Here is a 40,562-nt window from a genome sequence, read left to right as displayed (position 1 = left end):
AGTCCAGACAACGGCATGATGGAATCCTTCTTTGGCATTCTTAAGTCTGAGATGTTTTATGGTTATGAGAAGACGTTTAAGTCAATTGAGCATTTGGAACAAGCTATTGTAGACTATATTAATTATTACAATAACAAACGCATTAAGATAAAACTAAAAGGACTTAGTCCTGTGCAATACAGAACTAAATCCTTTGCTTAAATTATTTGTCTAACTTTTTGGGGTCAGTACATTAAACCTAGGGGTACGACAATCTTATTCAACTTTATCAAACTGCGTTTCAGGTGCTAGTTTCGTTGGCTGACAAGACATGATTAGGAGGACAATGCTTCCAATCAATGAGAAGATAGCCAAGATTGGTACAAGCCCTATATAACTTAGAAGTACCCAAGCTGGATGAAAGCCTGCATCTCTCAAACGACGTATTTGTAGAGACAATTGAGGGATAAGTTCAATTAAGCTAAAAAGCATTAGTGGCCAAGCATAGGTGATAATTATTTTTTGCAGTTCAGTCGGATTATTCAACAAAGCTGGGTCACTAAGATCAACATTACTGAAGAAAGGAATAAGAACACAAAAAACAGTAAGAATAGTAATAATAATGACATTAACCAAGTAAGCCCACCAGTAGTCTGGACGAGTTGAACGGCCTCTAAAGTCAAAGGCACGCTTCCAAAAATCAATATAAGCTTTAATCATAACTCATTTCTCCTCTTATTTCCAAAAATCATCAAAAATGGTGATTGGCAAGTGACGTTTGTGTTGACCTTTACGCCACCAAGACTCAATCGTTTCCTGAGCTTTGGCTGAGACTTCCTTGCCTTCAAGGTAGTCATCAATTTCACGATAGGTCACTCCAAGTGCCACTTCATCAGCGATTCCTGGTTTGTCCTCTTCCAAGTCAGCTGTTGGCACTTTTTCATAAAGGGCCTTGTCCGCACCAAGTTCTGCAAGAAGGGCTGCACCTTGACGTTTGTTTAGACGAAAGAGTGGCAAAATATCCGCACCACCGTCACCAAATTTTGTGAAAAAGCCCGTAAGATTTTCAGCAGCATGGTCTGTCCCGATAACAGCTCCACTATTTTCACCAGCAACGGCATATTGGGTAATCATACGTTGACGGGCCTTGATATTTCCCTTATTGAAGTCAGAAACGGTGACACCTGCCTTGGCAAGTTCAGCAACCTGACCATCTACAGCTTCTTTGATATTAACCGCAAGACTCACATCTGGCTTGATAAAAGCAAGAGCACGTTGGGCATCATCTTCATCTGCTTGGACACCGTACGGTAAACGAATGGCGATAAACTGATAGTCTTTTCCTGTCTCTGCACGGAGCTCTTCAATCGCAAGTTGTGCCAGGCGGCCAGCCAATGTAGAATCTTGACCTCCTGAAATTCCCAAAACATATGTTTTAAGGAATGGATGTTTGAGCATGTAGGCCTTCAAAAAATCAACGGATTTTCGAATTTCTTCCTTTGGATCAATGCTAGGTTTAACGCCTAGTTGAGCAATAATAGTTTCTTGCAAAGTCATAATTTCTCCTTTTACTCTGACAGGTCATGAGCTTTCTTACGGACATTATCAATCAAGGTCATCTTGTTATCCCAGACATCTTTAGCCAAGTCAACTGGATAATCTTGAGGGTTAAGCACACGCTTGTACTCATTCCAAAGTTCGTCCAATTCCTTAGTCGCATAAGCCTTGATTTCATCAAGACTTGGTAAGTCATAGATCAGTTGCCCCTTGTCGTAGATTGGGACCAAGAGTGGCACTGCATCAAAATCACGAACAGTCTTATTGATGTAGGTATATGTTGGGTGGAACATATTAATTTCATCTAAAGCATTAACATCCGTATCTGCGAAAGTGATATAGTCACCTTCTGATTTGCCCTTAGCACGACTCGTAATACGCCAAACTTGCTTCTTACCTGGTGTTGAAACCTTCTCAGCATTATTGGACAATTTGATAGTATCATGCATGACTCCCTGATCATCCTCGATTGAAACAATCTTGTAGACAGCACCCAAGGCTGGTTGGTCATAGGCGGTGATAAGCTTAGTACCTACTCCCCAGACATCAATCTTGGCCTTTTGCATCTTCAAGTTGAGGATGGTGTTTTCGTCAAGGTCGTTTGAAGCATAGATCTTAGCATCAGGGAACCCGGCTGCATCCAGTTGCTTACGGACCTGCTTCGATAGATAAGCCAAGTCACCTGAATCAAGACGAACACCCAAGAAATTAATCTTATCACCTAGCTCTTTAGCGACACGGATAGCATTAGGAACACCAATCTTAAGGGTGTCATAGGTATCTACAAGGAATACACAGTCCTTATGAGTAGATGCATAGGCTTTAAAGGCGTCATAATCGTTGCCATAGGCTTGAACAAGAGCATGGGCATGAGTACCAGAAACTGGGATTCCAAAAATCTTGCCGGCACGTACATTTGACGTTGCATCAGCACCACCAATCACGGCTGCACGCGTTCCCCAGATTGCTGCATCCATCTCTTGTGCACGACGTGTTCCAAATTCCAACAGAGGAGCATCTTCAATGACAGAACGAATGCGAGCTGCCTTGGTAGCAATAAGAATCTGGTAATTGAGGATATTTAGCAAGGCAGTCTCTACAAGCTGGCACTGGGCCAAGGGACCTTCCACTTGGAAAATCGGTTCATTAGCAAATACTAAATCACCCTCAAGTGCTGAATTGATAGTCAACTCGAGTTTTAGGTTAGCTAGATAATCCAGAAAATCCTCAGGATAACCTAAATCTTTCAGATAAGCAATATCAGTTTCTGAGAAAGTCAGATTTTCAAGATAGTTGACAATACGCTCCAGACCTGCGAACACAGCAAAGCCATTTTTAAACGGAAGTTGACGGAAATAAACTTCGAAAACGGCCTTTTTATTGTGAATACCTTGGTTGAAGTAAACTTGCATCATATTGATTTGATACAAGTCTGTGTGCAAGGTTAAACTATCATCTTTATACATGGAACTCCTCCAATCGAATAGGTACTTCTTTTTTTGTTATTAATAGCCTGTATATGCTGACTATTATAGCATTTTTGAGCAATTGTCTCCACTTTTCAGAAAGTTAATTATTGTTTGGATTTTCAGATTTTTCTAATGCTTGTTTTGACAAAAAAGAGTAGCCTGAGGAGACTACTCTTCATTTCTATTCATATCTTAGGGACTCGACAGGGTCCATTTTACTGATTTTACGGGCTGGAAGGTAGGCTGACACATAGCCCATCAAGAGTGAGAAGCCAAACATGATGAGAATTGATGTCAGATTTAGGTCAAACACCTTGCTGACACTTGGGTAGAGATGTGAAACAATCATGTTGGCCAAGCTTCCAATACCCTGCGATACAAGGAGGGCAAGAGCTAGTGAGATACCCGTAATCCAAAGTGCCTCATAAACAAAGATAGCTTTCACGTCACGATTAAGGTAACCGACGGCCTTCATAACACCAATCTCTTTTGAGCGTTGCATGATGTTAATATAGATGATAATTCCAATCATGACAGCTGAAACTAGGATAGCTTGTGACGAAAGGATAATCAAGAGTGCTTGGATCACACGGATGAATTTAATAATGACATCTAGGATGGCCTGCTGTGAAAGAACCAGATACTTCTTGTTTTTCTGCAACTTTTTAGTGACTTCCTTAGTCTTGGCTGGATCCTTGAGCTCCAAAAGCATGTAAGAGACTGTTTTGGTAAAGCCATTTTCTTTGAGCAATTCTTCCAATTGTTTAGCTGGCAGATAGCTATTGCTCTCTTCAGCATCCTCGCTGTCATCAACAATACGGACAATCTTAGTCTTGATATCAGCTACTTTAGTTCCCTCAGAAGTATTTTCAACAATCTGAGCTGAAATTTCTTTACCGATAAAGTCTTTAGCCTTGAGCTTCTTCCCTGTTTCTTGGTTGTAGCGTTTGACAAAACTCATCGGAAGGGTTAAGCCCTTTTCATCTTCAGATTTAAAAGGCTTCCCAGCTGAAATTTTATCCTTATCATTGCGAGATGTAGAGATTTTTGTGTTCTTGTAGAGACTAATAACCTGAGAATAGTTAGGAAGGTCCTTGCTAAAATCCATGGTCTTGCCATCAAGGGTAAGACTTGCCATGTTCATTCCAAAGGGACTCTCCAAATACTTAATGTCATCACTCTTAATCTGGCTACGAATAAACTTCTCGTCATCCGCATTTAGAACCCCTCTGGCTGCTGATTTAGCACTAAGACTGATCTGAATTTGGGATGGAATATTGCCACCATCGGTACTATCATTAATCATACCAACAATAGCATTTCCCAAACCAAAGGAAATCAAGACACCGATAAAACCAATGGAAGTTGCCGTCGCAATCAAAAGATTACGCCACTTACGTTCCATAAAGTTGCTCAATGACAATTTCAGTTTATTCTTGAGGGTCAACCCCTTATTTTTCGATTGTTTCAACGACTTCACCATCCTTCATTTTAATGACAATATCCGCATAATCCGCCACTTCAGGGTTATGGGTTACGATAATCACAGTTTTACCTGCCTCGGCTAGCTCTTTAAAAATGTCGAGAACATTTTCCTGAGACTGAGAATCAAGAGAACCTGTCGGTTCATCAGCCACAATCATTTCCGGATTATTGACTAGGGCACGGGCAATGGCCACACGTTGTTTTTGCCCACCAGAAAGCTGCTTAACATTTTTCTTGATAAAGTCTCCGATTCCAAGACGGCTAAGCTCCCTCTCCGCAATCTCGGCCATCTCTTTATCAGTCATATTTTTAACGTAAAGAGGCATCTTGACATTTTCAAGTACTGATTGATGAGAGATAAGATTGAAATTTTGAAAGACAAAGCCAATGTGAGCCTTTCTAAAATAGGTCAAGTCACGCTCTGAAAAATCTCGCATGTTTTGATTTTTGAAATAAAGATTTCCTTGATACTGACTATCCAAGCCACTAATAATACTAAGCAGACTGGTCTTACCACAGCCAGATGGACCGTAGATAGCAGTGATCTTTCCTGGTGCAATCTCAAGCGTAACATCGTTCAAAGCGCGCTCTTGATTCGTACCGTCGAGATTATAGTACTTTGAGATGTGGTCGATGGTTAAAATGGACATGATTCCCTCCGTAAATTTGGTTTAGGTTAGAATTTGATTAGTTTCTATCTGATTATCTGCAATAAAATTTCAAGCAAAATAACAGAAACAGTTAACTAATCACCTTCTAAAACGATACATTAATTATAAACATTAAGTGATTATAAAAATAGTGACATAAATGTCACTATGGCATGAAAAAAGCCAAAGTCTTATAGACTTTGGCCTTAGTTTATTGACAATAAATACGAATAGCTTCTGCGAGAAAGGCGGCAGTCCCTGCTCCTCCGACTTTATCAATAAAATTAGAGAAGCGATTATCTGTTTGATACATCTGACCTAGACCAGCTAATACCGTTTGGTCACATGGATAAAAATGCTGACTAATATAGTCTTGTAACGCCTTTACTTGCTTCTGAACACTATCATCACCAGGATTATACTCCTTGAGCTGTCCAAAGGTAGACATGATTGTAGTCATCTCTTTTGTAACTTCAGGGAAGGACTCCTCTTCCTTAGCCGCAAAAGCTTGATAAGCTTCTGTCTGACCCCATCTAGCCTGAGCTTCTTCCTGAAAGGCTTCTACAGCTTTTTGATCAAATGCTTCAAATGACATTTCTTCTTCCTCCATTTGTAAGGCCTTAGCATGCGCTATGACAGCTTCCAAACGGGACTTTTTCAGCTCTAAGAGCTTAATCTGATCCCTAAGCGCCTGAACTTTATCATAACCTAGTTGACCTACGATTTCCTTAATTTTTTTGAGAGGAAAGTCTAACTCACGGTAAAGCAATATTTCTTGCAAACGGACAACCGCATCGCGATTATAGTAACGGTAACCATTTTCAGCCACAACCGACGGTTTCAGCAAATCAATTTCGTCATAATAATGAAGGGTGCGCACACTGACACCTGATAGTTGGCTCACTTCTTTTACAGATTTCATTAGAACTCCTCTCTGATTAAGAGTATAGGGTATGACGTGGCGTGAGGGTCAAGAGGAAAAAGAGTATTTTTTTGAAGTTTACTATAATTTCTTACTTTTCTTTTTCTGGCTTCGATGATGTAATAAAGCTTGATTAATACGCTGTGTTCTCATATGCATTTGCCAAATGAGATAAAGCCAGATAATACTATAAACGGAAATGAAAATAATCCAGATAGCAGGGTTCGTTAAAGCCTCATACCAGCCTGATATTAAACAAGTCCCTATCAGTACAATCGTCGTCAACAAGAAATGCAAGATTATTCTAAGCCTATACGATATGCGGTCAAGCTCTTCCAAAATCCACGAGAGCATTCCCATTAAACCGCTCATCATAAAGAGGGCTAAAATATTTCCTACATTAACTTTGGGATAGATAAGCTGCGGAAATAATTGACCAAGTAAAAGGAGTGCGAGGTAAAAGAACGATCCCGTTCTCACGCCGGATACAAAATAAGCAATTAAACGTTTCATTGGTTCCTCCTACACCCCTAAATAATCCATCAAAGATTTGACATATTTTCGGCTGACACTGGACTTAACTCCACCTGTCATTTTAGCCATCATATTGCCAGAAAAACTATCCGATAGTGATTCCAAATGATCTATATTCATAACAGCATGACGTGATATCTGTAAAAAACTTCGACGATTGATGCGATGCTGAAAGTTTGTCAGTGTCTCTCTCATCGTATAGGTATTGTTTACGGTATAAATCGTTAACACATTCTTATCAATCTCAGCTAGGATAATGTCATCAATTTTTACCATAACCAAATGATCATCCGTTTTAATAGGAATCACCACTTGATTTACAACTGAAAATTGTTCGAGATAATCCATTACCTCTCGTGCTTGATCAGACAATCGCTCTGCTTGGATGACCACACAGGGATCCTTTGCCGAAATATCTGATTTTTCTTCAAAACGAAGTTTCATTCCTATTCCAACTCTCACTTATTTTTTCTGGCTAGTTCTTTTCACTAAAACAATCCAAAGAATACTTGCTAGAAGAATACCTCCTAACACTATAAGGTAAGTATTTTCCTTTGTCAACAAACCCTGCCACTTGAGTTGAATACCCATTTTTTCTTGAAACTCTTGAAGAAGATTATCGTGACCTTTAAAGGTCTCACTTAATGTTTCTTTCATGAGTACTTGCCGATAAAGTGATGCAATATAAGTTGCTGGAGTACATTTCATTAGTAGTTGTGCAAAATCAGGTAAAACGCCCAAAGGTACATAAGTTCCTACCAAAAAACCAGAAGCTGTCCCCACTATGGTCGCAAACTTTCCAAGACTGTCTACGGATTGGAAAAAGTAAACAAAAATGGCATTCACTAAGCTAGAAAGCAGGCTACTAAGCAGCATAATGAGGAGAAGTTCGGGTAGTATGGATAATTTTGGAACTTCTCTAAAATAGCCACACATCAGCACACACATAAGGGCCTGCATGAAAAAAGAGATGATGATTGCGCTCGTTAGATACGAAAATGGTAACCGCCACTTTCCTTGATCCGATAAATAAAGATCCTGATCTACTTGATGTTCACGATCCTTTACTAGCTGAGTCAGGGCAGCCAGACTTGTCGTAATCCCTGTCACAGCCAGCGTCCCACTCATTAACCAATTATTTAACACAGGACCTCTATTGGGGAGCTGAGCCCAAGCATCTGTTAGATTTTTTTGAAGAAAAATAATATAGAGAACAAAGGAAATCAAGGCTCCCAACAGGGAGAAGAAAACTCCTGAACGATTCCTAAAATACAATAAAAAATTTCGCTTTAGTAAGGCTAGCATTAACGAACCTCCCTTCCTGTAAGTGCAATAAAGGCATCATCCATGGTCCCTGGACGAAACTCAAAATGGGCTATTCTATCTCTAACTTGTGCCAGGTAATCAATGGCTTCCCTTTCACTCTCAGGTTGAAAAACATACTCCAGTTGACTTTGTTGCTCTACTGACATTCCCGAAGTTTTAAGACTTTCTATCTGCTCTATCTCCTTGAAACGAATCTTCAAGATGTTTTTTGCATACTGACTCTTAATATCCAATGCCGATCCCTGAGCAATTACTTTCCCATGGTCCACAATATAAATCTGATCAGCTTCATCTGCTTCGTCAAGATAATGCGTGGTCAGTACAACGGTCATTCCCTCTTCTCTCTGCAATTGATAGAGCAAATCCCAAATAGACTTCCGAGTTTGGATATCCAGACCTGTCGTTGGTTCATCTAAGAACAGAATATCTGGTTGTGAGAGCAAAGCACGTGCAATGTCAACCCGACGCTTTTGGCCACCTGAAAGCGTCCCATATTTCTGCTTTTGAAAAGCTGATAGCCCTAGCCGACCAATGAGACTAGATACACGATTGGGTTTCAAGCCTTTATACTGTCTCGCACGGATGGTCAGATTTTCCCTAACCGTCAGCATCTCATCTAAAACACTGGTTTGGAAGACCACACCAATTTTAGTCCCTGGTTCATAGATGATTTCACCTTGCGTTGGTTGTTTCAAACCAATCAACATGGAAATTGTCGTTGATTTCCCCGCCCCATTTGGTCCTAGAATCGCATTGAAAGTCCCTCTTTTGAATTGTAATTGAATATTATCAACAGCAAGGTGGTTCCCATACCGTTTGCTTATATTTTTAGCTTGTAATATCATGTTCTCTCTCCTTTTTGACAATATCAGTCTAGCAAAAAAGCCGTTATAAAAACGACTTTTGGGGATAAACGGTCAAAATGAGGGTCCAAGTGGTGAGATGGAAGAGATAAACTGTATCTTCTGAAAAATCAAGTATTACAATAAAAAGCCAACTTCCATATTTAATTGCCGATAAAAAATAACACAAAAAGTAGGAATGAACTATCTTTTAATTTTATCCTCATAAAGTTTCTAGTATCACTTCTTCAAATGCCTATCAAAAAAATGAATCGTAGCCAACCAAGAATCCTTGCACTCTTTCATCAGTAAACGCCAATCTTTTCGATAGCGATAATTGGGTTGATAAGCTACTGTCAACATGTGACCTGTTTCATGGTATTTTTTAAATGTAATGTGGTGTCCTTTATAATGTGAAACAATATCATCAATTGCTGACGAGGTATCCCATATTTCATCAACAGTACTTCCGAGCAATAAGATTGGTGAATACATTTGACCAATATCTATCCTAGCAGAGCAATCTTTAGGGAAGGATTTTTTTAAAAGTTTGCTGAACAGATAATCTCTAAGTCGAAACTTTTGATAGGGAAGTTCTTTTTGCAAATACGTCCAAGAAGAAGTATGAGAGTTCCATTTCCCTTTTATCCCTTCATACACCACATCAGAGGGTGAATTTAGTACCAAACATTGAACGTCATTAAAAATGCTCTCCTCAGCTAAAACTAACTCTGCTCCCTTAGAACGTCCATAGAGTCCAATTTTTTCACTATCTAATCGAGGATGCTGACGTAGATAATCCTTTGCTTCCACAAGGCACTCTAAAGGAATACGTTCCAAATGTTTTGGCAACCCCTCTAAACCAAAGTAGGCAACTGCTAGGCAAATATAACCTCTAGAAGATAGAAGCTGAGCTATATTCTGTGCCTTTTCAATCCTTCCTTCACTACCGCTCACAATAATCAATGCTGGTGCTTTTATTGCCTTTTTATCATAAAAGAGTCTCCCTTGAAAATGTTTCCCGTAAATATCTTGATGACTAATTTGCGAACTCATGTAATGTCTTGTGAAAGTTCTCTCTGCGACGACAGTATTACCTTGTATAATTTTGATTTCCACAGAAAAGTGATCTAATAAGGGAATTTTAGAAAGAGAGTTTGGAAGTTTCTTTTTCCTATTGGTCAAAGGTTTGGCATTAAAGAATAACCCCATTGTTGCAATATCTTCATAAGAGCCAGAACAAGATGGAGTTTGTGAAATATCAATAATACCATTCTTATCTGATACAAAAGTCGCTGCTGATTTCCATAAAACATCATGAGCTAAAAGCATGGGAGCATTGATACAATAATAATCGGATAAATACATTTCGACTCGATAGGTTTCTCTTGGTTTTAATCCATCGATGACAATATTAAAAGATTCGTCTGCTAAATCAGACTCTGAGATCAGTTCAATTTTTATATTCATATCTTCCTCTTTTTGTTAATGCAATTAACAATATATTTTTAAAATTACCGTGATTTTTACCACGGTAATTCTTGCCATACCTGTTCAACATCATCCATCAATTTCATAACCATTTGAAGATCCTCCTCACTATAGTTTTTTAAAACTGAAAAAATGGCTGTCTCAATATGTTCTTGTTGCTCTTTATGAATGTTAAAAACGTCAACCCCTTTTTGGGATAATATCAGATATTTATTTTTTTCATTATCCGGTGCAAATTCAAAAGAAACGAGGTCTTTCTTGATTAAACGTCTAACACTCTGAGTAATGGCACTCCTAGAGACTTCAAGTAACTCAGATAATTTCACTAGATTCACAGGCTGATTGCGACCTATTAGGTCAATCAAATGGACTTCATTAATAGTGATTGATTTATCAATACTGTTCCTATGCTGAGCCTTTTTCAACTGTTCAAAAGCTAAAGCAAAGCTGTTAAAACGATTATTAAACTTATGCAGTTCTTTCTTATTCATAGTGTCTCTCTTTTGTTAATGATATTAACAAAACCACTATTTCTTGTCAAGCCGAACCTAAAAAATCCTCCAGAACTAAGCTCCGAAGGATTTATTTTTATTTCACAACAATATTAACGAGTTTATTAGGCTCAAACAGTTTGGGAAACTGTTTGATGTTGGAAATGAACAAATAAATTGGTTATTTTACAACAATATTAACGAGTTTATTTGGTACCGCAATCACTTTCACAATTTCCTTGCCATCAATCTCTGCTTTGACTTTTTCATTAGCAAGAGCGACTTCTTGCAACTCTTCGCGTGAAAGATCTTTTGCGACCATGAGTTTGGCACGGACTTTACCTTTGATTTGAACGACGATTTCGATTTCGTCTTCAACCAATTTGCTTTCATCCCATGTTGGCCAAGCTACATAAGAGATAGACTCACCTGTTTCTGCGACTGTTTGCCAGAGTTCTTCCGCCAAGTGAGGCGCAAATGGGGCGATCAATTGGATAAAGCCTTTGGCGTAATCCACATAGAGTTTATCTTCCTTGTTGGCAGCATTGACAAAGACCATGAGTTGGGCAATGGCTGTGTTGAATTTCATAGACTCGATTTGCTCAGTAACAGATTTAACGGTTTCGTTATAAACCTTGTCAAGAGCGCCATTGTTTTCCTCAACGATTTCTTTACTTGTAATCAAACGGTAAACACGGTCAAGGAATTTACGGCTTCCTTCCAGACCTTCTTCAGACCAAGCGATTGAAGCATCGAGTGGTCCCATGAACATTTCATAGACACGAAGGGTATCAGCACCGTATTGTTCCACCACATCGTCTGGGTTGACAACGTTCTTGAGGGATTTAGACATCTTGGCTGGTGCTTGCTCCAACTCTTCCCCTGTTTCCACATGGAAGAAGGAACCGTCACGTTTTTCAACCTTATCAGTCGCCACGAGAGCACCACGGTGGTCACGGTAGCTTGTTCCCAAGATCATTCCTTGGTTAAAGAGTTTTTGGAATGGCTCCTTAGTAGGTACAACACCAAGGTCATAGAGGAACTTGTGCCAGAAACGAGCGTAAAGCAAGTGGAGCACGGCGTGTTCTGCACCACCCACATAAATATCGACTGGCAACCATTGTTTAAGAAGGTCCTCATCAGCCAATTTTTCTGTATTATGTGGATCGATATAACGGAGGTAGTACCAGCTTGAACCTGCCCATTGTGGCATAGTATTCGTCTCACGACGACCTTTGACGCCATCTTCACGAGTCACTTCCAGCCAGTCTGTCAAGTTAGCCAATGGGCTTTCACCAGTACCTGAAGGGCGAATGTCCTTGGTTACTGGCAAGACAAGTGGGAGTTCACTTTCTGGAACAGCTGTTGAAGTGCCATCTTCCCAATGAATGATTGGGATTGGTTCACCCCAGTAACGTTGACGGCTAAAGAGCCAGTCACGAAGACGGTAAGTGATTTTTTCTTGACCAAAGCCTTTTTCTTCTAGCCAAGCCACGATTTTAGCAATCGCTTCTTCTTTGTTGAGACCGTTCAAGAAGTCAGAGTTGACGTGAAGGCCATCTTCTGTGTAAGCAGCTTCTTCAACGTTTCCACCTTCCAAGACTTCTACGATTGGAAGGTCAAACTGTTTTGCAAATTCCCAGTCACGCTCATCGTGGGCAGGTACGGCCATAACGGCACCTGTTCCGTAGCTGGCAAGAACATAGTCCGCAATCCAGATTGGGATTTCTTTACCATTGACAGGGTTGATGGCATAAGCACCAGTCCAAACCCCTGTTTTTTCCTTGGCAAGGTCTGTACGAGCCAAGTCTGATTTAAGGCTGGCTTGATGTTTGTAATCAGCTACAGCCTCAGCTTGTTCAGGTGTTGTGATGGCATCTACCAAGTCATGTTCAGGCGCCAAAACAGTGAAGGTCGCACCAAAAAGAGTATCTGGACGAGTCGTAAAGACGGTGAATTCCTTGTCTGTTCCTTTCACCTTGAAAGTGACATTGGCACCAGTTGATTTTCCAATCCAGTTGCGTTGCATGTCCTTGATAGACTCTGGCCAGTCAAGGTCATCCAAGTCATTGAGCAAGCGCTCAGCATAGGCAGTGATTTTGAGCATCCATTGACGCATTGGTTTACGAACAACTGGGTAGCCACCACGCTCAGATGTTCCATCTGGAAGGACTTCTTCATTGGCGATAGCTGTTCCTAGTTCCTCAACCCAGTTTACTGGTACTTCCGCTTCATAAGCCAAACCTTTTTCGTAAAGCTTGGTGAAAATCCACTGTGTCCACTTGTAGTAATTTGGATCTGTTGTGTTGACTTCACGGTCCCAGTCGTAAGAGAAGCCAAGTGCGTTGATTTGACGTTTGAAGTTGGCAATATTTTCCGCTGTGAAGTCAGCTGGATCATTACCAGTATCCATAGCGTATTGCTCTGCAGGCAAACCAAAAGCATCCCATCCCATTGGGTGAAGGACATTATAGCCTTGGGCACGTTTGTAACGGCTGAGGATATCTGTTGCAGTATAACCTTCTGGGTGTCCTACGTGCAGACCTGCTCCAGATGGGTAAGGGAACATATCAAGCGCATAAAACTTAGGTTTTGAAGCATCTGTTCCTGTCTTAAACGTGTGATGGTCAGCCCAGTATTTTTGCCACTTGGGCTCGATTTCTTTATGATTGTAAAAACTCATGGTCTCTCTCCAATATTCGTAATGCTTCTATTATAGCATTTTTGAGGGATTTTTAAAGATGGTAAGGGAAGTTTAAGAGACGAATTGACCCTGGTTTAGTTTGCGTTTTTTTGCATTTTTGTTTACAAAAAAAGCAAAAAGATGCTATACTAGTATCAGAAAGCAGGTGACTCATGTATCAGGAGCAACGATTAGAGAAAATATTAACACTCCTGGAAGAGAGGGGAAACCTATCTGTCAAGGAAATGGTCGATGAATTAGGAGTTTCCAAAGACACTGTCAGAAGAGATTTCGACTGTCTCAGCCAGAGGAATCTGGCTCAGCGTACCCATGGTGGCATTCTTCCAGTAAAAAATACCACTGTTCTTGGCTTCCAAGAACGTCAGAAAGGACTCACTGAAGACAAGAAAAAAATGGCAGACCTAGCGCTTATCTTGGTCAAAGACCAAGCTCTACTCTTCTTCGATGTCTCTACCCTGATGCTTGAAGTTTCACAAAAATTGACTAAGAAGATCACTGTCTACTCCCACTCTTTGGACAACGCCTTGGTCCTAAGTGGCAAAGAAGGAATCGACTTTCATCTCTTGGGAGGAAGATTTTACAGCAAAAACCGCTTCTACTATTCGCTTCACGAAACTCAGCTCTTGCAACATCTACAGTTTGACTTAGCCTTCTTCGGAGCGGCTAGTCTCAGTCAAGGAGTGGTCAGCTATGAAGATGAAGAAGACGTTGCTGTCAAACAACTGGCCATGCAAGCTGCTAGAACCAAGATTCTTATTGCTGAATCTGATAAATATGAAAAGCACTCCAAATATATCTTGAGCAAAATTGAAGACTTTGACTACTGGATTACAGATAAAGAACCTGATCCTGATTTGATCGAGTCTCTTAAAGATAAAGTAACGATTTTATACGATGGAAAGGATAGCGATTATGAGTAATATTCGTTTGATTATCAGTGACATTGATGGCACTATTCTCACTAGTAACCACCAGGTGGATGAGCAACTGATTGAGGTAATGCCAGAGCTTGAAAAGGCAAATATTCCCTTTGTTTTAGCTTCTGCCCGTTCGCCACTAGGGATGCAACCAATTGCTCATAAACTGGGACTTCATGACAATCCCATCGCTTGCTACAACGGGGCCTTAGTACTTGAGGGGGATCGTACTATCATCCAACACCCTGTGGATAAAGCTGAAATCCAAGACCTCCTTAACTACTTATCCACAGATTATCAAAGTGTCTCTGTGAATATCTACTCTGGCAAGGACTGGATCACCAACGAACTAGACAAATGGTCTCAGTTGGAAGGAAGTATCACGGGTGAATCTCCTATCATTAAGGAACTGCAAGACACGGTCTCAGACTCAGAACCACCTATCCACAAGCTATTGTTGATTGATGACCCTGAAGTTATCCAGGACCTCCACCAAAAACTCCTAAGTATGGATTTTCCACAGACAGCCTTCTACTTATCTAAAGATAACTACCTTGAAGTCACTGCCAAACATGTTTCTAAAGAACATGCTCTCCTTGAGCTTGCCAAATATTATGACCTTCCTCTTGAACAAGTCATGACCATCGGAGATAACTTCAACGATAGTCCTATGCTAGCTCTAGCTGGCCTAGGAATTGCTATGGGCAATGCACCTGAAGGGGTTAAGGAAACTGCAAACTTAGTAACTGCTTCAAATGATGAGCATGGTGTCGCTCAAGCTATTAGAAAACATGTCCTAAACTAAGCTAATATCTAATGGTGGGAACAACCTTTAATCGCCAACTCGAATTTTAGAACACATCTTATAACTAAGATAACATTTGGGGTGGGAACAGCCCTTAATTGCCAACTCGAATTTTAGAACAAAAGGAAAGGTGCCCTAGAGGTGCCTTTCCTTTTTCAACGAAAAAAGCCTTCCTCTCTCGAAGAAGACCCAAATTTTCTAAAGATAAAGAAGGAGACCTATAAGAATCCCAATGACATAGCCTGCCAAAACATCACTAGGATAGTGAACACCACCTAGCACACGCAAAAGAGCTAGAGCGCCCGCCAGAAAAAGCATAGTCCCACCTAGCCAGGGGTTAAGCGTCAGTGCCAACATAGCAATGACAGTCGCTGAGAAAACATGCCGACTGGGAAAGGACTTGCCTAGACTGTCCTTCTTAATAAGGGGCTGAATCTCCCAGGTCTGGTATGGACGTGGTCGGTTATAAAGGCTACGACCAAGAGAAAGAAGGAAAAAGCCTCCCCCCATAATAAGCACCGTCGTAGAGAGAACAAACCAACCATTCCTTAGCCAAACCCAAATAAGAAATATAGGAAAAAGCAGGTAAAAAGTCCTAGTTATAAGCTTGTTCAACCTTTCTAAAACCTTAGCGTAAGAACGCAAAGGAGCGCTAATCCTATCGTAAAATCGTTTGTAATTCATCATCATCCGTTAGAAAAAAAGGGAGTGACACAGAACTAAATTTCAAAAATCTAGCTTCTAGCCTCTCCCCTCAAGTTTAATGAGATAGTCTTCCAAGGTTGAAGTCTCTTAGCCCAACCTCTTTTTGTCTATCTTAAAGTTCAGCGATTTGGTAAAGTTCAAGTTCAGCAGCTGTTTCTGAACCAAACATATTAATCATGATTTTAACCTTGTTGTTTTCAATTTCTACAACACGGCCTTCTTGACCCATAAAGGCACCATCGATGATTTGAACCACATCACCAACCTTGATATTAGTATCAAAAACATCAACTGTTTGACCCATTGAAATCAAGATTTGACGGATTTCTTCTTCCAAAAGTGGTGTTGGTTTAGAACGGTTACCGTGAGAACCAACGAAACCAGTAACGTTTGGAGTGTTACGAACAACGAACCATGCTTCGTCTGTCATTACCATCTCAACGAGAACATAACCAGGGAAGCGGTTTTCTTCTACTTCTTTGACCTTACCATTTTTCTCAACATTAACAGTTTGAGTTGGGATTTCAACACGCAAGATATTTTCAAGCATGTTATAAGTTTGGGCACGTTGCAAAAGGTTTTCTTTAACTTTGTTTTCGTATCCTGAATAGGTTTGAAGGACGAACCAGCCCTTGTCGAATGAATCTAGCATTTTAGGATTCCTTTCTTTTTTCTAAATGACATTTAAACACCTTTGGCTAGGTATCTTCTAGATGCGAGTGTTAAATGTAAATGAATGTCTAAGGTTTAATTCAAAGCGTAATAAAAAAGCCTGGTGGCCCTTGTTCTCGCTTTTATCTGCATTTATTATAACAAAAAAGAGCAGGCATTCCCACTCTTTTTGTGTTTTCTTTAGAAAAAGTTAATCAGTGCTGACATAGCGCGACTCAACAATTCATCAAACGCATAGATGATGACAGTGAAGAACGCAGTATACTCAAGAACTGAAATAAAATCGTGCCAGCGTTGTTTACGGTCTGGCCAAGTCGTGTCTTTCAAGACTTTGAAAATACTTCCAGTTTGTCTCACGGTGTCTCCTATCTTGTTTCCTTATGCAAGGTGTATTTTTTACAATGTTTACAAAATTTGTTAACTTCTAGTCGTGTTGGTTTGGGAGTGCTACTCACATTAATTGAGTAGTTTCGGCTCCCACATTCAGCACACGCTAGGCTTGCTTTTTTCTGTGCCATAACGCCTCCGTTCTTTTTATCTTACCACTTTTAAATGCAATTGACAAGCTATCTGAATAGACCTGAGAAGGAGTCTGTAATCTTATCCCAAAGGCTGCTTGCCTGATCTTTAACGTCATTCACAACGTCTGATGCCTTGTCTGTCCATGACTTGTTACTGCTATTGCGCGAGTCATTTGGATCTGCCGTATAGTCTAGTGTTTGACCATCAGCTGCATAGGCATTTTCAACGGTAAACTCAGTACCTGGTGTATTTGGCAAAACATCCGCAGCGATGTAGCTGAAGATCGTCGAAGCTGTTCCCGAGCTAGCTCCTGTTAGGTAGTGACTCTCGTCAGTCTTATCAAAACCGATCCAGGTCGTCATAACCACATCAGGAGTATAACCAATCACCCACTGGTCACTAGTCAAATCCTTGTTAAATTCAGCCTGCACAGTACCTGTCTTACCTGCCATAGTATAACCTGTGTAGTTGGCATTCACAGCAGAACCATTTGAGAAGGTACCAAGCATCATGCTGGTCATCTGGTTAGCTACTGACTGGCTGATAACACGTTTAGATTTCTTACTATGGGTAGCAATAATGTCACCACTGGCATTTTCAATTTTAGTAATGAAATAAGCTGTGTTCATCTCACCACCATTAGCAAAGGTAGCATATGCCTGAGCCATTTGAAGAGGACTAGCTGTCACACCACCACCAAGTGAAATTCCCAGTTCTTCTGGAACATTGTCAAAGTTGAGACCGAATTTTTGACCGTAACTAATCCCTTTTTGAATACCGATTTGATTAAAGAGGTAAACTGCTGGGATATTGTAGGAGTTGGCCAAGGCTTGATACATGGGTACATCCTCTGTCTCAACACCACCGTAGTTGGTTGGAGTATAGCCGTTATAGTCGATTGGTTTATTAGGAAGGTCCTTATTGATGCTCCATCCTGAAGCCAAGGCCGGAGCATAGACTACCAAAGGTTTGATGGTTGATCCAGGACTACGTTTACCTTGGGTTGCATAGTTAAAGTTACGGAAGGTTGTATCACTGGTACCACCTACACGACCTACCAGACCACGGACAGCTCCAGTTGTTGGATCAAGTGCCACACTAGCTGACTGAGCTGTACTACCATCACTTTCTGATGTAGGGAAAAGATAAGTATTTTCGTAGGTTTGCTGCATGTTAGCTTGTGAGTTGGCATCCATCTCTGTGTAGATCTTGTAGCCATTTTTAACGATTTCATCCTCACTCAAGCCATAAGTTTTCGTAGCTTCTTCAATGACGGCATCAAAGTAAGACGGATACTTGTAGTCATCGCCAGTCCCTTGATAGGTATCATCCAGACGACTAGCCATATCAACTCCAGCCGCACTGTCGGCATCTGCCTGACTCAACTTCTTGTCATCAACCATATTGGCGAGGACAGTGTTTCGACGGTTGGTCGCATTTTGGATATTATCGATTGGGTTGTAAATTTCAGGTCCCTTAAGCATACCCGCGAGGGTCGCTGCTTCATCAACGGTTAGATTGGCAGCACTTGTCCCGAAGTATTTTTGACTAGCATCTTCAACACCCCAAACCCCATTTCCGAAATAGGCATTATTGAGGTACATGGTAAGGATTTCTTGCTTGCTGTATTTCTTGGTTAATTCCAAAGAGAGGAAGAATTCCTTGGCCTTACGAGTGACTGTCTGTTCTTGTGTCAAGAAGGCATTTTTAGCCAACTGTTGGGTAATGGTCGAACCACCACCAAAGCGTCCCATAGATACAATGGCCAAGAGGAATCGCTTGACGTTAACCCCGCTATTTTCATAGAAGGTACGGTCCTCAGTTGCTATGACAGCGTTCTCCAAGCTATCACTAATAGCATCTAGCTCCACATAAGTCCCTTTTTGCCCTGACAAAGAACCAGCTTGATTGCCTTCTTTGTCATAGATAACCGTCGTAGCTTTCAAGGCATCTTGAAGGTCTGAAACATTGGTCGTCTTGGCAATATAGAAAAGGTAGGAACCTACTGTCAAAACCAGCACAGCTAGCATGATAAAGAGAATTTTACCAATATGATAGCGACGCCAGAAACGGCGAATAGGATTTCTTGGCGAAAGTGTAAACTTGCTCAAGAACGCCTGAACCTTACCTAAAGGTTGGGTCGTATCAATAGGTTTCTTTTGCTTAGAACGTTGATAACGTGACGTCTCTTGACTTTCCTGAGACATATCTAAGTCTTCAACGGCTTGTTCAACCTCATCAGGTTTCTTAGCAAAGAGTCCCTTTATCTTATTTTGTAAATTCTTCGATTTTTCAGCAGGCTGGGAATCCTTACCCTTTCCGCTATTTTCTTCTTTAAAAAGTTTGTTTTTTAGATTATCAAAAAATGTCATAACCCTATTATACCAAGTTTTTACAGATTCTGTCCTCTTTTAAACGTTCATGATATAATGAAACCATGACTTTACACGTAGAAATTATCAATCCCTATCCTGCAACAACCGTCAAAGACTTGCTCGAAACTAAGCTCCTCATTCCTCGTAAGATTCGTCATTTCCTACGCACGAAAAAGCACGTCCTCATCAATGGAGAGACTATTAATTGGCAGAGTCCTGTTGAAAAAGGTGATAAGATTAGCCTGACCTTTGATACAGAGGACTACCCTGAAAAAATTATCCCTATGGGAAATGCCAGTTTAGTAGAACCTCTCTATGAGGATCAGCATCTCATCGTGGTCAATAAACCTGAAGGAATGAAAACACATGGTAATGAACCCACAGAAATTGCTCTACTTAACCATGTTTCGGCCTATTGTGGGCAAACCTGTTACGTCGTTCATCGACTAGACATGGAAACTAGTGGGGCTGTACTCTTCGCAAAAAATCCGTTTATCCTGCCAATTCTCAATAGACTCTTGGAAGATAAGAAGATTCAGCGTCAATACTGGGCTTTGGCTGAAGGTAAATTTCAGACCAAGGAGACTGTGTACAAAGACAAGATTGGATGCGACCGCCATGATCGTAGAAAACGGGTGGTTGATCCTAGAAAAGGGCAGGTTGCCTATACAACCATCACGCGCCTCAAAACCTTTAAAGGAGCCAGTCTGGTCAATTGCCAACTAAAAACCGGCCGGACCCACCAAATTCGTGTGCATCTGGCCCACCATGGGCATGCCATTCTGGGGGACCCTCTTTATAGCCACCGCCCCGCATCTCGACTCATGCTCCACGCCCACACCCTTAGTTTCACCCATCCCTTAACACTCGAAAAAATCACTGTTAAGGCAAGTTCAGACAGTTTTGAACAAGGGTTGAGAAATCACAAATAATAGAAGTAGGCTCATTCTCAAGCATAGTGCGAAAGGATTATCCTAATGATCCTCTAGTTATGACACAGTGGAAGCTTGCAAATAAGTTGCTTTTATTGACTTCAAAAGCCTTGACCACCTTGAATCTCCCTTTATATTATGTTATCCTTTACATATCATTTAAAATTTGAGGGGTATTTAATTTATGAATCCAGTCGATCAATGGCTAGCAATTAACGCCAAGTATTTCCCAACAGAACAAGTTCAGTACATCCGCCAACGTCTTGAGGCACTTCCTGAACAACAACTTTCAATGCTTTACTCAATCAGCTTCCAAGACCCTACGATGATGCTTGTCATCTCACTTTTTGGTGGTTCTCTTGGAATCGACCGCTTTATTTTGGGACAAGTTGGTCTTGGTGTTGGTAAACTTTTGACATGTGGTGGATGTGGTATCTGGTCAATCGTTGACTGGTTCCTTATCATGGATGCTACTCGCCAATCAAACGCTCAAAAACTATTTGCAGTTATTGGCTAATGAAAAACTATTTTACACGCTTGTGGGCCTACCACCAGCGTTTTTTTAGATTATATCTCTTAGTTTCAGTGGCAGTTTATGGAGTCTACCTTTTACATCTTCCAACACCACTCAGTTTAATCCTAAGACCATTTGGCCTTAAAGGTTGGAGTGCAGGCCTAACACGCGCTAGTATCAGACTCTTACACTTAGATTGGCAGGGAGCCTGGGACTATAATCCACTGATATATCCTCTAGTGGTCTATATCCTAACCTATTTCTTTCTCTTCCCCATCTTTAGTGATAAGAAGATTATAAGGAAATAAAGTAAAGACTACTATCCCACTCCCATTGCAGTCCCCTTACACTATTGCTATAATTGTAATTATTGAAATTTTTATAATCAAGATATCTGGAGGTTATACACATGAAGCAACAAGATTGGATCGATTTTTTCCAAGCAGTTAATGGTCGTAATCCAAGTATTCAAGAAATGGCTGAAGCAGCTCAGAAAGGCGAGTTTGTCCGAGAAACTCCCAAACAGACTGTAGAAGTAACAGAAACTGTCTCACAAAAAGAGACTGTAGAAACAACGAACGGCTCAGAAGTCGTTGAGCCTACAAAACCTGTACCATCAACAGAGGTTGTAGAAACTGCCGAAAAAGATGTTGACAGCTATGATGTTGCTGAAGAGCCACTCACTAACTCTACAGCAGATGAAGAAGAGACTTTCCAAGCAACTAACCTAGCTCAAGAAAATCAATCAAAGACCTTCCAGGAACAAGTTAAACCTGTTGTAGAAACTGCCAGTCAGACTGTTAACCAATTTGCGAATCAAACTGGCGAAACTTTCCAACAAGCAAGCAAAAATCTAAATGAAACTTGGAAGAAACAAGACAAGAAAACCCAAACAAACCTCATCATGTTAGCCGTCGCTTCCATCCCAGCTATCCTCTGGGCTCTTGGAATGATACTCTTAGGAATTGCCAGTGATGATCTTAGTGCCGGATTGATCACGGCTCTTCTCTCCGTCATCATTAATTTCCCCTTGGTTGTACTTCTTATATTACCAGCTCTTCTAAATAAAACAGATAAAAAATGGCCAATCTTTATCCTATCCTTTCTTCTAGGCTGGACATTCATCGGTTGGATCATCCTTCTTGCTGTTTCTATCAATACGAATAAGGAAGCAGAACGCATTAGACAACAACAAATGATGATGCAAATGGCAGGTCAACAAGGAAGTTCTGATACATTTAACCCTTTTCAGTAATTAACAACAAATAATTGAAAAAAAGAAAACCCAGAAAAAGTTTCTCGACTTTTCCTAGGTTTTTTCTTTTGCTTTTTTAAACTCTTAGTAGCCCATCATTCCTGGATCCATAGCTGGTGCTACTGGAGTTTCTGGTTCAGGTTTATTGGCAACGACTGCTTCAGTTGTCAAGATAAGACTAGCTACAGAAGCAGCATTTTGGAGGGCAGAACGTGTGACCTTAACAGGATCGATAATTCCTGCTTCAACCATATCTACCCATTCACCGTTAGCAGCGTTAAAGCCTGTACCAACTGGGCTGTTCTTCAATTTATCGATGATAACTGAACCTTCATAACCAGCGTTATAAGCAATTTGACGAACTGGTTCTTCCAAGGCACGGAGGACAATGTTACGTCCTGTAGCGTCGTCACCTTCAAGATCAAGTTCAGCAACCTTAGCAATGACGTTAACAAGGGCTGTACCACCACCTGCTACGATACCTTCTTCAACAGCGGCACGAGTAGCGTTAAGGGCATCTTCGATACGAAGTTTCATTTCTTTAAGGGCTGTTTCAGTGGCCGCACCAACCTTAACAACTGCAACCCCACCTGACAATTTAGCCAAACGTTCTTGAAGTTTTTCACGGTCAAATTCAGATGTTGTTGTTTCCAATTGAGACTTGATGAGGTTAACACGGTTAGCAATCGCTTCTGTGCTTCCTGCACCTTCAACGATAACTGTGCTATCTTTATCCACAGTTACTTTCGAAGCTTGACCAAGTGCTGCCATAGTTGCATCCTTAAGTTCAAGACCAAGATCTTCAGTAATGACAGTTGCTCCTGTCAATACGGCAATGTCTTCCAACATCGCTTTACGACGGTCACCAAAGCCAGGTGCCTTAACAGCAACGACATTGAAAGTTCCACGAATCTTGTTAAGAACAAGTGTAGGAAGAGCTTCACCATCCACATCATCAGCAATGATCAAGAGTGGACGGCTTGTCTTAAGCACTTCTTCCAAGAGTGGAAGGACATCCTGAATATTTGAAATTTTCTTGTCAGTCACAAGGATAAATGGATTTTCAAGGTCAGCGACCATTTTTTCATTATCAGTAACCATGTACTGAGAAAGATAACCACGGTCAAACTGCATACCTTCAACCACTTCGAGTTCTGTCTCCATACCACGAGACTCTTCAATAGTGATAACACCGTCATTACCCACACGTTCCATTGCTTCTGAAATGTATTCACCAACTTTTTCAGAACGTGATGAAACAGCTGCAACTTGAGCAATGGCTTCCTTATTGGCAACTGGTTGAGCAATAGCTTTAAGCTCTTCCACAGCTGTAGCCACAGCTGCTTCAATCCCACGACGGATACCGATTGGATTAGCACCAGCCGTTACATTTTTTAGACCTTCACGGACAATAGCTTGTGTCAAAACAGTGGCTGTAGTTGTTCCGTCACCGGCAATATCATTCGTTTTTGAAGCCACTTCGCTGACCAGTTTGGCACCCATATTTTCAAAGTGATCTTCGAGTTCGATTTCTTTAGCAATTGTTACACCATCATTAGTGATAAGAGGTGAGCCAAAAGCTTTTTCCAAAACCACGTTACGACCTTTAGGACCAAGCGTTACCTTAACTGTATCAGCCAAAGTATCAACACCACGAACCATTGCTGCGCGTGCATCTGATGAAAATTTAATATCTTTTGCCATAGTTACTCCTTCTTTATCTTACTTTATATCTGATTAGCATAGACCTAAGCTAAGACTGCTAAAATATCTGCTTCACGGATAATTGAAACGGAATCATCTCCGTCTTTAACATTGATACCTGCACCATTTTCAACAAGAACTTTATCGCCTGCTGCAACACTAGGTGCAATCAATTCACCAGTAAGAGTACGGATTCCTTCACCTACTGCCAAAACCTCAGCAGTCTTTGTAGCTTCATGACTAGCTCCTGCCAATACAAAGCCACTAGCTGTTTTTTCTTCTGTTTCTTCAAAACGGACAACGATACGATCACCCAATGGTTTCAATGCCATACCAATTACCTCCAAATGTTATTTATTATTAGTAACGTGTGAAACGTTATTTTTAGCACTCATAAACCACGAGTGCTAATCCATATATTTATTTTAGCACTTGGTCAAAAATAGTCAAGAAAAAACTACCCAAAATCTGAACTTTGGATAGTTTCTTTTTTTGTTTGTTAACCGAGCACCAAGGCATCGTCATTGAGGACTTGTCCACTATTTTTGTGGAAGAGGTCCATAAGTTCTGCAACAGTGAGGTTTTTCTTTTCCTCACCTCGCACATCGACAACGATTTTTCCATGATAGAGCATAACCAGACGGTTCCCATATTCGATAGCATGTTCCATATTATGGGTAATCATAAGGGTTGTCAATTCTTGTTCTTCAACAATCTTACGTGTCAAATTCATGACCATATCACTTGTCTTAGGATCTAGGGCTGCTGTATGTTCATCCAAAAGCAAGATTTTTGGACGCACCAAGGTTGCCATAGCAAGTGTCAAGGCCTGACGTTGTCCACCTGACAAGAAATTAGCATCGGTCTTCATACGATTCTCAAGACCAAGACCAAGATCTACCAAGGCTTCCTTGAAGACTTGACGTTCGCTTTCAGTGATAGACTTTTTAAAGAAGCTACGTTTCTTACCACGACGATAGGCAATCGCCATATTTTCTTCGATAGAAAGGTTTGTCGCTGTCCCCATTCGAGGATCTTGGAAAACACGACTAATATCTTTAGAGCGCTCATCTACAGATGCTTTCTTAATAGATTGCCCCTCCAACAAGATATCCCCCTCATCAATGCTAAGAACACCAGCAATTGAATTCATCAAGGTTGATTTACCAGCACCATTTCCCCCAATAACAGAGATAAAATCTCCCTGTTCAATGTCGAGATCCAAACCACGAAGGACGTGATTTTCATTGACCGTGCCTTTTTCAAAGGTTTTATGAATCTGTTGTAAACTAAGTAAAGCCATTACTTGTCACCTCCTGGAGTCAAGGATTTGTTAGGTTTGATTTTTAATTTTTGTCGTACTTCTGGCACATAAAGGATGATAGCAAGCAAGATGGCTGAAGCCAATTTCAACATTTGAGCATCAACATTCATGGCAAGGATAATAACCAAGACCAAACGGTAGAGAACAGCTCCTACAACAATTGACCAGAGACGTTTGCCAAGTGGTAGATACTTGACGATAACTTCAGCCAAGATGATAGCAGCCAAGCCATTTACGATGGTACCAGTACCCATATTCATATCCGCATAGCCATTGTTTTGAGCTAGGAGGGCACCTGATAGAGCAATCAAACCATTGGAAATCATGTAACCAAGAATCTTCATACGGTCAACCTTGATACCATTAGCTTCACCCATGGCAAGGTTATCACCTGTTGCACGAAGGGCCAGACCTACCTGTGTATTAAGAAGAACAACCAGCATAAGCACTACAAGACTCACAAAGATAAGTCCTAATAGAATCACACCATTCAACTTAGACAAACCAAGCCCCATCACCATAGTCACAAGCGTATTATGTCCTGAAAGAGAGACATTGGCACTTCCAAGAACCAAAAGGTTAACTGAATAGAGCCCTGTTAAGGTAATAATCCCTGTTAAGAGTGCTGGTATCTTCATTTTCGTATGCATAAAGCCAGACACAGCTCCAGCAAGCATACCAGCTACAAAACCACCTAGAGTCGCAAAGATTGGGTTGATCCCACGGATAATCATGATAGTTGTCGTAGCAGCACCAAGTGGGAAGGCCCCCTCAGCTGTCAAATCAGCAAGGTCCAAAATACGGAAGGTAATGAAGACCCCGATAGCCATAATAGCCCAGAGGAGTCCCTGAGAAATGGCTGTTAGCACCACATTTGAAAATCCTTTTTTAGAAGACTTATTGACCTTAAGCTTAATGACACCCTTATCTTTTTTAGCAATTGGTTTGTCATCTTGTGTTGATGCTTTAGATTCCTCGTCACTAATACTTGAGACATCGATACCAAGCTCTTTAGCCATGTCATGGTTAACCACAACATTTAGTGTTTTAGGGTACTCTGCATCGACATCCTTGACCTTCTCACCTCGGAGAACACGACCTGCCAACTTACCTGTTTGACGACCAAGAGCTTCATAGTTGGTTCCATAAGTAAATAGGACACCCTTTTCCACACTACCAGCATCACTACCAACAACTGGAACCTTAGTCTCCTTAGAAAGATCTACCAAGGTATTGATAGCACTAACAATGGTATTGTCAGTTGGGATGAAGATAACCTCGGTCTGACTCATCAAGCTCTTGGCTGTATCTTGGATATCGTTAGTTGATGAAATTCCCTTGATAACAGTTTCAATACCAGCTTCCTTGAAATATTTCTTGGCTTCTTCAACCTGAACTTCTGAGTTACGCTCGCTGGTCGTGTACATAATCCCAACTTTTTTAGTGTTTGGAAGGACCTTTTTCAACAACTCGACTTGTTTGTTGATAGGTGACATATCGCTTGTCCCTGTCACATTTCCTCCAACATTGTCCATAGACTTAACCAATTTAGCTGAAACTGGATCTGTAACAGCCGTGAAGAGAATTGGCTTGTCCTTTGTCAAACTACTCAAAGACTGGGCTGCTGGGGTTGCGATAGCCAACATAAGATCATTATCTTCAATAAGCGACTGAGAAATCGTCTGCAAGTTGGACTGATCTCCTTGTGCATTCTGATAATCGATTTTGATGTTCTTACCGTCGACATAACCTTCATCTTTGAGTTCTTCAATGAACCCTTTACGTGTCGCTGACAAGGAAGGATGTTCCACATATTGGAGCACACCGACGTGAACCAAATCTTTATTAGAAGCATTAGAACATGCTACCAAGAGGACAGCTGTAATAACAGCCATCATACTGACCAAGAATTTCTTCATCTTGTATACCTCTATTTTTTATTCTATCTATTTCCAATTTTCTTTTATACTTTTCCGAGACGATAGGGTCGAAAGTAAGCGAATCAGGCCTACATCGCTTCTTCAAATTCTAAAGTCGTCATCCAAAGACCACTACCTTTTCATCTCATAAAAGTTGGTTAGGATTCACCAAAATTTAGACATCCAAAGGTAAAAAGAAAATTAAAAATAGACCACGGTATGAAAAAAACCAGTTAGGACAGGCCCAACTGGTTTTCTGCATTCTGACTAGTACAAACTAGCTTATGTCACCGGTTAGACCTATTCATCTAATCGGCTAATCCATCACAAAATGCTTTAGCTTCATAGATACAAACTGACTGACGCTTGTATCTTGAAACACAAACGTCCTATCTAAAGAAACTAAAGTAATAAAAAGCTTTAAGATTTCCCAAATGGGTCGCTTTATTAAGCATGTGATGCCTCCGTAGTTATGATAGTTTTAAGTTTACACTATTTAGACAATTCTGTCAAATTGGAATTTATCACCTTTTGTGTCGACTTATCATCGTCACTTCAAATAAAAAAACTCTTCCTGCTCCTGCAAGAAAAGATTTTTTAATCTTAAGCATCTTGTTCGGTTGTTAAGATGGCAAGCGTTTCAATCAAGTTATCTGCGTTAACTTCAATAGTATCACCAGTTGCCTTGATTTTAACTTCGACAACACCTTCGCTGGCTTTTTTACCAACTGTTACACGGATTGGAAGTCCGATAAGGTCACTATCAGAGAATTTAGAACCGACACGCTCATTACGATCATCTGTTAAGACATCATATCCTTCAGCCATAAGAGCAGCTTCCAAACGTTCTGTCAAAGCATTGGCTTCTTCATCCTTAGTGTTAACTGTAATCAAGTGAACATCATATGGAGCCAACTCTTTAGGGAAGTTAATTCCCCATGCATAGCGGTATTGACCTTTTGGTGTCTTGTTAACAAAGAGACGTGCATGTTGTTCGATCACAGCTGACAAGATACGGCTAACACCGATACCGTAACATCCCATGATAATTGGAACAGCACGGCCATTTTCATCAAGAACGTTGGCACCCATACTTTCAGAGTAACGTGTACCAAGTTTAAAGATATGACCAATCTCGATACCACGCGCAAACTTAAGGACACCTTGACCATCTGGTGAAATTTCACCCTCTTTAACTTCACGAATATCCACGTATTCTGCCTTGAAGTCACGCTCTGGGTTAACTCCTGTCAAGTGGTAACCATCTTCATTGGCTCCAACGACAGCATTAGCCACATCTTGAACCTTACGGTCCGCAATAATGCGAACATTTTCAGGAAGGTTAACTGGACCAAGAGAACCAAAGTTAGCACCAAAGACTTGACGAGCTTCATCTTCTGTTGCTGGTTCAAGGAAATCAGAAGCAAGGTAGTTTTTCAACTTCACATCGTTAACCTGATCATTACCAACAAGAAGAGCCACCACCGGTTCATCATCAGCAATGAAAAGCAAAGTCTTGATGGTTTGTTCTTCTGGAACATTCAAGAAAGCAGCAACTTCATCAATTGACTTGCAATCTGGTGTTTCAACACGAGTCAATTCTTCTTGAGTCACAACCTTAGTCGCTGGTGTGTAAGCATTTGTCGCCATCTCAAGGTTAGCTGCATAGCTTGACTCTGTAGAATAAGCAATCGTGTCTTCACCAGATACCAACCATGATGTCAATTCTTGCTTGATTTCTTCCAAAACATCTTCTGGAATCTCATCCAATGAAGCAATTGACTTGTCAAGAACTACCCAACGGTTGAGATCTGTACGCTCAGGAGTAACCGCCATAAATTCTTGAGAATCCTTACCACCCATGGCACCACCATCACCGATGATTCCCTTAAATTCAAGGCCAGCACGTGTAAAGATAGCCTCATAAGCTTTACGGTAGTCTTCATAAGTGATATCCAAATCTTCATAGTTTTGGTGGAAACTATAGGCATCCTTCATGATAAATTCACGTGTACGAAGAAGACCATTACGAGGACGTTTTTCATCACGGTATTTAGATTGGATTTGGTAGAGATTTAGTGGCAATTGTTTGTATGATTTAACCGCATCACGAACCAAGGCTGTAAAAGTTTCTTCGTGAGTTGGACCTAGGATAAAGTCAGACTTATCACGGTTTTTTAGTTTATAAAGGTCTTCACCGTAAGTTTCATAACGGCCTGACTCACGCCACAAATCTGCTGTCAAAAGCGCTGGCGCCAACATTTCAACCGCACCGATTTTTTCAAACTCCTCACGCATGATGGTTTTGAATTTCTCGATAGCACGATTTGCCAATGGCATATAAGCATAAATACCAGCAGAAACCTGACGCACGTAACCCGCACGTACCATAAGGGCATGACTGATAACTTGAGCATCACTTGGCATTTCACGAAGTGTTGGAATCAACATTTTACTTTGTTTCATCATTTACATACTAAGGAGGCTGGCCCTTGGCTCAAGTCCCTTAGACTTCCTTTCGTTTCTTTGTTTCTAATTAAAAGAAAGCACGCATAATATCATTCCAAGTGACTGCAATCATAAGAACAACCATGATAGCAACACCTGCAAGTGTAATATAGCTTTCAATTTCTTGATTAAGTGGTTTACGACGAATGGCTTCAATAATATTCATAACAATTTTTCCACCGTCAAGGGCTGGAATTGGGATAAGATTGAAAATTCCCAAGTTAATTGAGAGCATCCCCATAAGGTTAAGAATGGAAATCAAGCCATTTTCTGAAGCCTGGGCAGACATCTGGAACATAGCAACCGGTCCACCAAGTTTATTCAAACTAAAGTTGGTGATAAGCCCCTTAAGTGCTACAAGAATTTTGAAGGCCCCTTCCCAAGCCATTTGGAAACCACCAAAAATCTTATCTTTAAGACCTGTTTTTAAAGCAGGAGAAACACCCAAAAAGTAGCTACCTTGGTTCTCCTGAGGTTTAACAGAGATTTTTTCTTCCTGACCGTTACTTCTCTTAACTGTCACAGAAAGGCTGTCACCTTTGGAGAATTTTTGGGTATTCTCTGTCAATGCTTCCTTCAAGCTGTCCCAATCAGTAACCTTGTCCTTATTGATAGCCTCGATGGCATCACCATTTTTCAAGCCTGCCACCTGAGCAGCGCCTCCATCGGCTACCTGGATACGGTTGGTCGATGTATCTTGAACACCGCCCTGAACAAAGGCTAAGATAATAAACACAAGCACCCCAAGAATGAAGTTATTCATAGGACCAGCAAAGTTGGTAATTAAACGTCCCCAAATGCTTGCATTTTGATATTGGACATCCTTAGGAGCGATACGAAGTTCTGTACCATCCTCCTCAACGATAGTCGCATCATGATCAACCTCATAGGTCTTGGTCTCATCTAGGACTAGACCTGTAATGGTTAACTTATCCTCCAAATCATAGGCAGTGACGTTCATAGGTAAAGCCGTCTGATCAATCTGGCGATCCGAAAGGTTGATACGTCTTACCTTACCATCTGATCCAATCGTTAGACTGGCAGGGCTACCTGTTTTAATCTCAGTTGTATCTTCACCCCAACCAGCCATACGGACATAACCACCCAAAGGGAGGATACGGATAGTATAAACGGTACCATCCTTACCTGTATGTGCAAAAATTTTCGGTCCCATACCAATGGCAAATTCACGAACCAAAATTCCTGAGCGTTTGGCAAAAAAGAAATGACCAAACTCATGGAAGACGACAATCACACAGAAAATCAGTAAAAAGGTAATAATAGCTTTCATCTAGACACCTCCACTCTTAAAAAAGTCCTAGGAAGTGCATGATTGGGAAAACGAAGATCCAGCTATCGCAACGGTCCAAAATACCACCATGCCCAGGAATAAGATTGCCTGAGTCTTTAACGCCAAAGTGACGTTTAATAGCTGATTCAACCAAATCACCAAATTGACCAAAGATACTAAAGAGAATCGTACAGATAAGCAACCAGAAGAAGTTATGAGGGGCATAAACGCCGTGGTTAATCAAACCAAAGATAAGAGCCACAATGATTGCGGACAAGATACCACCGACACTACCCTCAATAGTCTTATTTGGCGATACTTTTGGCAATAGCTTATTCTGACCAAATTGACGACCAAAAAGGTAAGCTCCAATATCTGTTGCCCAAATAATAAAAAGAGCAAAGAGAACTTTTTCCCAACTATCCAAACGTGCCGCAATGAGATTTTGGAAACCAAAACCAACATAAAAGGCAGATGCAATTGGATAAGCTGCATCATCAAAAGAATAATGGTCGCTATTAAGGACAGTCCCCGCTAGAATCAAAAATGAAATAACAGCGAAACCTGTCACACTAGCATTTGTTGGAAGACTGATAAAATACTGATCAATCGGCACAGCCAAGATAAAAGCTGCCACCATTGATAAAATACCCTCGATAGAGAAAATCTCCAAGTGCTTCATGCGAAGCATCTCAGACACTGCAACCATGGCCATGGCTCCAACCAAAAGTTGGAAAGGAAGACCACCGATAAAGAGCAATGGGAGGAAAATGGCTGCTGCCACACCCCCACCAATTAAACGTTCTTGCATGAGAGGTCCTTTCTAGACACCACCGAAGCGACGGTGACGTTTATTGTAGTCAGAGATGGCTTGACGTAGCCCTTGTTGGTCAAAGTCTGGCCAGAAAACATCTGTGAAGTAAAACTCACTATAGGCAGATTGCCAAGGCAAGAAATTACTAAGACGAAGCTCGCCACTCGTACGGATAATCAAATCTGGATCACGGTAGAGGTAAGGCAATTTATCTGTCATCAAATGCTTAGCAATGAGATCTTCATCAATAGCTTCAGGACTGAGTTTGCCTGCTTCAACCTCTTTAGCAATCGCTTGAACTGCAGATACAATCTCCGCACGACCACCATAGTTCAGTGCAAAGTTGAGAACCAAACCGGAATTATGTTTTGTCTGCTCAACTGCCTTTTCAAGAGCATCTAAGGTTTCCTTAGGCAGACGACTGTTATCTCCGATTGTCAAAATACGAACATTGTTTTTGTCTAATTCTGGTACATATTTGTTAAAGAATTCAACTGGCAAATTCATGATGAATTTCACTTCATCTTGTGGGCGTGACCAGTTTTCAGTTGAGAAGGCATATACTGTCAATACCTTAACCCCAAGTTGTGACGCTTCGATAGTTACCTTTTGCAAGGCATCCATCCCAGCCTTATGCCCCATCACACGTGGTTGTAGACGTTTTTTAGCCCAACGGCCATTTCCATCCATAATAATACCGATATGGTTGGGAATATTGTCTAGAACCTCTTGATGAGATTTTTTTCTAAATTTAAACATGGAATATCCTCTAAATATAGTTTACCCTTTATTTTACCACATTTTCAGGGGTTCTGAACAGCTTTTAATACCGATAAGATTAGAAAACGCAAAAAGACCAGGATTTAACCTAGTCTCAAATACACATCTTAGTTTTCATCAGCAGACTCAATTGCTGAATCTTCTTCGATAATTGTCTTTTTAGTTGTTTCTGCTGTTTCTGTAGTTGGTGCTGGTGTGATTACTTTCATGATTGAACGACTCAAATCAAAGGTCAAGAAAACACCTTCTGCATCCAAAACAATACGGTTATTTTCTTTGTCAATCTCATCGACAATAGCAATCAAACCACCGATTGTTTCAACCTCAGCACCCTTAGCAAGACCTGCAAAACGATCTTCCTGTGCCTTTGCTTGGCGACGACGGCTGAAAGCCACATAAGCAACAATTGCGACCACATAAATGGCCAAAACTAGCATCATATTCATATTTCGTATTCCTCCAATAATTCACTTGGCTACTACTATATCAGATTAAGTCAGGACAAGCAAGACAAATCCTTAGACAGACCACATAAAAACACTTTCCTTATAACGGAAAGTGCTGAATGAGACTACATATCTGCTACGTTGTGATATACCTTTTGAACATCATCGTCTGCTTCAAGAGCATCAATAAGTCCTTCGAAAACTTCAAGGTCTTCACCTTCAAGAGTAACCTCAGTTTGTGGAATCATTTCAAGTTCAGTCACTTGGAACTCTTCTTGTCCGTTAGCACGGAGAGCTTCCAAAGCTTTGTGAAGATCTGTTGGCTCAGTATAAACAGTGATAGTACCATCTTCTGCTTCTACATCTTCAACTTCTACATCTGCTTCAAGCAATTGTTCAAAGATTGCGTCTGCATCTTCACCTGCAAAAACGATAACACCTTTTTTATCAAACATGTATGAAACAGAACCTGAAGCACCCATGTTACCACCATTTTTACCAAAGGCAGTACGTACGTTAGCAGCTGTACGGTTAACGTTTGAAGTCAAAGTATCTACGATAATCATAGAACCATTTGGTCCAAAACCTTCATAACGTCCTTCAACGAAAGTTTCATCAGTGTTACCTTTAGCCTTATCAATGGCCTTATCAATAACGTGTTTTGGCACTTGCGCTTGTTTAGCACGCTCCAAAACAAATTTCAAAGCTGAGTTTGATTCTGGATCTGGTTCACCTTGTTTAGCAGCTACATAGATCTCAACACCAAACTTAGCGTAAACCTTAGAGTTTGCACCATCTTTAGCAGTTTTCTTAGCAACGATATTAGCCCATTTACGTCCCATGGGATTCACCTCTTCTAAGAGATTTGTATCTCTGATTTGTTTTTTCTTTTTTGAAAATAGCAAAGCTTGCTAAATTCACAATCCCTTACATTATAGCACTTTGACTGCCGTTAGTAAAATTGAAATAAATCCTAAGCATTTATCATATGAAACATTTACTCAGTCCCCTCTCCCAAACGAATAATCTTATCAAAATATGGTTCATTTTCCTTTATAAGATGGTGGGTAACCGTGATATAAGTGATATTAGGATCACTTAATAATAGGTGCTCAATACGAGTAGCATTATTGTGGTCAAGATTTGCAGTAGCTTCATCAAAAATCACAACAGAACATCCTTTTAAAAATGCTCTTATCAGGCCTATTCTTTGTTTTTGGCCCTCCGAAAAGCTACCGTCGCTTACTTGCTCATCTATACGGTTTAAGAAAGATAAAAGATTAACTCTTTCAAGAACTTTCTTGATTTGTGTATCAGTAATAGCTTCATTCCAAAGGGTTAGATTGTTCCTCAAGGTATCATTATAGATATGAGTTTGACTCCCAACATAGGCACATTCAGACACGATTGAGTTCTCATCAATCTCTTTTGACTCCAATTTTCCAAACAAGATTTTTCCCTCGTAATCTTTAAGATTACCTAGGAATATATTAAGCAGGGTTGACTTCCCACTACCTGAGCATCCAGTAATAGCATACTTGCCTCCTTTTTTAAAGGTTTGGGTGAATCCCTCAAAAATAGCCTTATCTCCAAAATGATAACTTACATTCTCAAAGCGAACATCCTGAATAGTCGCTATGCAAGTCTTTGGACCCTCTGGAAAATCGTGAAATTTTTTTAAGATAGGATCGACAGACTTAATTGTCACTTGCAGCTGATTAATGGTGGATAGAGAGTTAAAAATATTACCTGATATCTGACCCACAGAAGCAATGGTACCTACGGCAATATTCCCAAAAATAATTAACAAGCCAGTTAGAAGAAGTATCAACATCTGAGCGGCAACTGAAAATAAAGCCATCAGCGTCTCAGTGCTAGTCTTTCTTTTTGTAAAAATAATTTTTTGTACAATATATTTCTCAACAATGGACCTCACTTGTCTAAGAAATATCTGTTTACGACTAGCGTAATAAACATCCGCATATCCATATAACTGATCGCTTATTCCAGAAACAAGCTCCTCATTCGCTTTGGAAAATATCTCCATTGATTTCTGCATTTTATTGGTAAATGGTTTGGGAAGATAAGTCAGACACAAAGTTAAAAAAATGGCTAGCAGAACAATCCTTACATCATAACTTAATAAGGCGATAATTGAAAACAAAGTGGTGAATACTGTTGAACAAAGAGTATAAATACTTGAAAAGCCATTTGATTCAATCAATTGGATATCATTATTTAATACTGAGAGATGCTCTCCAATATCACTCTTTCTAAATTCACTAAAAGAATGGTGAATAATTTTACTAAGATAAGACTGACGAATAGACAAAGTCATTTTTTGGATTAATTTTGTTTGATGTACCGCAATAATATAATTCAAAACTAAATAAATAATGTAAAGACCTACCTCTAGACCTAAGAGAGCTAAAAAAGATTGGATTCGCTTAGATACCAGCTGATTCGTCATTAAAGCTAAGGTTACCGAGGCACTCACGAAAATAGCAGCATTCAGTGCTAACAGTAGGATATGAACTAAATTGTCATACTTGTATTTAAGAATATAGGTTCTCATAGATTTCCTCACAATCTAAATCACCTTGGTATATAATCAGTTGGATAAATTGAAGACATTGGAATACCATATATCCATTGAAAATTAAAAACCATAGTGATGTCGTACTATGGTCTTAGTTTATTCTATTTTTTAACTCACTCTATAAAATTGTCATATAGTGGAATTTAACAACTCTTGATACTCTGATTCCTTAGCAAGCAATAACTTTTCCGCACCTAAAGTCCTAAGAGTTTCTAAACACCCCTCAATTAGATTTCTCCCTTCAGCAACTTCACCCGACTTTATCAAGTAAGACCCCATTACAAATATCAACTCATGTCTTTCATATAAGAGGACCTCAGGAATTCCACTATCATTGACTAAATCTAAATAGTATTTCGCTGAATCTAGTTCATCACGTCGTAAAAATTCATAAGCTGCATTAATAAGAAGACTAATTCGGATTCTTTGATTTGAGTCGCTATTTCCAAAAAGTCTAGTTCTATACACAATCTCCTTGGTCAAAACATTAAGTGTCTGGGTGGAAATAAACGACATACTATTTCCTAATATGATTAACTCTCTTTTTCCCCATTGTTCAATGCTAAAAAGATAGTCTGTTAATTCCCTTACCTTATTTTCATCAACCTCTTTATTTGAAACACTTGCCAAAAAAGATTCTAGCATAATACTGTTATAGAGAAATGATTTGTCTTGTGTGAGCTCAAATTTACGACGCTCTTCTCCAGCGTACTTCTGTAACGATAAACTATCGTTTTGATAATAAGCCTTACTAGCACTTTCTAATAACTTTTCAGTATGAGTCGGATTATCTTGAGATAAAATACCATAGAACTCTTCAATACTGACATCCAATTTATCTAACAAAAGAAAAAATCTAGATAATGAGATATCAGATTCTCCACGTTCAAATTTTGATAAGAAAGATACTGATAAATAATCACTAGCAAGTTCTTTCAATGTCAAATTCTTTGATAAACGAATTTTTTTCAACAAAGCACCCATTTCCACAGGTCCAATCATGATTCATCCTCCTATGCTTGAACTAATTATAGCAACAATCATCCCTAAATTAAAGAGCCACAAAACCCAACTAGCCCGTCCGAAACGTTTAGAATAAAAGTTCGTAAATTAAGCTACAAGAAATCATTAATGGAGAGTTTTAGCCTACAAATGGTTAAAAAAAGACCAGCCAAAGCTGATCTTATCTGATTACGGCTCTATAATTTCTGTAGTGGGTAAAACCACTATAGAGATTATAGAGCTTTTTGAGTATACACAAAAAGTCCCATAAGAACTATAATGAAAAGCGACGAAACTACCATTAGGAAGAACTTATGAGACCTATTAAGAATACCACAGAATTAATCGGAATTAAAGACCCTAACATCATTATTTCTCTTGTTTTTGAAACTGATACTCATATCGAAATTCATGCAAAACTGGATTACCCTGCACCACCATGCCCACATTGCCAAGGAAAGATGATTAAATATGACTTTCAAAGACCTTCTAAAATCCCTCTTCTAGAGCAAGCTGGAACTCCGACACTACTACGTCTGAAGAAACGTCGCTTCCAGTGTAAAAGTTGTAGGCGAGTCACGGTCGCTGAGACATCAATCGTTGAGAAAAATCACCAAATCTCAAACCTTGTCCGACAAAAGGTTGCTCAACTTCTAACTGAAAAGCTATCATTAACGGATATTGCCAGAAGACTTCGTGTATCGACATCCACTGTCTATCGTAAACTTGACCAGTTTACTTTCAAGGAGCATTATGACAAACTCCCAGCTGTTATGTCCTGGGATGAGCTTGGGTTCAAGAAAGGTGAACTCGCTTTTGTGGCGCAAGACTATGAGACCAACAAACTCATAACTATCCTCGATAATCGCCGTCAAACCACTATTCGAAACTACTTTTTGAAGTATCCGTTGAAAGCTCGCCAAAAGGTACAGTTTATCACGATAGATATGTCAGGAACTTATATGCCACTAGCTCGAAGACTTTTCCCTAACGCCAAAATTGTTCTTGATCGATTTCACATTATCCAGTACCTTGGACGTGCCTTTTTAAAGACAAGAATTGCGATTATGAACCAGTTCGATAAGAAGTCACTACCTTATCGAGCCTTGAAAAATCACTGGCGACTTTTTCAAAAGGACAGTCGTAAGCTATCTTGTAACTCATTTCACTCGAAGACATTTTGTCAAACCTTAAGCCCACATGAAGTCATTGAGAAGACATTGGTCTTTTCAGAAGAGCTCACCGACTACTATACTCTTTATCAGCTTTTGCTTTTTCACTTTCAGGAGAAGAGAGTAGATGAGTTCTTTGAGCTGATAGAGGAAAATAGAAGCAAGGTCAATCACTATTTTCAAACGGTCTTTAGGACTTTTCTTAGACACAAGCAATACATCCAAAATGCACTAGAAACAGACTATTCAAACGCAAAACTGGAAGCTACTAACAAGTTGATTAAAGACATCAAACGGTTGGGCTTCGGTTTTAGAAACTTCATCAACTTTAAGAAACGTATCTTCATCACTCTAAACATAAAAAAAGAGAAGACCTATCTGGTCCTCTCTAGATGTTAGCTTTTCGCCACCCACTACAGTTGACAAACATACTAAGATGAGTAGTGAGAAAATCTCCAACCAGAGAGTACTCACTACTTTTTCGTTAGGTTAAAGTAGTGGGGTCTTGTAAAATTGTAGTATAGCGCTATACGTCACTTGACAAACTGGCAAGAAACCTTGATCAAAAATACCAGGAAAGGTATTTTTTAGCATGCCTTTTTATGGCTCAAAAATTGTTAAAACTAAGACAATAAACTCAGAATAGTACTGTCTTATCTCATTTTTAACTTAAAGCTTTGATAGACTTGATAAATGATAAAAAAGAGCTAATAAAATTTAGAATGCGGAAACTAACTTACTCAACTGTTACTGCTTTTGCAAGGTTTCGTGGTTTATCCACGTCAAGACCCCGTTGTAGAGAAGCATAGTAAGCAATCAACTGAGTTGGAATAACCATTGAGATCGGTGATAAGAATGGATGTACTTGATTGACAATAATATCATCATCAGCTTTAGCTAATTTTTCCTCAACGACTGTTAAAACATTAGCTCCACGAGCAGCAACTTCCTGAATATTACCACGAGTATGAGCAGCCACAACTTCACTTGCAGAAATTAATCCTAAAACTGGAGTACCATCTTCAATCAATGAAATTGTACCGTGTTTCAACTCACCCGCAGCAAAGCCTTCACATTGAATATAAGAGATTTCTTTCAACTTCAATGATGCTTCCATAGCTACATAATAATCATTTCCTCGACCAATGTAGAAAGCATTACGAGTTGTAGCCAACAAGTTCTCAACTTTCTCAGAAATCATATCTTTTTCAGAGAGAGTCGCTTCAATTGACTGAGCAACAATTGATAACTCATGCACTAAATCAAACTCAAGTGCTTCTTTCTTGCCATTTGCTTCACCAACAGCTTTCGCAAGGAAAGCTAGAGCCGCAATCTGAGCAGTATAAGCTTTTGTAGAAGCTACAGCAATTTCAGGCCCTGCATGTAAAAGCATCGTATATGTTGCTTCACGAGAAAGCGTAGAACCAGGTACATTGGTAACAGTCAAACTAGGGATTCCCATTTCGTTAGCTTTCACCAAAACTTGACGGCTATCTGCTGTTTCACCTGATTGACTAAGCAAAACAAACATTGGTTTTTTGCTCAAAAGTGGAATGTTGTAACCCCACTCAGATGCAACACCTATTTCAACTGGTGTATCTGTCAATTTTTCAAACATAGCTTTTGACGCAAAACCAGCATTATATGAAGTCCCAGCTGCTAAGATGTAAATACGATCTGCTTCTTGTACTGACTTGACAATAGCTGGATCAACAGTGATATTTCCTTCATCATCTGCATAGGTAGAAATCAATTTACGCATTACAGTAGGTTGCTCATCAATTTCTTTCAACATATAGTAAGGATAAGTTCCTTTACCAATATCAGAAAGATCAAGTTCAGCTGTATAAGTACCGCGTTCAATAGCATTTCCTTCATAATCGGTAACTGTGATAGCATCTTTGGTCAGAACAACCAACTCTTTATCGTGAATTTCCATAAATTGACTAGTTTCACGAATCATAGCCATGGCATCTGAACAAACCATGTTGTAACCTTCACCAACACCAATCAAAAGTGGAGATTTGTTTTTGGCAACATAAATCGTATCTGGTGCTTGAGAGTCAACAAGAGCAAACGCATATGACCCTTGGATAATATGAAGAGATTTTTTTAAGGCTTCAAGAACTGATAATCCATCTTCGTCAACGAATTTACCAATCAAGTGAACTGCAATCTCAGTATCTGTCTGACCTTTAAATTTGTGTCCTTGCAAGTATTCTTCTTTAATTTGGAGATAGTTTTCAATAACTCCGTTATGAACTAAAACGAAGCGCCCTGTTTCCGAAGTATGTGGGTGAGCATTATCCTCAGTTGCTTGACCATGTGTTGCCCAACGCGTGTGACCAATACCAGTTGATCCCTTAACATCGGAGCTAATTTTAGCACGAAGATCTGCAATACGACCAACTGATTTAACTAGACAACCTTTATCTGGGGCATCAGTCACATAAATACCTGCTGAGTCATAACCGCGATACTCTAACTTTTCGAGACCCTGTATTAAGATATCCACTGCATTACTATTTCCAACAACTCCAACAATTCCACACATTAATTATTACCTGTAGCAACTTTTAAATTACTATCCCTTTCCTACAAATTGGTATAGTTCAATATCCTATTATTGAACCGAACAAAGTCATTATATACCTAGTTTTATTAGTTGTCAACAATTAAATTGGTATAGTCATAAAAGATGACTATCTTCAATTTGTCAAGTAAAAACTTATTATCAGATAATCTAAATCAATTTTTCTTAACAACTATTTAAATGAATAAAAACGAAATTTGTTATACCACTTCCAATTAAACTCTATTTTCCTTTAAAGAACAAAATTTCGCTAATAATTCAGA

The 40,562-nt window shown here is 39.9% G+C and carries 38 protein-coding genes and 1 pseudogene; 8 read left to right on the top strand and 31 right to left on the bottom strand.

The window, feature by feature from the left end:
- Positions 1 to 201: IS3 family transposase (locus tag H7T98_RS05940; RefSeq protein WP_155123928.1), on the top strand; the 201-nt coding region annotated here is incomplete at its 5' end.
- 54 nt (positions 202 to 255) lie between these two features.
- On the opposite strand, the gene H7T98_RS05935 is transcribed toward H7T98_RS05940, so the two are convergent.
- The 13 genes from H7T98_RS05935 to leuS all read right to left on the bottom strand — a co-directional run bounded on the left by H7T98_RS05935 (position 256) and on the right by leuS (position 13,429).
- Positions 256 to 699: a DUF805 domain-containing protein gene (locus H7T98_RS05935; RefSeq protein WP_201061475.1), complete on the bottom strand. Its 444-nt coding sequence runs from the start codon at positions 697 to 699 to the stop codon at positions 256 to 258.
- 15 nt (positions 700 to 714) lie between these two features.
- Complete coding sequence (gene nadE, locus H7T98_RS05930; RefSeq protein WP_002886496.1) at positions 715 to 1,536, bottom strand: ammonia-dependent NAD(+) synthetase; 822 nt, start codon at positions 1,534 to 1,536, stop codon at positions 715 to 717.
- 11 nt (positions 1,537 to 1,547) lie between these two features.
- Complete coding sequence (locus H7T98_RS05925; RefSeq protein WP_037597395.1) at positions 1,548 to 3,002, bottom strand: nicotinate phosphoribosyltransferase; 1,455 nt, start codon at positions 3,000 to 3,002, stop codon at positions 1,548 to 1,550.
- A 184-nt stretch (positions 3,003 to 3,186) separates the two neighbouring features.
- Positions 3,187 to 4,488 carry an ABC transporter permease gene (locus H7T98_RS05920; protein ID WP_129852175.1) on the bottom strand — a complete coding sequence of 434 codons (1,302 nt, stop codon included), beginning with the start codon at positions 4,486 to 4,488 and terminating at the stop codon, positions 3,187 to 3,189.
- Entirely contained in the window at positions 4,457 to 5,140 is a 684-nt protein-coding gene (locus H7T98_RS05915; protein WP_129852176.1) for an ABC transporter ATP-binding protein, read from the bottom strand. Before H7T98_RS05915 ends, H7T98_RS05920 begins: the two co-directional genes overlap by 32 nt.
- A gap of 211 nt (positions 5,141 to 5,351) precedes the next feature.
- The gene (locus H7T98_RS05910) at positions 5,352 to 6,062 is read right to left on the bottom strand and encodes a MerR family transcriptional regulator (RefSeq protein ID WP_201061473.1); all 711 of its coding nucleotides are present in this window, start codon (positions 6,060 to 6,062) and stop codon (positions 5,352 to 5,354) included.
- 81 nt (positions 6,063 to 6,143) lie between these two features.
- The gene (locus H7T98_RS05905; protein WP_118189624.1) at positions 6,144 to 6,575 is read right to left on the bottom strand and encodes a DUF3021 family protein; all 432 of its coding nucleotides are present in this window, start codon (positions 6,573 to 6,575) and stop codon (positions 6,144 to 6,146) included.
- Between the two features lie 9 nt (positions 6,576 to 6,584).
- Positions 6,585 to 7,040 carry a LytTR family DNA-binding domain-containing protein gene (locus H7T98_RS05900; RefSeq protein WP_002886486.1) on the bottom strand — a complete coding sequence of 152 codons (456 nt, stop codon included), beginning with the start codon at positions 7,038 to 7,040 and terminating at the stop codon, positions 6,585 to 6,587.
- 18 nt (positions 7,041 to 7,058) lie between these two features.
- Positions 7,059 to 7,901, bottom strand: a complete 843-nt coding sequence (locus H7T98_RS05895; RefSeq protein ID WP_201061472.1) for an ABC transporter permease — start codon at positions 7,899 to 7,901, stop codon at positions 7,059 to 7,061.
- Positions 7,901 to 8,767: an ATP-binding cassette domain-containing protein gene (locus H7T98_RS05890; protein WP_201061470.1), complete on the bottom strand. Its 867-nt coding sequence runs from the start codon at positions 8,765 to 8,767 to the stop codon at positions 7,901 to 7,903. The genes H7T98_RS05895 and H7T98_RS05890 overlap by 1 nt, the downstream gene beginning before the upstream one ends.
- A 237-nt stretch (positions 8,768 to 9,004) precedes the next feature.
- Entirely contained in the window at positions 9,005 to 10,234 is a 1,230-nt protein-coding gene (locus tag H7T98_RS05885) for an acyl-CoA thioesterase/BAAT N-terminal domain-containing protein (RefSeq protein WP_201061468.1), read from the bottom strand.
- 56 nt (positions 10,235 to 10,290) lie between these two features.
- Positions 10,291 to 10,746, bottom strand: coding sequence for a MarR family winged helix-turn-helix transcriptional regulator (locus H7T98_RS05880; protein ID WP_002883607.1), 456 nt, complete (start codon positions 10,744 to 10,746; stop codon positions 10,291 to 10,293).
- Positions 10,747 to 10,927: 181 nt separating this feature from the next.
- The gene (leuS, locus tag H7T98_RS05875; protein ID WP_201061466.1) at positions 10,928 to 13,429 is read right to left on the bottom strand and encodes a leucine--tRNA ligase; all 2,502 of its coding nucleotides are present in this window, start codon (positions 13,427 to 13,429) and stop codon (positions 10,928 to 10,930) included.
- Positions 13,430 to 13,602: 173 nt separating this feature from the next.
- Between leuS and H7T98_RS05870 the strand changes: the two genes are divergently transcribed.
- Positions 13,603 to 14,370, top strand: a complete 768-nt coding sequence (locus H7T98_RS05870) for a DeoR/GlpR family DNA-binding transcription regulator (RefSeq protein ID WP_201061464.1) — start codon at positions 13,603 to 13,605, stop codon at positions 14,368 to 14,370.
- A complete protein-coding gene (locus H7T98_RS05865; protein ID WP_022496569.1) occupies positions 14,363 to 15,172 on the top strand; it encodes a Cof-type HAD-IIB family hydrolase in 810 nt (269 codons plus the stop codon). Before H7T98_RS05870 ends, H7T98_RS05865 begins: the two co-directional genes overlap by 8 nt.
- Positions 15,173 to 15,370: 198 nt before the next feature.
- On the opposite strand, the gene H7T98_RS05860 is transcribed toward H7T98_RS05865, so the two are convergent.
- The 5 genes from H7T98_RS05860 to pbp2a all read right to left on the bottom strand — a co-directional run bounded on the left by H7T98_RS05860 (position 15,371) and on the right by pbp2a (position 19,443).
- Positions 15,371 to 15,859 carry a phosphatase PAP2 family protein gene (locus H7T98_RS05860; protein ID WP_201061462.1) on the bottom strand — a complete coding sequence of 163 codons (489 nt, stop codon included), beginning with the start codon at positions 15,857 to 15,859 and terminating at the stop codon, positions 15,371 to 15,373.
- Between the two features lie 130 nt (positions 15,860 to 15,989).
- Entirely contained in the window at positions 15,990 to 16,529 is a 540-nt protein-coding gene (gene nusG, locus H7T98_RS05855) for a transcription termination/antitermination protein NusG (protein WP_002883644.1), read from the bottom strand.
- 200 nt (positions 16,530 to 16,729) lie between these two features.
- Positions 16,730 to 16,906: a preprotein translocase subunit SecE gene (gene secE, locus H7T98_RS05850; protein ID WP_002883656.1), complete on the bottom strand. Its 177-nt coding sequence runs from the start codon at positions 16,904 to 16,906 to the stop codon at positions 16,730 to 16,732.
- A gap of 8 nt (positions 16,907 to 16,914) precedes the next feature.
- Positions 16,915 to 17,067, bottom strand: coding sequence for a 50S ribosomal protein L33 (gene rpmG, locus H7T98_RS05845; RefSeq protein WP_002886472.1), 153 nt, complete (start codon positions 17,065 to 17,067; stop codon positions 16,915 to 16,917).
- 48 nt (positions 17,068 to 17,115) lie between these two features.
- A complete protein-coding gene (gene pbp2a, locus H7T98_RS05840; RefSeq protein ID WP_022496568.1) occupies positions 17,116 to 19,443 on the bottom strand; it encodes a penicillin-binding protein PBP2A in 2,328 nt (775 codons plus the stop codon).
- A 65-nt stretch (positions 19,444 to 19,508) separates the two neighbouring features.
- Here pbp2a and H7T98_RS05835 point away from each other — a divergent pair, with 65 nt between their 5' ends.
- The 4 genes from H7T98_RS05835 (at position 19,509) to H7T98_RS05820 (ending at position 22,147) form a co-directional block, all read left to right on the top strand.
- Positions 19,509 to 20,378 carry an RluA family pseudouridine synthase gene (locus H7T98_RS05835; RefSeq protein ID WP_022496567.1) on the top strand — a complete coding sequence of 290 codons (870 nt, stop codon included), beginning with the start codon at positions 19,509 to 19,511 and terminating at the stop codon, positions 20,376 to 20,378.
- A 184-nt stretch (positions 20,379 to 20,562) separates the two neighbouring features.
- On the top strand, positions 20,563 to 20,895 hold the full coding sequence (locus H7T98_RS05830) for a TM2 domain-containing protein (protein ID WP_002889819.1): 333 nt from the start codon (positions 20,563 to 20,565) through the stop codon (positions 20,893 to 20,895).
- Positions 20,895 to 21,200 (top strand): DUF2752 domain-containing protein, encoded by a 306-nt coding sequence (locus H7T98_RS05825; RefSeq protein WP_022496566.1) that lies wholly within the window; start codon positions 20,895 to 20,897, stop codon positions 21,198 to 21,200. The genes H7T98_RS05830 and H7T98_RS05825 overlap by 1 nt, the downstream gene beginning before the upstream one ends.
- A gap of 101 nt (positions 21,201 to 21,301) precedes the next feature.
- A complete protein-coding gene (locus tag H7T98_RS05820) occupies positions 21,302 to 22,147 on the top strand; it encodes a superinfection immunity protein (RefSeq protein ID WP_022496565.1) in 846 nt (281 codons plus the stop codon).
- An 84-nt stretch (positions 22,148 to 22,231) separates the two neighbouring features.
- Here the strand turns inward: H7T98_RS05820 and groL are convergent, their stop codons facing one another.
- The 12 genes from groL to H7T98_RS05760 form a co-directional block, all read right to left on the bottom strand.
- The gene (gene groL, locus H7T98_RS05815) at positions 22,232 to 23,851 is read right to left on the bottom strand and encodes a chaperonin GroEL (protein ID WP_022496564.1); all 1,620 of its coding nucleotides are present in this window, start codon (positions 23,849 to 23,851) and stop codon (positions 22,232 to 22,234) included.
- Positions 23,852 to 23,895: 44 nt separating this feature from the next.
- The gene (gene groES / locus H7T98_RS05810) at positions 23,896 to 24,183 is read right to left on the bottom strand and encodes a co-chaperone GroES (protein ID WP_013989994.1); all 288 of its coding nucleotides are present in this window, start codon (positions 24,181 to 24,183) and stop codon (positions 23,896 to 23,898) included.
- A gap of 167 nt (positions 24,184 to 24,350) precedes the next feature.
- Positions 24,351 to 25,154 (bottom strand): ABC transporter ATP-binding protein, encoded by an 804-nt coding sequence (locus tag H7T98_RS05805; protein ID WP_002883592.1) that lies wholly within the window; start codon positions 25,152 to 25,154, stop codon positions 24,351 to 24,353.
- Positions 25,154 to 27,094 carry an ABC transporter substrate binding protein gene (locus H7T98_RS05800; protein WP_022496563.1) on the bottom strand — a complete coding sequence of 647 codons (1,941 nt, stop codon included), beginning with the start codon at positions 27,092 to 27,094 and terminating at the stop codon, positions 25,154 to 25,156. Before H7T98_RS05800 ends, H7T98_RS05805 begins: the two co-directional genes overlap by 1 nt.
- A 603-nt stretch (positions 27,095 to 27,697) precedes the next feature.
- Positions 27,698 to 29,560, bottom strand: a complete 1,863-nt coding sequence (locus H7T98_RS05795) for a proline--tRNA ligase (RefSeq protein ID WP_179969599.1) — start codon at positions 29,558 to 29,560, stop codon at positions 27,698 to 27,700.
- Between the two features lie 70 nt (positions 29,561 to 29,630).
- Positions 29,631 to 30,893: a M50 family metallopeptidase gene (locus tag H7T98_RS05790; RefSeq protein ID WP_022496561.1), complete on the bottom strand. Its 1,263-nt coding sequence runs from the start codon at positions 30,891 to 30,893 to the stop codon at positions 29,631 to 29,633.
- A gap of 16 nt (positions 30,894 to 30,909) precedes the next feature.
- Complete coding sequence (locus H7T98_RS05785; RefSeq protein ID WP_070437422.1) at positions 30,910 to 31,704, bottom strand: phosphatidate cytidylyltransferase; 795 nt, start codon at positions 31,702 to 31,704, stop codon at positions 30,910 to 30,912.
- Positions 31,705 to 31,716: 12 nt separating this feature from the next.
- Positions 31,717 to 32,466 (bottom strand): isoprenyl transferase, encoded by a 750-nt coding sequence (locus H7T98_RS05780; protein ID WP_002886457.1) that lies wholly within the window; start codon positions 32,464 to 32,466, stop codon positions 31,717 to 31,719.
- A gap of 128 nt (positions 32,467 to 32,594) precedes the next feature.
- Positions 32,595 to 32,933: a preprotein translocase subunit YajC gene (locus tag H7T98_RS05775; RefSeq protein WP_002883701.1), complete on the bottom strand. Its 339-nt coding sequence runs from the start codon at positions 32,931 to 32,933 to the stop codon at positions 32,595 to 32,597.
- Between the two features lie 125 nt (positions 32,934 to 33,058).
- Positions 33,059 to 33,775, bottom strand: a complete 717-nt coding sequence (locus H7T98_RS05770) for a YebC/PmpR family DNA-binding transcriptional regulator (protein WP_002883635.1) — start codon at positions 33,773 to 33,775, stop codon at positions 33,059 to 33,061.
- 155 nt (positions 33,776 to 33,930) lie between these two features.
- On the bottom strand, positions 33,931 to 35,508 hold the full coding sequence (locus H7T98_RS05765; RefSeq protein WP_201061460.1) for an ATP-binding cassette domain-containing protein: 1,578 nt from the start codon (positions 35,506 to 35,508) through the stop codon (positions 33,931 to 33,933).
- A 153-nt stretch (positions 35,509 to 35,661) separates the two neighbouring features.
- Positions 35,662 to 36,534 (bottom strand): helix-turn-helix domain-containing protein, encoded by an 873-nt coding sequence (locus H7T98_RS05760; RefSeq protein WP_037600167.1) that lies wholly within the window; start codon positions 36,532 to 36,534, stop codon positions 35,662 to 35,664.
- Positions 36,535 to 36,848: 314 nt separating this feature from the next.
- On the opposite strand from H7T98_RS05760, the pseudogene H7T98_RS05755 reads away from it, so the two are divergent.
- Positions 36,849 to 38,098: pseudogene (locus H7T98_RS05755) on the top strand (ISL3 family transposase).
- 344 nt (positions 38,099 to 38,442) lie between these two features.
- Here H7T98_RS05755 and glmS read toward each other — a convergent pair.
- Complete coding sequence (gene glmS / locus H7T98_RS05750) at positions 38,443 to 40,260, bottom strand: glutamine--fructose-6-phosphate transaminase (isomerizing) (RefSeq protein ID WP_022496548.1); 1,818 nt, start codon at positions 40,258 to 40,260, stop codon at positions 38,443 to 38,445.
- Between the last annotated feature and the right edge of the window lie 302 nt (positions 40,261 to 40,562).

It is taken from the genome of Streptococcus sp. 23.2, assembly GCF_016648665.1.
Lineage (GTDB): Bacteria > Bacillota > Bacilli > Lactobacillales > Streptococcaceae > Streptococcus > Streptococcus salivarius_E.
The sequence above is the reverse complement of the archived record's forward strand: the minus strand, read 5'-3'. Positions and strand labels throughout refer to the sequence as shown.

Coding starts and splice junctions, on each gene's coding strand:
- H7T98_RS05895 (WP_201061472.1), bottom strand. CDS start 7,901: ATGCTAGCCTTACTAAAGCGAAATTTTTTATTGTATTTTAGGAATCGT.
- nadE (WP_002886496.1), bottom strand. CDS start 1,536: ATGACTTTGCAAGAAACTATTATTGCTCAACTAGGCGTTAAACCTAGC.
- leuS (WP_201061466.1), bottom strand. CDS start 13,429: ATGAGTTTTTACAATCATAAAGAAATCGAGCCCAAGTGGCAAAAATAC.
- pbp2a (WP_022496568.1), bottom strand. CDS start 19,443: ATGACATTTTTTGATAATCTAAAAAACAAACTTTTTAAAGAAGAAAAT.
- H7T98_RS05910 (WP_201061473.1), bottom strand. CDS start 6,062: ATGAAATCTGTAAAAGAAGTGAGCCAACTATCAGGTGTCAGTGTGCGC.
- H7T98_RS05800 (WP_022496563.1), bottom strand. CDS start 27,094: ATGAAGAAATTCTTGGTCAGTATGATGGCTGTTATTACAGCTGTCCTC.
- H7T98_RS05765 (WP_201061460.1), bottom strand. CDS start 35,508: ATGAGAACCTATATTCTTAAATACAAGTATGACAATTTAGTTCATATC.
- groL (WP_022496564.1), bottom strand. CDS start 23,851: ATGGCAAAAGATATTAAATTTTCATCAGATGCACGCGCAGCAATGGTT.
- H7T98_RS05795 (WP_179969599.1), bottom strand. CDS start 29,560: ATGAAACAAAGTAAAATGTTGATTCCAACACTTCGTGAAATGCCAAGT.
- glmS (WP_022496548.1), bottom strand. CDS start 40,260: ATGTGTGGAATTGTTGGAGTTGTTGGAAATAGTAATGCAGTGGATATC.
- H7T98_RS05880 (WP_002883607.1), bottom strand. CDS start 10,746: ATGAATAAGAAAGAACTGCATAAGTTTAATAATCGTTTTAACAGCTTT.
- H7T98_RS05830 (WP_002889819.1), top strand. CDS start 20,563: ATGAATCCAGTCGATCAATGGCTAGCAATTAACGCCAAGTATTTCCCA.
- H7T98_RS05825 (WP_022496566.1), top strand. CDS start 20,895: ATGAAAAACTATTTTACACGCTTGTGGGCCTACCACCAGCGTTTTTTT.
- rpmG (WP_002886472.1), bottom strand. CDS start 17,067: ATGGCACAGAAAAAAGCAAGCCTAGCGTGTGCTGAATGTGGGAGCCGA.
- H7T98_RS05835 (WP_022496567.1), top strand. CDS start 19,509: ATGACTTTACACGTAGAAATTATCAATCCCTATCCTGCAACAACCGTC.
- H7T98_RS05770 (WP_002883635.1), bottom strand. CDS start 33,775: ATGGGACGTAAATGGGCTAATATCGTTGCTAAGAAAACTGCTAAAGAT.
- H7T98_RS05860 (WP_201061462.1), bottom strand. CDS start 15,859: ATGATGAATTACAAACGATTTTACGATAGGATTAGCGCTCCTTTGCGT.
- H7T98_RS05760 (WP_037600167.1), bottom strand. CDS start 36,534: ATGATTGGACCTGTGGAAATGGGTGCTTTGTTGAAAAAAATTCGTTTA.
- H7T98_RS05920 (WP_129852175.1), bottom strand. CDS start 4,488: ATGGTGAAGTCGTTGAAACAATCGAAAAATAAGGGGTTGACCCTCAAG.
- H7T98_RS05925 (WP_037597395.1), bottom strand. CDS start 3,002: ATGTATAAAGATGATAGTTTAACCTTGCACACAGACTTGTATCAAATC.
- H7T98_RS05780 (WP_002886457.1), bottom strand. CDS start 32,466: ATGTTTAAATTTAGAAAAAAATCTCATCAAGAGGTTCTAGACAATATT.
- H7T98_RS05820 (WP_022496565.1), top strand. CDS start 21,302: ATGAAGCAACAAGATTGGATCGATTTTTTCCAAGCAGTTAATGGTCGT.
- H7T98_RS05915 (WP_129852176.1), bottom strand. CDS start 5,140: ATGTCCATTTTAACCATCGACCACATCTCAAAGTACTATAATCTCGAC.
- H7T98_RS05775 (WP_002883701.1), bottom strand. CDS start 32,933: ATGAATATGATGCTAGTTTTGGCCATTTATGTGGTCGCAATTGTTGCT.
- H7T98_RS05805 (WP_002883592.1), bottom strand. CDS start 25,154: ATGGCTTTACTTAGTTTACAACAGATTCATAAAACCTTTGAAAAAGGC.
- groES (WP_013989994.1), bottom strand. CDS start 24,183: ATGGCATTGAAACCATTGGGTGATCGTATCGTTGTCCGTTTTGAAGAA.
- nusG (WP_002883644.1), bottom strand. CDS start 16,529: ATGCTAGATTCATTCGACAAGGGCTGGTTCGTCCTTCAAACCTATTCA.
- H7T98_RS05790 (WP_022496561.1), bottom strand. CDS start 30,893: ATGAAAGCTATTATTACCTTTTTACTGATTTTCTGTGTGATTGTCGTC.
- H7T98_RS05935 (WP_201061475.1), bottom strand. CDS start 699: ATGATTAAAGCTTATATTGATTTTTGGAAGCGTGCCTTTGACTTTAGA.
- H7T98_RS05865 (WP_022496569.1), top strand. CDS start 14,363: ATGAGTAATATTCGTTTGATTATCAGTGACATTGATGGCACTATTCTC.
- H7T98_RS05890 (WP_201061470.1), bottom strand. CDS start 8,767: ATGATATTACAAGCTAAAAATATAAGCAAACGGTATGGGAACCACCTT.
- H7T98_RS05885 (WP_201061468.1), bottom strand. CDS start 10,234: ATGAATATAAAAATTGAACTGATCTCAGAGTCTGATTTAGCAGACGAA.
- H7T98_RS05900 (WP_002886486.1), bottom strand. CDS start 7,040: ATGAAACTTCGTTTTGAAGAAAAATCAGATATTTCGGCAAAGGATCCC.
- H7T98_RS05870 (WP_201061464.1), top strand. CDS start 13,603: ATGTATCAGGAGCAACGATTAGAGAAAATATTAACACTCCTGGAAGAG.
- H7T98_RS05905 (WP_118189624.1), bottom strand. CDS start 6,575: ATGAAACGTTTAATTGCTTATTTTGTATCCGGCGTGAGAACGGGATCG.
- H7T98_RS05785 (WP_070437422.1), bottom strand. CDS start 31,704: ATGCAAGAACGTTTAATTGGTGGGGGTGTGGCAGCAGCCATTTTCCTC.